The following is a 57,671-nucleotide window of genomic DNA, read 5'->3' on the forward strand; positions in this document are numbered from 1 at the left end:
GTTCTTACTTGATGATCTTCTGTCTCCAGAACATCTCAGTAAGCACCCACACGAATTACTTAATGCTGAATTTTTAAAGAACGTTGCCTTGATTCTCTCAAAGCGGGCTGCGAATTCTACATTAGCAGCTTTGTTTGTCAATCTATTTTCTTAATCATTTCAACAAGGATCAAGCCAACAAATCAACTGCAAACTCAAACCGGAAGGCTTTCATCTGCGAGTGCATTCTACCGCACTTTTAATCTACCTTGCAAGCTTTTTATTTTAAAATTTCGTTTAAAATCAAGGGCTTACAAGACTTTAGAGATCTACCCGAAGGTGTCACTCTCTCAAAATAGGCTGCGAATCTTACGCTAATTTTGACTTTCGTCAACACCTTTCTTGAGAAACTTTTCGAAGACTTAAAAACCAAAAGAAATTACTAAGTCTTTGAAAAATAAGGAGTTTTCGCTCCCGCTTAAGCGCCGTAGCGATCAAGAGGTGCGCATTATAGAGACCTCAGTTCTGCCGTCAACGGCTTTCTTCACATTTTGTCACTTTTCTTCCAGAAGCCCTCAAAACGGCGATTTCGGACTAATAAAACCACAAGCGTCAAAACAGTGTAGAGCACAGGCTCAAACCAACCAGCACGGATTTGTAGCAAATAGTGAACGGATGCCAGTAACGCTGCGAAATACACTAGCTTGTGCAAGGTCTTCCAGCGCTTACCTAGGGATTTTTGCGCCCAGCGAGTTGAGGTTAGGGCCAGTGCTAGCAATATCATCCACGCGCCGGTCCCTAATAGTAGATAAGGACGTTTTACTATTTCACTCGTGATATCGGCCCATTGCCACTGCAACAAGAAAGTTGCATAGGCCAGTGCGTGCAAACTTGTATAGAGAAATGCCCAAAGCCCGACCATGCGACGATGAACCAAAACCCAACGTTGGTTTAGTAGCCTATATAAAGGCGTGACCGCTAGAGCGATCAATAGAAAGTTAAATGCCCACGTTCCTGTTAGCCATACCAATGCCTTGCCTGGTTCAGGACCGAGTAAATCCCACTCTCCCGTTTGAATACGAACAACTAACTGCAAAATGTAGATTGCCGGCAGCGCTGAGAGACCAGTAATTGTAAATCGACGCCAAAGCACAGGCACCGACGTTATCTTATTAGAGATAGCGGTAAGAATGGACATACCTTTCCTTGAATTTTAATGGAGACGAATAGCCGCTTTCTATCATGTTTTAATAGAAGCGGCGCAAGTCCATTTCGCTGTAGAGGCCTTCGACCTCACTGGCGTAGCCATTAAACATCTGCGTCGGAATACGATTAGCGCTAAACAATCCATTCGGCAAGCGCCGCTCGGAAGCCTGACTCCAGCGCGGATGATCGACCTTGGGATTTACGTTGGCGTAGAAGCCGTATTCTTGTGGGGCAAGGTCATTCCAAGTCGTACTCGGCACCTCCTCAACAAAGCGAATTGCCACGATAGACTTAATGCTTTTAAAGCCGTACTTCCATGGCACAACCAAACGCAAAGGTGCACCATTTTGATTGGGCAGGATTTCACCATATAAGCCGACTGCCATAAGAGTTAAAGGATGCATGGCTTCATCCATACGCAGCCCTTCTTTATATGGCCAATCGATGGTTGAAAACACTGAGCGCTGACCCGGCATTTGTTTCGGATCTTCAATGGTGGTGAATTCGACATACTTAGCCGAAGATAAAGGCTTAAAGCGTTTCAACAATTCAGCCAGAGGGAAGCCAACCCAAGGAATAACCATCGACCAAGCTTCGACACAGCGTAAGCGATAGATACGTTCTTCTAGATCCATCGGCTTAAGAATATCTTCAAGGGTGAACTGCCCCTTCACTTCGCATTCACCACCAATCTCTACCTTCCAGCCGTCGGTCTTAAAATCGTCGGCATAACGTGAAGGATCTGTTTTACCTGTACCAAATTCATAGAAGTTATTGTACTGAGTCACGGCACTGTAAGGTGAAAGCGTCTCGTCTTTACCCCAAGCGGTTTCGGACGCAGCAAGAATTTGTTTTTGCAATTCATTTGGGCTGGATAGTGCGGGTTTTCCTTCAGCCGATTGGATTGCCAACACAGGGGATGTCGCTAGTGCTGCAGCAGATGTTAAAGCCCCCGTCATAAACTTACGGCGATTAAGATAAGTCGATTTCGGCGTTATTTCGGAAGGAAGGATGTCGTTCGCTTTACGTTGCTGAATAATCATAAGTATTCCTAAATTTAAGGCCGCTACTGCGGCCTATAATATGTAGAGAGATAACTATTCAGTCGGTAGGGTTCCCTATTTCTTACAACCCAATTGCTAAATTAACGGTTTCTCCGCTCTTTCAACTTCGTCCATCCCTCGTAACATGGTCCGGATAACGCATATACAACAAAAACACCCAGTAAAACTTTAGCCGGATCAATAGAAACGATAACAAAGACAAACACTACCGCAAGCATCGCAACGAATGGCACCTTGCCGCGCAAATCAAGCCCTTTAAAGCTGTGATAGCGAAGGTTACTAACCATGAGCAATCCTGCAATAGGTACGACAACCGCCATTAACCACGCGATATCACGACCAGGCATGCCAGATTCACTAAATACCCATACGGTACCTGCAACAATAGCCGCCGCTGCTGGACTCGCTAACCCGGTGAAGAAATTCTTATCCGCTACCGCTAGCTGCGTATTGAAACGAGCAAGGCGCAATGCCGCGCCTGCACAATATACAAAAGCCGCAACCCAACCGACTTTACCGAGATCTTGTAATGCCCAACTAAAAGCAACGAGAGCTGGCGCTACACCAAATGACACCATATCCGCTAAGCTATCGTACTCAGCGCCAAAATCGCTTTGCGTATTAGTTAAACGCGCAACGCGTCCGTCGAGGCCATCGAGAATCATCGCAACAAAAATTGCAATCGCTGCATTCTCAAAATGACCGTTCATTCCGGCAACTACGGCATAGAAGCCAGAAAACAAAGCGCCGGTAGTAAATAAATTTGGTAATAAATAGATGCCTTTGCGATCCCGTTTTACCGGTTGCAGAGGCGTTTCCGTTGTATTTTCATTACTGTCGTCGTTGTTAATCAAGGACACAACCTTATGCTCTTCGTGATTCATGGAGACTCTCTCAAATCGAGGCTCATATTAAGACTAGCCACTATTATGAGCTATTAGCCGCAAAGGAGCCATCGCCAGCCTATTTTTAGAAATAACCAGACTCGCTAGCGAGTTGCAGTTTGCCACAAGGCTTGCAGCAATGGTTCCTGTAATCGCTGACTTTGTGCACAAAGTCCTACTGCGAACGGCTCTAGCTCAGGCTGAACGTTCAAAATCCGAACTCGACTCGCCATCGGACTATTATGAAGCACCAATTCTGGAACGACACCAACACCAACACCGAGTGCCACCATACTCACAATCGCCTCATTGCCGGATACTTGCGCATAGATATGAGGCTTTACTCCACGGGCATCAAACCAATGGTTCACACGGGTACGCGCCAAACCCGACTCAGATAACACCATAGGCACCGCAGACCAATCAATCTCTGCCTGAGTAATTTGCGGTACAGTCCCGAGCGAGCGCGGCGCAATAAATAGTAGAGGTGACGGTGTAATGGTTTTAAAGGTTAGCCCTGAGGATAGCTGTTCGGGACGAGCGGCAATCACCACATCAGCATCACCTGACTCAACCCGAGGAATCGATTCTGCCGCATCCCCCGTGTGAATACGCAAATCCACCTTAGGATAGCGCTCCCGAAAACGCGTTAATAAGTCAGCAAGGAAACTATAGCTCGCCGTGACCGAGCAATATAAGGTGATAGAACCCGTCATATCACTGACTTCGGTATTCACGGCGGCGCGTAGCGCATCCCAAGCCGCTAACGTTTGCTCCGCGTGCTGACGAAGCAATTCGCCTGCTGGGGTTAATACCAGCGGCTGCGCATCGCGCTTAAACAAAATGGCACCGGCTTCTTGCTCCATGCGCGCCAAGCGCCGACTCAAGGTTGACGGGCTAGCATGTAGCTGTTGGCTGGCGCGCCCGAGATTTTGCTGCGCAGCAATGGTAATAAACACCTGCAAGTCTTTGTAATCCATATTAATTCTCGGCTCGCGAATAATTGCACCTCACGCATTGCAAAAAATGCAACGTGATAACGCAAATATAGCATTTTACGCAACGCGATTCTTCCCCTATCATTCCGCGCAAACTTGCTAAACATTCACTTATTAAGGAGATAGAGCATGGGTAATAACTACTTCAACACTCTAAACCTACGCGAAAAGCTGGATCAGCTTGGTCGCTGTCGTTTTATGGACCGTTCAGAATTCGCTTCAGAAGCAGAATTTCTGAAAGGCAAAAAAATCGTCATCATCGGTTGTGGTGCTCAAGGTTTAAACCAAGGTTTGAACATGCGCGACTCTGGCTTAGACGTTTCTTACACTCTGCGTGCTGCTGCTATTGCTGAAAAGCGTCAGTCTTGGAAGAACGCCACAGACAACGGCTTCACTGTTGGCACTTACGAAGAATTGGTTCCGCAAGCTGATTTGCTGGTTAACCTAACCCCAGACAAGCAACACACTGACGTTGTTACGACAGTAATGCCTATGATGAAACAAGGCGCTTGCTTAGGTTACAGCCACGGCTTCAACATCGTTGAAGAAGGCATGCAAATCCGTGCCGACCTACCCGTTGTAATGGTTGCTCCTAAGTGCCCAGGTTCAGAAGTTCGTGAAGAATATAAGCGTGGCTTCGGCGTTCCTACATTGATCGCTGTTCACCCAGAAAACGATCCAAAAGGTGAAGGCTGGGATATCGCTAAAGCATGGGCTGCTGGTACTGGCGGTCATCGTGCAGGCTGTTTGGAATCATCTTTTGTTGCTGAAGTTAAGTCTGACTTAATGGGCGAACAAACCATCCTTTGCGGCATGCTGCAAACTGGCGCCATCCTTGGCTTCGAGAAAATGGTTGAAGATGGTATCGACGAAGGCTACGCAGCTAAGTTGATCCAGTACGGCTGGGAAACTGTAACTGAAGCGCTGAAGTACGGCGGCATCACTAACATGATGGATCGTCTATCTAACCCAGCTAAAATTTTGGCCTTCGATATGGCTGAAGAACTGAAAGAATTGATGCGTCCGTTGTTCCGCAAGCATCAAGCAGACATCATCAGCGGTGAATTCTCTAGCACTATGATGGCTGACTGGGCGAACGATGATAAAAACCTACTCACTTGGCGTGAAGAAACGTTAGCAACTGGCTTTGAAAAAGCACCAGCATCTGACGTTGCTATCGACGAACAAGAATACTTCGACCACGGCATTTTATTGGTTGCCATGATCAAAGCCGGTGTTGAACTAGCGTTTGAATCTATGGTTGAAAGCGGCATCGTTGAAGAGTCTGCGTACTACGAGTCTCTACACGAAACTCCGTTAATCGCTAACACCATCGCGCGTCGTAAACTGTACGAAATGAACGTGGTTATTTCTGACACGGCTGAATACGGTAACTACCTATTCTCTCACGCTGCAGTGCCACTGTTGCGCGAGAAGTTCATGCCGCACATCAGCACCGACGTTATCGGTAAGGGTTTGAAAAACAAATCTAACTCGGTCGACAACAAGCGCTTGATTGAAGTGAACGAATTAATCCGTAACCACCCAGTTGAGTGGATTGGTCAAGAACTTCGTGGCTACATGACAGACATGAAAGCGATTGTAGAAGCGTCTAACTAAGACCTCCTGCAGCTGCGCAAAAGCCCTACCGAGCAATCGATAGGGCTTTTTTATGGGTAATGCATCATCAATTTGCGATTAAGCAACGCGAAAACCATTACGGCCGCTGTGCTTAACCTCATACATGGCATGATCCGCAGCACTCATTAATTCCTCCCAGCGGTCATGTCGTAGTGAGCCAACAGAAATACCAACGCTTGCGGTGACAGCTTCAATTTCCGGCCATTCGGTAAACTGTAAATCCTTTAAGCACTCAAATAAGCGCTGCACAAAACGCTGCGCACCATCAAGGTCACAGTCGACCAGCAATAAAGCAAATTCCTCTCCGCCCAAACGCCCCATGTGGTCTTGGCCGCGACGCAAACTACGTAATAACGATCCGAACTGACGCAATACTTCGTCACCCGCAGCATGTCCGAAGTTATCATTCACTTCTTTGAACTTATCCAGATCAATCCACAACATAGCTACCTGCGAATGCAGACCCGTTAGCTGTTTCATTTGCTCAATAAAAGCACGCCGATTCAATAAGCCGGTAAGCGCATCAATATTCGCCAATACCTGTAACTGCGCATTGGCGTTTTGCAGAGCTTCTGCTTTGTCTTTTAAGTCTTGAGTGCGCTCACTCACTCGTATTTCAAGTTCTCTATTCGCTTGGGTTAGTAGGCGACTCAATGATTCTATTTGACGCCGCTGCCACACTCGAAACATCAAAAAATTAATCGACTGAGCCAGTACAAACACAACTAAGCCACCGTACATCCAAGGCTCACCTTGCACCTCGCGATTAACTAGCAATACATCATGCACAACGGCCACTGCAGGGCACAACAATCCCAATGTTAAAAAACAAGCACCCTTACGCTTACGCACCAGCGCCCGCAATAACCAGCCACTACCGATTAAAACGCTGGCCAAAATAAGTAAGCTAAAAACATGAAGGAGTGCAGTAAACCAAGCGATCTCAAGCGCCAAACAAAGTAACGCAGAAGTCAGATAAGGGATGGATAAAATAATTAACGTGCGACGATGAATATCGCGTGGATAGCAGCTTCGCAACCAACCAAAAAAGAACACTGGGGTTAACAGCATAGTGATATACACCAAGCGGATATGCCATTCCCAAGGAAAGTTAAAATCAAATAACCAATACAGTGCACCATGCGAAGAAATACTAATTCGCAAGCCTAGCACGCAGGCAAATAGACCCAGCCACATGCCTGCACGGTCTCGAGTATCGACAGCGAATTCAAGCAACAGCAGCAATGCCATTATCAGCATTAAACCAGCTACCACACCCTCATAAACCAACATACGATTAAATCGTTCAGCGATATTTGAAGCCTTACCGAGTGTCAAACTTTGCCAAGCGCCACCACTAAAATGCTTGGCGTTAGCAACTTGTAAAACCAGCGTTACCTGTCCACCAACTGACGCTGGCAATAACGCCCACTGGTCGCCGCTGTAGGCCTCTATTTCATCTAAGTTTTCTGAAACAATCCCGCCGCTTGCCACAAGTTGATGATTTGCGAAGAGGCGAAATGCGGTCGAGATCTCGGGAATGTAGAGCCCCATGCGCTCGCGATCTGAAAGACCTGATAACTTTAAGCGATAAGAAGCCACTCCTTGTCCGGGCATATCAGAAGAACTGCCCAGCATGCTGCTCCAGCTATGGGGTAGGTATGAGACAAGCGCGATACCCGAATGCCATTGCTCAGGGGAAACTAAACTGCCCCAAATCAAAGACCAATCGCCGTCGAGACGGATAAGATGGTTTGACCAATCAATGACACCCAAATCCATATGCCCATTTTCTGCCGCAAGTTGCGGAGGTGTCGCGTCCTGCCCCGATGAAACACTCGGCAGTGCTAAACAAGAAAAGAGTATTAGTACTAAAAATCGTATAAATTTGGTGCCTAACGTCTGCATATATGCAAATTTTGAGTCCATTATTCAAAACATCGCATCGAAAACACCGAACATACTTGCCACCATCCTTATATCAATTCCGGCCATTATAACTGGATACACTATCTACGGCGATTTCTCCCGAGCAGTCGATAAACAAGCTGGTATAATGCGGCATTTACAACAAGAACCTCGGAAGCGGTATGAATCCTGATCTAAGCAAACTCCAGCCCTATCCCTTTGAAAAACTGGCCAAGCTGAAAGGTGCGGTTACACCACCTTCCGATCTGGAACACATTGCTCTATCCATCGGCGAGCCGAAGCATCCAGCACCAGCGTTTGTGTTGGATACTCTGCGCACTGAGCTGCAACGCGTGGAAAATTATCCGACCACAAAAGGTCTACCTGAACTTAACCAAGCCATCGCCAACTGGTTAACCAAGCGGTTTGATTTACAACCCGTTGATGCCGCAACCCAAGTTATTCCGGTGAACGGAACTCGTGAAGCTATTTTTGCCTTTACTCAAGCAGCCGTTGACCGCACCAAATCGAATCCATTGGTTGTCTGCCCTAATCCGTTTTATCAAATATATGAAGGCGCGGCCTATCTATCTGGTGCACAACCGCACTTTCTGCCCTGCTTAGAAGAAAACGGCTTTAATCCTGATTATGCAGCCGTACCTGCCAGTGTATGGAAAGACTGCCAAATTCTGTTTGTCTGTACCCCAGGCAATCCAACCGGTGCAACCTTATCGTTCGAGCAATTCAAAGAACTCATCGCACTGGCAGACGAACACGATTTCATTTTAGCGAGCGACGAGTGCTACTCAGAAATCTATGTTGAAGGCCACGCAGCACCAATAGGCTTACTAGAAGCCTGCGCAAAATTAGGCCGTCACAACTTTAAACGCTGCGTCGTATTTCACTCACTATCTAAGCGTTCTAATTTACCGGGCTTGCGCTCAGGCTTTATTGCCGGAGATGCTGACCTGCTGAAGCCATTCTTGCTTTATCGCACTTACCACGGCTGTGCTATGTCTGTGCACACACAACTTGCTAGCATTACGGCATGGGGTGACGAACAACATGTGATCGATAACCGCGCGCAATACACTCAAAAATTCCGCGGCGTGTTAGAAACCTTACAGCCGGTACTTGATGTAAAACAAACCGATGCGAGCTTCTATTTGTGGCCGAAGACTTCGATTAACGAAGAAGAATTTGCCCAGCAATTATTTGCCCAGCAAAATGTCACTGTTTTACCGGGATCTTATCTATCGCGCACTGTTGATGGCATTAACCCGGGCGCGGGTCGTATTCGTATGGCACTTGTCGCAGAAACAACCGAGTGTATTGAAGCGGCTGCGCGTATTCGTCGCTTCATTGAATCACTATAAATAGGAGCCTTCATGTCTGTTCAAACGAATCCCTTTGGTAGCGATATCACTACTGATGACATAGTAGATACCCTCAGTTTTTTCGACGACTGGGAAGAGCGCTATAAATACATCATCGACTTGGGTAAACAGCTACCTGCGATGAACGATGAAAAGAAAACAGAAGAATTTTTACTGCGCGGTTGCCAAAGCCAAGTATGGATCGACTATGAAGTAAACGGCTCAACCATGAATATTGAAGCCGACTCAGATGCCCACATAGTCCGAGGCTTACTCGGCGTTGTGCTTGCAGCCTACAACAACAAAACTCCGGCTGAAATCCTTGCCTTTGATATTGATGCTTACTTCGACAGCATCGATTTAATCAAACACTTAAGCCCCACTCGCGGCAACGGTATTCGGGCGATGGTGCAGAAACTTAAAGATGCAGCTCAACAGACTGGCTAGAGTAAAGCACACCCAAAAGGCCAGACACGAGACGCTTCGACTCTGGCCTTTATAGAATCATTCCCCGTAACAAAACCTTCACATTCAAACGCATTTTGCCTGCTGTAATTTCTATCATTGCAATGAATCAGAGGCAGTAACGAAACCATGCGCATCAAACATCGGCTATTCTTAATGGCACTATTGCCCGTTGTATTAACGGCCATGATCTTCTTTTATGTTTGGCAGCAAATGCCGAGCATCGTCAGCAATGCTACCCAGCTGTTTGACCAACGCATGCAGCCTATCTGGTCACTAACAACCGCTAGACGTGGCATTACAACAGGCGTCGTCGATGTCGCTCATAAAAGCCGAGCTCAAATGTTGCTGTGGAGCGACGCTAAAGAACAACTCACTAGCGCAAGACAACAAATAGAAACAAATTGGAATCAGTATCTATCGAGCCGATTGAGCGCGGACGAACAGGAGGCTATCAATCGCAACTCGGACGCGATGAAAAAAGCCTTCACTGTTATCACTACACTCGAAGGCTACATCGAAGAACAATCAGCCTATGGTATGGGTAACTATATCGATATGGATATGTACTCCAATCTCGAACCGGCTATTAGCCTAATCGATCATCTCATCAACCTGCAGTCGGCATTAGCCCAAGCAGGCAAACAGAAAGCGTTCGATGAAACAAACAGCATATTGCGCGGCATCGCATTGTTCGCTGCTGCTCTCATCGCAGCCATGGTTGGAATGGGTGTGCTTAGTTACCGCCGCATCTTGCATCCTATTCGCTATATTCGAGATCGAGTAAGAGCCATAGGCCAATACAAAGATCTAACTCAGCGGATTAATGTACAAACCGATGATGAGCTTGGTGAGCTCGCTCGATCTTTCGACCAACTGATTAACAGCGTCAATGACACCCTGATGGGAGCCGCAAATAACAGCGAAAATTTACGTACAACGGCCAACCGCTTGCAGACACTTGCACAAGAAAGCGAAAGCGTAGCCAAGCAACAAACCTCACTGACAGCATCCGCAGATGAGGCTGTCACTAGCGTCTTAAAAGCAGCCCAAGATGTTCAAAGTGCCACTGTTTCATCTCAACAAGCAACTAAAGGCGCAACGAAACAAGTCGAGTCTGGACGAATTCAAGTTCAACGCGTATTGGATGCTATTCACACATCCGTCGAGCGTATCGGTGAAGCGACAAAAGTCGCAGAGAATTTGCTAACCGACGCAGGAAAAATCGGTGATGTACTGCTGGTTATTAACAGTATTGCCGAGCAAACCAACTTACTTGCATTAAACGCCGCGATCGAAGCCGCTCGGGCAGGAGAACAAGGTAGAGGCTTTGCGGTAGTAGCCGATGAAGTTCGAACACTCGCACGCCGGACAGGTGAATCTATTCAAGAGATTCAAGCCATCGTCAATGCGATTCAAGGAGGCGCAAATAGCACCTCAGCAAGCTTAAACAGCGTGAATGAATTAAGCGACGCTATGGTTCAAACGGCAACCGAGGCCGGAGCTGCTTTACAACAGATTGAGCTGGTCGTTGCCGAGCTCAATACCAAGAGCGAACACATTGCTGTGTTAGCAACCGCACAACTTAAAAGCAGCGACCAAATTCGTGAACGCTCGCGTAACGTAGCGGAGCATAGCCAAACAAGTCGAGAAAAAGCTGGGGAGACCGGCAACATCAGCCAAGGTTTAGTACGCTTGGCTGACGACCAATATGCCGCGGTAAAAACGTTTAAACTCAGCTAGTGCGAGATTTGTCCGCTCAATCGTTGGCGATGATGTGCTTAATATTTCGTTCGGCTAGAGCGGTAATCGTAACGTACGGATTAACACCCACGCTCCCCGGAATTAATGAGCCATCAACAACATACAAATTATCATAGCCCTTCACCCGGCCATAATCGTCGGTTGCCTTACCCAACAAGCAGCCGCCTAACGGGTGGTAGGTAAAGTCATCAGCGTAATATTTATTATCGGCAAACAAGCCCGTACGGTATTTCGTTCGATTGGCTTCGTTCATCTTATCGAACAGCCATTTACCGTCGTTATAAGAAGTTGCTGTTTGCGTCGCATCCCAATTTAAATCAACACTATCCGCAGCAGCATTGTAGGTAAAATATCCGCGTTCTGGGTTTTTAGTAATCGCTAAAAACAAGCTAGTCCAGGTTTCAATACCGGCTGGAAAAGGAGCGATTTCTGCAAACACCGGATGCTCAGGATCATCCCAGTTATCAATACCCATAACCGGCATTGTTGATTGCGCGACGCCAGTGCCATTCCAAAAGTGCGTTGAACAAGCAAACATAATATTACCGTTATTGCCCCACCCCTTACCTACCTCAGAATTCAGCAGCGGTAATGTGCCATTATCGCGCGCGCGCACCAAAAGCTCAGTCGTACCGAGACAGCCCGCACCTAAAAACAGTTGGTTACAGCTGACCTGTAATGTTTCGACCACGGCACCTGTTACATCAATCGTTTCGAGCGATAACGAATACACTCCATTGGCGTCTTGTTCTATTTTGGTCACCTTAGTTAGCGTGCGCAGAGTCACGTGACCCGTACCAATAGCTGCAGGAATATAGTTTTTATCGAGGCTCTGCTTGCCACCGTTATTACCGTAGATAACCTCACCATCGAGCGCTGACTTAGGTACTTCGCCATAGGCCTCTTGCTGCATATATTCGAAGTTATAGCTGCTAGGGACATTCGCGGTTTTAAAACCGGCATTTTTCGCCGCTTTTTGGGCTACTCGTGTGAACTGATAGTACTTAGATTCGAATAGCTCATCCGTCACACTATTCACACCCAACATGCTATTCGCCAGAGGGAAATAGATATCGTACATATCATCGGAAGAGACATTCGGCAAAATAGTCTCGAAGTAATCACGCCGCGGGGTAACCGCCATACAGCCATTAACTAGCGAACCACCGCCGACACCTCGACCCACATAAACCGACATATTGTCGTAACGCACACGATCAAGCACTCCGGGATACTGTTCAATATCGCGATTAATAACATTTAAGCCAAAGAAATTTTCGAGCGGCGCTTCAGTACGATCTTTAAACCACATCGAACGCCCGTCAGGGGCTGTCGTTTTGGTGAATATTTTGTCATCTGATGCAGGCTTATCCCACAACATCCCCATCTCAATCATCAGCGTCTCAACCCCGGCTTCACCCAACCGCAATGCCGAAACCGCACTGCCGTATCCGCTACCGATGACGATTGCCGGATAGTGCGATGCAATAGCATTAGGGCTATCGGGGATAGCCAATTCAGGCTTTGAAAACCATCCCGCCTCTGCTTTTTGCGCGGAAAGAAGACTAACAGTTGTTAGACCATAAGCGGAGGCTGTTGTAAGCACTGATAGGCCGAGAAATTTACGACGCGAGAGAGGACTGCTAGGCATGATGAGATCCATTGTTATTGTTATCAATGAACGATAACACTGGCTGCTTGCTGCTCACAAATACCAGAATGACAATATCAAGCCAGTGTGTAAGCAGTAGAAGCTGGACTGGTGTTACTAGTTTTTAGAATGACGTTACATCCCTTGCCCATTCACTAATACGCGGTCCAATGCGCGTTGGCAGTACGCACCGACCCGAGCAGACATCTGCTGGAATATCCGTGTAATAAAGGCATGGGTAGCATCGGCTTTTTCTAAGATAGGTTTCATGCCTAACATGGACATCATTTTGCGAAGCAAATTGAGTACTAAGCCGGAGATATCCGTCGCTAAATTGATGCCTTTAAGCAAAATATAAGCAAGACGATCCATCAGGGTGAATGTCGCCGAGAAGGCATTCGACATTGCCATGCCTATCGCTTTTAAACATTTTCCGACCACATAGCTAATTGCTTTATCGAGCCATTCTAAGTTGGTTACATGGAAACTGACCGAGGCTTTATCATTGAGCCAACGATTTATACCTTGCTCACCAAAATGCTCGTTACGCTTGCCCCTAAGTTCCGACCAACCTTGCTTGCCGATCGTTTTGAGATACTCAGCCATATCATGCATTTTTATGGCTGGAAACGATCCAGGACTCGGTTGAAAATAATCATAAACCTCCTCTTTCTCTTGCAGAGGCGCATGTACAAAAGGCCAAAATGGCACACAGGGAACGATGTCAGTGCGATGATAAATCCGGTACATACGTTCATAACTTAATGAGTTAGTAAGGCTGGTCGCGAAAGGCGCCATCCCCACCCTTGGAGCACCGAACGTATATAAGTAGGGTTTGAGTCTCGTTTTGGCCTCTAAAAATTCTGCACACAAGGTGGCCAACCCACCTCCCAAACTATGGCCGATACAGTGAACCGTTGTGATGCCACGGCTGGCAAAATCCGTAATAAATTTCTCTAATTGATCACTTATCGACGAGAACGCTTGATTAAAGCCATCATGGACTAATTGCCCACGAGTAGAGCGCGATGTGGCTAGATTGAAATTCGTCAGCCAATCGGCAGGAAAGGTTTTCTTGGTGCCGCGTAAAATAACAAATGCATGACCTTCGTATGCGCCCTTACCAAAAGCCATCAAGCCAAATGCGGTTGTTGATTTAATAAAGCCGGGGCCGCCGGTTTTGGCGGAGGTGAATGATTTTTCAGTGATTTCTAGCTCATCTTTGAACGTAGACTTTACAAGTGTATACGCAAGATCAGGAAGTGGAATATCGACCAAAACGTATATGTTTTTAGCAAATAAAGCAGCCTGAATAGGCTTAACTATTGAGTCATTCATTTTCGAATCCCGTCACGATTTTATCCGCCTCAACACTCCATGTGCATTGCGTTACATAAGCGCCGCCATTTACCCAGATTACATTGTGCTCAATACCTAGCATACAATCGACTTGAAGAGGCTTTCCTCGCGATTCAGCATTCTCTTCTATCGTGCGCTTCACGCCCTGCCAAACCGGGTACTCCTCGCCTCCATACGTAACAAAAATCTGCTGAGGAATCGAAAACTCACCCGGTAAAAACTTGCCTAAAAAGCTTTGATCAAATACCGCGGGTAATTCAAAGTAGCCATTATCATCGGTCATTGTTTCATCGGTGTTATGACCTGATGAATAAAATTTTTCGACAATACGTTTTACTTGAGCACCTTTAGCGGGCTCGCCATTTAAAGTAATAACGCCGGATATGGCAGAAAATAGACAGACTTTTTTAGGCTCGAACAACGACATCGACAAAGCTCCTGACGCAGAAAGCGAGAGTGTTAGAAACACAAGCAAGGATGTATAGCGATTATTGATCATCCGTAATCCGCTTTATGATTGTTATGTGGAATTCAACGAGTTTGTCAGAGGAGTATCAATACATCAACTTACTTTCTTGCATTATGAAAGTGCCAGTATCGACATTCAATTAGACTGATTTCGCCGCACCAATTAAAACCTTTAATAATCTAGAATTCTGACTCATTCTATTTTATTAGATCCATCGCATATTAAAACCACATTGTGAAACTTTAAAATCGCCACCCATAAAAAAACCGCCTTGCGGCGGTTCTTTTATTCAGCTAACAAACGTTGTTTTTATTAAACGATTTTTGCAGCCAGCTCACCGCGCTCATAGCGTGCGAACATATCATCTAAAGACAAGGCTTTAATCTTAGACGCATTACCCGCGGTACCGAACGCTTCGTAACGTGCAACACAGATTTCAGTCATGGCTTTAACCGATGCAGAGAAATACTTACGTGGGTCGAATTCGCTTGGGTTTTCTGCCAAGAAGCGACGAATCGCACCAGTAGATGCCAAACGCAAATCGGTATCGATGTTTACTTTACGCACGCCGTACTTGATGCCTTCTACGATTTGCTCAACTGGCACACCGTAAGTCTCTGGGATTTCACCGCCAAATTCGTTGATAATCGCCAACCATTCTTGTGGAACAGAAGATGAACCATGCATTACCAAGTGAGTACCAGGAATACGCTGGTGAATCGCTTTAATACGGTCAATCGCTAGGATGTCATCTGTCGGTGGACGAGAAAACTTATAAGCGCCGTGAGAAGTGCCACAAGCAATCGCTAACGCATCAACACCCGTTTGCTTAACAAAGTCAGCTGCTTCTTCAGGGTCTGTCAGCATTTGATCATGGCTTAGTACGCAATCAGCACCAATGCCATCTTCTTCACCGGCTTGGCCAGTTTCTAAAGAACCCAAACAGCCCAGCTCGCCTTCAACCGATACGCCGCAAGCGTGCGCCATTTCAACAGTACGCTTAGTCACTTCAACGTTGTATTCATAGGTCGTTGGTGTTTTACCATCAGTACCTAATGAACCATCCATCATCACTGAGCTAAAGCCCAATTGGATAGAACGCTGACATACCGTCGGCGAAGTACCATGATCTTGGTGCATACACACTGGGATATGTGGGAACTCTTCGATTGCAGCCAGAATCAGGTGACGCAAGAATGGAGCACCCGCGTATTTGCGAGCACCAGCAGAAGCCTGAACGATCACCGGAGAATCGGTCTTGTCCGCCGCTTCCATGATGGCTCGCATTTGCTCTAGGTTGTTTACGTTAAATGCTGGTACGCCGTAACCAAATTCGGCGGCGTGGTCTAGCATCTGACGCATGCTGATAAGTGCCATGATAGCTCCTCAAATTTTTATCGCCGTTCAGTACGAGCGGCTATTTTAAAAAAAGTTTGGCCGGGATCTCCGGCCTTTTGAATCTTGCTTTACGCTTACTTTTTCGCGCGTTCTTCCAGAATCGCCACAGCAGGTAACACTTTGCCTTCTACGAATTCTAGGAAAGCACCACCACCGGTTGAGATGTAAGAAACCTTATCAGCGATGTCGTATTTATCCACGGCTGCTAGCGTATCACCACCGCCCGCAATTGAGAACGCATCTGATTCGGCAATGGCTAATGCCAAGGCTTTGGTGCCTTCGCCAAACTGATCGAATTCGAACACGCCTACTGGGCCGTTCCAAATAATGGTTTTAGCACCCTTCAACCGCTCGGCAAGCGCTTTGGCTGAATCAGGGCCAATATCGAAGATCATGTCGTCGGCTTCGACATCCGCTGCATTCTTCAACGTCGCCACTGCGCTTTCCGAAAATTCTTTACCGCACACAACGTCGGTTGGTACTGGGATAGAGACTTTTTCCATCAGCTTTTTAGCCGCAGGAATCAGATCATCTTCACACAAAGATTTACCGACGTTGTTGCCCGCAGCAGCAAGGAAGGTATTGGCGATACCGCCACCAACAATGATTTGATCGCAAATATCAGACAAGCTTTCTAATACTTCCAACTTAGTTGAAACCTTAGAACCACCGACGATAGCCACCAACGGACGAGCTGGTTTATCCAACGCTTTGCCCAGTGCTTCCAATTCTGCCGCGAGCAAAGGGCCAGCACATGCGATTGGTGCAAACTTAGCCACACCATGAGTAGAAGCTTGAGCGCGGTGCGCAGTACCGAAAGCATCCATCACAAAAATATCGCACAACGCCGCGTAGGCTTGAGATAACTCGTCGGTGTCTTTCTTCTCGCCGTTGTTAAAGCGCACGTTTTCTAGCAGTACCATTTCGCCAGCGGCCACTTCAACGCCTGCGCGGAAGTCGCGGATTACTTTAACGTCACGACCCAACAATTCGCCAAGGTGCGCAGCAACTGGCTTCATGGAGGATTCTTCGTCATAAACGCCTTCTTCAGGACGACCGAGGTGAGACATAACAATCACTTTGGCACCGGCAGCTAAAGCATGCTGAATGGTTGGTAAAGATGCACGAATACGCGCATCAGAAGTTACTTTGCCATCTTTAACTGGAACGTTAAGGTCTTCGCGAATCAATACGCGCTTGCCAGCCAAATCCAGTTCAGTCATCTTTAAAACAGCCATCGTTTATCCTCTGTAACAACTCAGTATCGTCCGCACAATGCCCTCATCAAGAGCACGTTACACGAACACGAATATAGAAATCTTAGCGCTTAGCGCAGGCACATCGCGGTATCGAGCATACGATTTGCAAAACCCCATTCGTTATCAAACCACACCAGCAATTTCAGCAAATGGCCGCCGCTCACCCGCGTTTGCGTGGCATCGACAATGGCTGAACGAGGATCGTGGTTAAAATCGATGGACGCATGGGCTTCACGGGTTAAACCCATAATCGCAGCGAACTCGCCTTCGGCGGCGGATTGTAGCAGTTCATTGACCGCTTGTGAGCTGGTCTTTTTGTTCAATTGAAGACTGATATCCAAAGCCGACACATTCACCGTTGGTACGCGCAAATGCAGACACTCGATTTTGCCTGCCAGTTGTGGCATCAAACGCTCAATCCCGAGGGATAAGCCAGTATCGACCGGAATGATACTTTGCACCGCTGAGCGAGTGCGGCGCAGATCCGAATGATAGGCATCAATTACAGGTTGATCGTTCATGGCCGAGTGAATCGTGGTGGTAACACCTGCTTGAATACCAAATGCCTCATCGAGCAAGGTAAGAATCGGAATCAGCGCATTGGTAGAACACGACCCGTTGGAAACAATGCGGTCGGCCGGTGTAATCAAGTCGTGGTTAAGACCAAAAATAATGGTGTTATCAACGGCGCTATCGGCTGGGTTAGAGATAAGTACTTTGCCCGCACCGCGTTCTAAGTGCAGCTCGGCATCTTCGCGTGAACGAATCTGGCCACTGCATTCCAGCACCAGATCAACGCCGAGTTCCGCCCAATCTAAATTGCTAGGATCTTGCTGATGACGCACCCGGATTTTATCGCCATTGACCAACAGGTGCTGCGGATCAGCAATCGTTACCGGGCCATAAAAACGACCGTGAGTGCTGTCGTAGCGCAGCATGTAACTGAGCGATTCAATATCTGCGAGTTCATTAATAGCAACCACTTGCAGATCTTCGCGATAACCATTTTCATACAAGGCACGCAAAACGCAGCGCCCGATACGACCAAATCCGTTAATAGCAATGCGCGTGGTCATAACATCCGAAACCTGAAGATCGTTAGAAAAGTAGTAAGCCCGCTATTGTCGCGGATTTAGACGGCAGAGGCAAAAGCGCTACAATCGTATTCCCCCTAATTAAGGCCTGTTATGAATATAGCCACCCACATTGGCCCCACCTGCCCTCTTTGCAGTGAGGAAAATGGTCTAGCGCCGATACGTACCTCCGACAAGAGAGGCTACTTCGCCTGCCCTGCCTGCTACCTCGCCTTTGTAGATCTCGCAGATTACCTAACAACCGACGAGGAGAAGGCCTATTACGCAACGCACGAGAACAATATTGAAGACGATGGCTATGTACGTTTTCTGCAAAACGTAACTAAGCCGCTGTTGGCGCTGATTCCCGATGAGCAAAAAACTCACTTGCAAGCGCTCGACTACGGCTGTGGCCCAGGGCCAACATTAAGTATCTTGCTAGAGCGTGAAGGCATTGCTTGCGATAACTATGATCCTTTCTTTGCAGATATTCAGCTAAAACCGCAATACGATGTCATCACAGCAACAGAATGCTTCGAGCACTTTCACCAGCCTGCGCAAGAGCTAACGAAATTAACGGAAATGCTAGCGCCGAACGGCTATTTAGCGTTAATGACCAGCCGTTGGAAAACCGAACAGCAATTTGCCAACTGGCATTACACCCGAGATCCAACGCATGTGGTGTTTATGCACGATAAAACGATTAGTTATATTGCAGAGCGCTATGGGTTAACGCCGGTTTGGCAGGATGATAATCGGGTGGTGATTTTTCAGGCATAGACACTAGTCAATAATAACTCATCGAATTACTACTGATTTTTTGAGATGTACGGTTACATTTTTGCTCCTTGATTAACATTCAAAGCCCCTTGCGACTCTGTTTTTCTGGATCTATATTGCTAGCATCAAACGAGTATTTTATCGTCCTTATTCGCCCCTATTAAGCACTTCCTGTGCAGGGATTTTCCTCATGACTGCAGAATCACCAAAACCGGTTGCTCCCTTTGGCACCCTGTTGGGCATGGCCCTAGGCGATGTGCCGGTCTATTCATCCGATTACAATTCTGCCGACGATACCGAGCTTCCCAATCGCCATGCGTACCGCAGTTATGTGGACGGTATTTTTATGGGCTACAAGTGGCAGTGCGTCGAATTTGCACGTCGTTGGTTGTATATCAATAAGGGCTACACCTTTGACGATGTGGCTATGGCTTACGATATTTTTCGCCTAACAACGGTTCGCAAAATATCTGATGAATCTCGCTTGCCGCTGAAATCGTTTCGTAATGGCTCCATCCGTCATCCAGAAGTAGGGGCACTATTGATTTGGAATGAGGGTGGCGAATTTGAAGTCACCGGTCATGTGGCCATAGTCACTAAGGTGCTGCCCAATCGCCTATATATCGTTGAGCAAAATGTTAGTCATCAAGTGTGGCCCAAAGGCCAAGACTACTCGCGCATATTAGATGCTCGTACCAGCGACGATGGCGGCTATTGGTTACGCTGCTCCTATGGTGATGCATCCATTTTAGGCTGGGTGATACAAACCGACGAAGAGCAGCATGCAGAAAACATTGAACCAGACGCGCCTGCTCAATTCGATTTACAGCTGCGCAAGGTCACCAACAAAGGCCAAGCGGCTCGTGCTTGGTTGAATATCGCCAACCCCGCCGAAGAAGCCTTTGTCGCCATGATGGGCGGTCATAAACTGGCCAGCCTGCCAGACGATGATTATAAATACATGGTGATGACCGAAACCGCTGAGCGCGAACTAAAACGCGCCACCAACGAATTACATGCCTTATTTATGCACGCTACCGATTATGTACTGCAAAACCCCGACTTGCTGTCGAGCTTCAATATTCCGCCGGCCTTATGGCCGAAGATCCAGCAATCTTGGGATAATCGTCGCAATGAAATGATCACTGGGCGGTTTGATTTTAGTATGTCGGCCAACGGCATTAAGGTGTACGAATACAACTGCGATTCCGCCTCTTGCTATATGGAAGCTGGCATCGTACAGGAAAAATGGGCCAAACATTACGGCTGTCATGAAGGCGAAAGTTCGGCCACAGACTTGGTGGATGAATTAATCGAAGCATGGAAAAACAGCACGGTTAAAGGCGTGATTCACATCATGCAAGACTCCGATTTAGAAGAAAATTACCATGCCCTGTTTATGAAGCGCGTTATGGAAAAAGCGAATCTCGACTGCAAAGTTATTATGGGTGTCAGTGGTTTACGCTGGGATGCTGATGGCGATGTGGTGGATGCTGACGGAGTAAAAATTCGTTGGGTTTGGAAGACCTGGGCATGGGAAACTGCGCTCGATCAAATCCGTGCCGAATGCGACGACGATGAACAACGTCTGCGCGAGTATAAAACCGATGTTCCACGCGACGCCGCACCTCGTTTAGTGGACGTACTATTACGCCAAGGAGTGATGGTTTACGAGCCACTTTGGACGTTAATTCCTAGCAATAAAGCGATTTTACCTGTGTTGTGGATGCTGTTTCCTGAGCATCCCTATTTATTGGAATCGTCGCTAGTATTGAACGATTCGTTAAAAACTCGTGGCTATGTAAGTAAACCGATTGCCGGGCGCTGTGGATTTAACATCAGCCTATACGATGGCAAAGATGCCTTGATGGAAGAAACTGAAGGACGCTTTTCGCATCAAGATCAGATCTATCAAGCGCTCTGGAAACTTCCTGATATTGAAGGCTACCGCTCGCAGGTCTGCACCTTCTCTGTCGCGGGACATTATGCCGGTAGTTGCTTGCGGGTTGATCCAACGCTGGTCATTACCAAAGACAGCGACTTAATGACCTTGCGAGTTATCGAAGATCATTAACGATCACCGCATAACCACATTCATAACAGCCGCGACCGGCAAACAGCGGTCGTGATTGCTTAGCTTATATACTGATTGAGATGTAAACTTGAGGTTGCGTTAAAGATTAAAATGAAGTTCGATACAGGTTAAGCCAAAGGATCAAAATACTGCATGTAATTACGAACTTTTCCTCGCTTAGCAGTTTCTACTCTTCAATTGCTACATTAACATTCAAATTATATGAGCTTGTACAGTCATAGAAAATTAAGGAATCTGACCATGTTTTCGATGTTTAAAAGTGACCCCATCAAAAAACTAACCAAACAGCGTTTGGCGAAACTACAAGAAGCCATGCTCGCACAACGGAATGGTGACATAAAAGGATATTCTCAATTAACCTATGAAGCTGAAGAGCTGTATAAAAAGATCCAAGAACTTCAAAAATAAAAAAATTTATCCATAGTCATAAAAAGTATAGGCGGAAATCTAATACGATAACCTTTTATTATGCCAATGAATTTAAATTAAGGAAAAATCATCAAGGAGAGATTTTGTCGGAAAATACGAGGGATAATTCACAAGAAAATTTATTATCAAATAATCCATATAAAGCTAATCCCTGTTCAAATGGAAAGGAATATTTTTCATGAAGAGGAAAAACAGCCAATCCGAAAGAAATCGATTTATCGTCTTCAAAACCAAAGAGGAATTTTTTTCATAATTCGATATTGCCTTACACCCAACTACGCGCCGCATATTCTCTGGGAGACATACCATATTGTTGATGGAAGAGACGTGAAAAATGGCTTGGATTACTGTAGCCAACGTCGTAGCAGGTTTGCGTAATGCTGTTGCCTTTGCGAATTAAATCGCAGGCTTTTTCCAACCGTCGTTGCTGAATATATTCCATCGGGCCGCACCCAAAGCAATGTTTAAATTGCTGGTACAACTTACTACGCGACATGCAAGCAATGCGCGCCAGCTGGTCAATATCAATGGTTTCCGCCAAGCACTGTTCAACATGCGAAATCACGTTTACTAGCCCCGACTGGTTAGGATTCTCTTGTGCGCACTGTAATAAAAATCCCCGGCCTTGCTGGCGAAACATACGCGCAACCAATTCGTTAACGCCAAATTCCAGCACTAAATCGCGATCTTCTTCGGCATCGACAATGCTGCCGACAATACGCTCAAGTAAGTGCTGCGTGGCAACCCGCTAGATACTGAGACTCAAGTCGGCGCTCAAGCGTCGAAAGAACAGTACGACCGTATCATGAGCTATATCGACATCGGTAAAAACGAAGGCGCAGAAATTTTGATTGGTGGTGCCGCCGCATCTTTAGGCGGTGACTTACAAACGGGTTACTACATTCAGCCGACTATCTTCAAAGGCGACAATAAAATGCGCGTCTTCCAAGAAGAAATTTTTGGCCCGGTAATTAGTGTGACAACCTTTAAAGATGAAGCTGAAGCGCTGGCGATTGCCAACGATACAGAGTTTGGTTTGGGTGCAGGTGTGTGGACTCGTGATATGAACCGCGCCTATCGCATGGGCCGTAATATTCAGGCCGGTCGAGTGTGGACCAACTGCTATCACGCCTATCCTGCTCACGCCGCATTTGGCGGTTACAAAAAGTCAGGTATCGGCCGCGAAACTCACAAGATCGCGTTAGAGCATTATCAGCAGACTAAGAACTTGTTGGTGAGTTACAGCACCAGTCCTTTGGGCTTTTTCTAGACACCTCCTTTGAGCTTTGTCTGAGAGTGATACTCTCCTTTGGGCGTCGATTTCGACGCCCCTTTTTTTGGCCTCCCTTCTACTTAACTTACATAGCCTCCGGCTGCTCTGGCCAATCTGGCGTCATGGGTGAAAGAGGGTTATCCGGTTCGTCATCCGACCAAACTCGACCTAGGTATTCCATAATCGCATCATCAATCGTTTGCTGCTTACCCGCCAAGCCTTGATTGCCAAAAATACGATTAAATTCAAACACATACGGATAGTGACCTATCATAGCAATATCAAATCCGCCGTGATCTATACCTAACCCTAGCGCTAATCGTTCAACCAATGCACAGGCTTCTGGCGGCAAAATCCCAGACTCAACGCTACCGCCCTTTGCAATGTTATTATAAAAACCTTGCTCAGCTTGCATGCGCCAATAACCACCAACAATCTTATCGCCCACCCACACGATGCGCAGATCACGATCAATGGGTAAATATTCTTGTGCATAAATAACGGGAGAAATAGCTAAATAAGCCTGCCAATCTTTTTGTGTTTCAATAAGAAAAACACCATCGCCCATACTGCTTTTAGGGATTTTAGCAACAAAAGGACTCGGCATTTTCGCCCAAACGCTGGCGGCGGCTTCTGGGGTGTTAGGTTCAATCAGGGTGTACGGAACGTGCTCAGGCGCTAATAGCTGAAAACACCGAGTCATCTCGACTTTGTCATGACCGATATAGTAACTGGCGGGGCTAGGAAAAATTCGAGTTTTTAAACCATAAATTAATGGATTTATTTGCCAAAATTGTGGAAATAAAACACCATCTGCTGCTTTAATGGTTTCAGCCTCAGCCAGCATCTGTTCAGGTTTAATATAAGATACGCCACTAAGGTGCAAGGTACGTAAAGCATCAAATGATAAAAAACGCATGATTAAAATGGCAGTGATAAAAAGGCGGCCATCATATGCCGACTTTTATAGTAAGAAAGTGAGTTATTTCACTGCCGACGATGAAAACTTTTCACTCATGTTTTAAAGCTGCCAATGCCGCCGTTAGCGCTGGGCAGGTGGGTGCGTAACGACTAGACTAACACTATGATTATTAAGCAATAAGTTAACATTTTAGTGGTAACTTAACGCAGATACAGTTGAGTAATGTTATGAATTATCCCCGCGACATGATTGGCTATGGCAGCCAACCACCTCATCCGCAATGGCCGAATAAAGCACGTATTGCCGTGCAATTTGTTATTAATTATGAAGAAGGCGGTGAGAACTGTATTTTGCATGGAGATCTCGCCTCCGAAGCCTTTTTATCCGAAATCGTCGGTGCCCAAGCGCTTATTGGCGTGCGCCATATGAATATGGAATCTATTTACGAATACGGCAGTCGTAAAGGATTTTGGCGTTTGCATAAAATGTTCAGCGAACGCAACATGCCAACGACGGTATTTGGTGTTGCCATGGCGCTAGAGCGAAATCCAGATGCCGTGCAAGCCATGCTGGATGCCAACTGGGAAATCGCCAGTCATGGCCTCCGTTGGATCGATTACCAATACATTAGCGAAGACGTCGAGCGCGAGCATATACGTCAGGCGATTGAAATTCATACTCGTGTTACCGGCAAAGCTCCCGAAGGCTGGTACACCGGACGCATGAGTCCAAATACTCGCCGCTTAGTATGCGAGCATAATTTTTTATACGACGCCGATAGCTATGCCGATGAACTGCCTTACTGGGTAGAAGAAAACGGTAAGCCACACTTAATCGTGCCCTACACGCTCGATGCCAACGATATGCGTTTTGCAAGTGCCCAAGGGTTTAACAGTGGCGACCAGTTTTTTAGCTATTTAAAAGATAGTTTCGATGTGCTGTATGCCGAAGGCGAAAGTGCTCCGGCCATGTTAAGCATTGGTTTACATTGTCGTTTAGTTGGTCGCCCCGGACGTGCTGCAGCACTGGCGCGCTTTCTTGATTATGTACAACAGCATAGCGACGTTTGGGTGTGTACCCGCGCTGATATTGCTCGTCACTGGCACACACACTTTCCAGCAAAATAATTTCAAAAAAGAATTAATCCAGGGCTAACGTGTTAGCCACTGAATTAATTCTGAACGCTCTTTCTCAGTCATACCCTTCATATTACCCAACGGCATATAACCAGTTTGCAAGGCCGTAACAATTCGCGGACTAAATTGCTTCAACTGCTCGACGTGGGCTAATACGATGCCAGCGGGAGCCGTAGCAAATCCCGCTTGTGTCGGCACATCCGCGTGGCAACCGACGCAATGCACCTGAACTAACGCTAACGCTTGAGTATCGTTAATAACGGCAGCATTCGACGCTTGGCGCAAATGCATAGGTGTCATCCACGCAGCAACTAACAGCAAACCAATTATGCCAACGACTAAAATCCATGGTTTATGTTGATCTTGATGTTTTAAATTAAAGTAATGACGAACAAATGCAGCCAAGCCACCAATTGCTGCCAGCACTAACCAAGGGTATTCATGGCCGTAAGTCATAGGATAGTGATTGCTGATCATTAAAAAGATCAAAGGCAATGTGAAATAGTTATTGTGCGTAGAACGCAGCTTAGCGAACGCCGCATATTCGGCATTCGGAACCTCCCCCGCTTCCACTGCGCGCACAAGTTCGCACTGGGCAGGCATAATGCCGAGTTTCACATTACCGACCATAATCGTGCCGATTAAAGCACCGATATGCAGATAGGCAGCACGATCGCTGAATATCTGATCAAGCGCCCAAGCCGAAAATACCAACAGTGAGAATAGAATCGCGCCAAACACTCGTGGCCAATGTCGCAAGGCACTGCGTAACATCGCTTCGTAAATACCGACGCCAGCGAGTAGAAACCCAAGGCTTATGCCGATACCTTGAACCTGTGTTAGTACCATCTTTTGCGGATCTAATAAGTATTGATTAGCACCCCAGTAATAGATAATGGCTAACAAAGAAAAACCCGTTAACCAAGTAGTGTAGGCTTCCCATTTAAACCAATGGAGTTTCTTCGGCATAGTTTGTGGACCAAGCTGGTACTTAGCGACTTCATAAAAGCCGCCACCGTGAATTGCCCACAAATCACCTTTAATCCCCTTTTCTTTTTTCCACTCCGGCGGTTCGCGCAAACTTAAATCGAGCCAAATAAAGTAAAAAGAAGCACCAATCCAAGCGATACCGGCAATGACGTGAAACCAACGAAAAAACAAACTCAGCCATTCGAAGATATATGCTTCCATTAGTTCGACAACTCCTTATTGCTAACTTTTCGGTACAGGCATTGGCCTGCAACGAATGTAACGGCAATGGCTCGATCATCGCCTAGTACCATTAAAGCAAATAAGCGTTCTTCTAAGGTGTGACAGGTACTTTGTCGGCGCTGCATTAATGGCGTGGCATTTAGATCAAGAACGATAAAATCCGCTTCGTTACCTGAATTAAAACTACCAATACAGTGATCTAACCCGAGCACCTGGGCATTGCCTTGAGTTACCCGATAAAAAGCTTCATGTGCGCTCAGGCTGGTGCCATTTAACTGGCAAATTTTGTACGCTTCGCTCAATGTCTGCAGCATCGACATACTCGTGCCACCACCGACATCAGAGGCTAAGCCAACACTGACTGGATGCGGCTGTTTATGTAAGCGAAATAAACCGCTGCCTAAAAACAAATTCGACGTTGGACAAAAGGCAAGGTGGCTACCGCTTTCACTCAATCGTTGATAATCGGTATCGGTAAGATGTACCCCATGCGCAAAAACACTGCGCGGCCCTAATAAACCATAATAATCATACACATCAAGATAGTTGGCGCGTTCGGGGAATAGCTCTTCAACAAAAGCAATTTCGTCGAGATTTTCAGCTAAGTGAGTTTGCAAGGTGACGGTCGGATATTCTGTTAAAAGTTGCCCAGCAACGTCCAATTGCTCGCGCGTCGACGTAATCGCAAAGCGCGGGGTTACGGCATACTGTTGGCGACCTTTACCATGCCAGCGCTCTATAAGTTCTCGCGACTGCGTAAGACTGCTCTCAGCCGTATCACACAATGCATGCGGCGCATTGCGATCCATCATCACTTTACCGCAGATCATACGCATATTGCGTTGGTGACTGGCGCTAAAGAAAGCGTCCACCGACTGTGGATGTACGGTGCCAAAAACGAGCGCCGTGGTTGTGCCATTGCGGGCAAGTTCGTCCAAAAAGAAGTCGGCGGTAGCCGCGGCGTATTGCTCATCAGCAAACGCCTGCTCAGCGGGAAAGGTGTAATTGTTTAACCAATCGAGTAATTGTTCGCCATACGAAGCGATGACATCCACTTGCGGATAATGAATATGAGTGTCGATCATGCCCGGCATAATCAAGGCATTGTCGTAGGTCTGAATCTCAATACCCGGATAATTTGCTAATACCGATTCTGCATCACCACACGCAACAACGCGCCCGCTATCGGTATCAATAACTAAAGCGCCATCGGGAAAATAATGTGGCTGAAAAGCATGTGTAGATAATAAATCTGCAGATGAAGAGGCGGTGTAATGCAAAACTGCGGCGCAGTGTGCCTGCAAGGTCATTCAGAATGACTCCTGTATTCGCTAATAGTAATTTCAACATCATCGCTGAAAGGGTTTTCGTCTAAGTTATTGCCGTGCCCTATACGGTCTACGATCCAAAAATTACGCACATTCTCTAACGACAATAACGGATAGTGCCAAGTGCCTGCATGGTAATTAATACCCTGCCCCTGAACACTAAATAGGCGCAAAGTATCTGGATCCGGCGCATTGTCACCTAAGCACACCAAAACCAAATACGGTTGATCGTCACTAGGTAAAAATGCCTGACTACCGAGCGGATGACGTTCCATCATAGTAATCTTCATAGGCAGGCTGCGCGGTTGCGCCTGAAATACACTGATAATGGCCTCGCCGTCATTACGCTCTACCGTGGCTTGGCGATGAAATCTTTGTGTGGTGCCACCATTAATAGGATAAGAGGCTCCATTCGCACTGATGACGTCGCCGAATTCAGCAAAACGGCTGGCCGTTAATGGCTCGGGCAATAAATCAATCTTCCGCATCCTCAAGAGCCTCTGTACGTCGAATAACCATTCGCCGTAATAAGCAAAGGAATGTGGTAATGCTGACTTGCATCTGTCACGGTGAAATAAATATCAACACGCGGATATAACGTCGCCACTTTTTGCCGTTGAAAATATTCTTTAACTTCAAATTCAATACGGTAATCACCGCATAAACGCTCTTGATTGCCTAACCAATAATTAATGCGGCCATCTTGATCGGTGGTGGCTTCGGCGACGGCTTCCCAAGTGCCATTGCGCTCCATCCACAAACGCACCGTCACATCGGCGGCTGGTTTACCTAAGTTAGTATCAAGAATATGAGTGGTAATAGGGCTTCGCTGCATCGTTTTACTCCAACCTTAATTCGCGCTACTGCCTAGCAGTTTATTTAATCTAATGGCGGTAATTAGCGCCTGATTTTCTGCAGCATTATGCACTTCTTGCACATGGCTATTTGGCAAACGCTGCTGTAATAACGCCAGCATTTCTTCTGCACTTTTACCGGTAGCACAAACGATAAAAATAAAACCAAATTTCTCTTCATAGACTTTATTTCCCGCAGCCAATGCTTCAAGCACACTGTCGTTTGCTTGATGAGCGCCCTGCTGTTCGTTTGCCGCTAATGCGTGGGTATCTGCATACTTAGCCCGCAACGAGCTGACATCACCGATTTTCGGGTGGGCGCTGAAGGCTTCCATAAAATCGCCTTCATGTAGATTCCACCACACATCTTCGGCTTTCTTTAATAACTGCTCGATGGAGGTAAATGGCCGTGCATTCACCAATGCCAACACCCAAGCTTCTGCTGCGCAGCAACGACGCAACGCGATCGCGGCTTCGCCATCAGGCAAGCTATTTAATTCATCGAGCGTTAATTTGGTCGCCATTGCTTCACTCCTCTGACACTGGATAGCCAATAACTCGTAATCGACTAACACCACCATCAGGATAAATACTCAGGCGAATATGGGTGAATACTTGCTCAGTGTTAATGACTTCGTTTCGATAAAAATGCTCAGAGTCAGCACTGAGTAATTGTCGTTCTATTACGGGTTGCCAAGCGCTATCAGGATGCACTTCGCCACTCGGCATGTAGAGCGCATCTAAAGTGAATGAATGAGGAAAATTACCCTTAAAGTACGCGGTATCAACACATACTTTATGCAAAGTGCCAGGAGCCGCTAAGGCAATAATGATCCAGTCGGTTTCTCGGCCACCGCGACGGCGTTTTGTTTCCCAGCCATCGCCCATATTGACGCCTCGACCCGGCATTAATAAATTATTCATCGAGCTAAAAAACATATCACTGCACATTAACGGGCGAGCACCATTGCTAACCGCTGCCAGATCAACGGGTTCGTTCGGTAGTAGCCAATCTTTATTGAGAACAGCTTTGCCATATACCCGTAAACGAGCAACGCCACCGTCAGGAAAGATATTCAATCGCAGATGGCTCCAAACCGAATCTGCGCCGTGACCAACATCAATAAAGTTGTCGCTGTCGGACTGAACATCAAGCTGCTCGATCAACATAGTCCATTCGGTATCTGCGTTTGGCGTCGTACTGGAATAGCAAGCTTCAATTGAAATCTGTTTCGGCGCGTTACCGGCAAAAAAACGCGTACAAACATTAAAGCCAACAATATTTCCGGCCGCACCTAGGCGTAGTATGGCCCAATCGTGGCCTTCTTCGCGCTTACGTCGACTTTCCCAACCATCCATCCATTTACCACGGTCGGTATATTTACCGTCGATAAATACCGGCGCATCGGGTTTGATTAAATTTTCCATTTCGGCAAAAAAATCATCGCTCGATTGCAGCACTTGTCCGCCTAACTGACGACTCGCTAAATCCACCCATTGCGTATAGGGATGTACTTCATTCTTCATAAAAAGGACCTGCCGTCACCGCGAGCGGTAAAGTTGAAATTTCAGTTGTTGGATTTGTACTCGTCGTCGATTTTCGTAACGCCATCCAATGTTCGTTTGCGCGTAGCTCTTTTGCCGAAAACCCTTGATGCAAGCTGCGATCCTGCTGCCCATGATGCAAGGCTATCAACTGGGCACTAATAGATACTGCGACCTCCATTGGCAATTTACCAAAAATATCGGCATGACCTATAGGCATAGTCACGGTTGCGATTTGCTCTGGGCTAAAGCCTTGATGGCGCAAACGTTGAGTAAATCGTGCTTGCTTAGTATCCGAGCCGATACAACCAACAAAGCTGCAATCTCCACGGGTTAACGCCGCGACCAGCAGGTCGAAATCAAGTTGATGATTATGGGTAAGAATAACTAGCTGCGCGCCACTCGGCAGAGCATTGAGTGACGCCACGGGGTCGTCACTGACTAAGATTTTAATGTTGCTATTAAGAGTAGATTGCAGTGGAAACTCTAACGAATGCGCGAGTTTAAACTGCTCTTCACGGCTATCAATCCAGTGCACTTGAATCGGTAAGTGTTGAACAATAGTCATTAACGCACGCGCGACATGACCCGCACCAAATACCGCTAGCACAGGACGTTGCGCACAAAAGGATTCCAATAAAACACTGACACTACCGCCACAACATTGCCCTGCTTTCGCCGCCAGCGGAATCATTTCTAGACTTTGGGTTGATGTGTTTTGCAACAATAACTGCCGTGCTTTCTGGCTGAGTAAAAACTCCAGCTCACCGCCGCCTAACGTATCGAATTGCTCATCGGCGGTAATGATCATTTTACTGCCGGGATCTCGCGGCGCAGATCCTGCGCGGCCAATAATAGTCGCAATCACATAAGCGCAGCCTTGTTGCTCGCAATAGGCAAGCGCTTGCTGCCAAGTTCTTGGTTTCATGATATCTGCTCCGCCACTAGGCCTTCATTGTGCGCTTGGCAGGCCATCACCGCAGCAAGTACACGTTCTGGAGTTGCTGGCGTATCCAGCGGTGGATTAATTGCATAATTCGCCACACTGGCAGCGGCATCTCGTAATGCACACCAAACAGAAATACCGTGCATGAGTGGAGGCTCACCAACGGCCTTCGAGTTATAAATGGTTTCTTCTGCGTTAGGTTGATCAAACAGGCGTACGTTTAAAATGCTAGGTACATCCATCGACGTTGGAATTTTATACGTCGCGGCACTGGCCGACGCCAATTTACCTTTTGCATCCCAAGTTAATTCTTCGGTGGTTAACCAACCCATCCCCTGCACAAAACCGCCTTCAATTTGACCGATATCAATCGCAGGGCTTAACGACGCGCCAACATCGTGCAAAATATCGGTACGCAATACCCGATATTCACCGGTAAGGGTATCAATTTCGACTTCACTGCAAGATGCGCCCAAAGCGTAATAATAAAATGGTCGACCACTCGCAGTATCACGATCATAAAAAATCTTAGGCGTACGATAATAACCGGTTGCAGATAAAGACACGCGCTGCTCATAGGCTAGCTGTACGAATTCGGCAAAGGTAAACCATTGCGCACTATCACCAACGCCAACCACAACATGATTGTTAATAAAGTGCACATCATCAGGCGCAACGCCAAAGTGCTCGACCGCTAAATCAACTAACCGTTGCTTAATGGTCTGACAGGCCGCTTGTGCCGCTTTGCCATTTAAATCTGAGCCTGATGACGCCGCCGTTGGCGAGGTATTAGGGACTTTATCGGTGGCCGTAGCGGTTACCTGCACGTAATCAAGATCAACGCTAAATTCATTGGCAACTACCTGCGCAACCTTAGTAAATAAACCTTGGCCCATTTCTGTGCCGCCGTGATTTATTTGAATGCTGCCATCGGTATAAATATTAATGAGTGCGCCCGCTTGATTTAAATGCTGCACCGTAAATGAAATACCAAAACGCACCGGCGTTAACGCCAACCCGCGTTTTAAATAAGGATGCTGCTGATTAAATTCAGTAATGTCGTGACGGCGCTGACGATATTCACACTCTCGCTCAAGTTGTGTAATAAGCCTTTCGATATGAAAATCTTCAATCGGCTGACCATAGTGGGTTTTATCGCCATTTTGATAGAGATTTTTTAGACGAACATCCAAAGGATCTAGTCCGGTTGCTCGGGCAATATCATCCATCATGGCTTCGCCAACGATCATGCCCTGCGGCCCACCGAACCCTCGAAATGCGGTATTCGATACAGTATTAGTTTTGCACCGCTGACCAAGCACCGCCATAGCTGGAAAATCATAGGCGTTGTCGACATGAAACATGGCCCGATCAACAATGGCATCGGATAAATCCGGTGAAAAACCACATAATCCAGCAAGATGAATATCGGCCCCAATTAACTGACCGTCGTCATCAAAACCCACGGTCCAACGGGTAAAAAAATCGTGACGCTTACCGGTTAATACCATGTCGTCTTGGCGATCCAAGCGCAGCTTAACCGGGCGTTTATTGCGCACCGCCAATACCGCCGCTAAACACGCCCACGGCGCTGCCTGAGTTTCTTTACCGCCAAAACCACCCCCCATACGACGCACTAAGACGGTTACTTTGTGCATGGCTATGCCAAGCACTTCAGCCACCAGCTTTTGTACTTCTGATGGATGCTGCGACGACGTATAAATCGTCATACCACCATCATCCGTTGGTACGGCATAACTGACTTGGCTCTCTAAATAAAAATGTTCTTGGCCTTTGTTATACAGCGTATTGGTGAGCGTATTTGGCGCACCGGCGAGCGCTTTTTTCGCATCGCCTTTAACCATCCTATGATCAGGTCGCACCCGTTCACCGCTGGCTAACGCTTGCTCTAAAGTCAGTGTCGGTATTTGTTCATCCACTTGAATGGCGGCCAGAGCAACAGCTTTACGCGCCTCAATAAACGTAGCAGCAGCAACCGCAAATAACGCTTGTCCGTGAAATTGTAATTCCGGCCCTGCCAAAATAGGGTCGCCCTGATACACAGGGCCAATATCGGTTACCGCTGGCATATCAGCAATGGTGACCACATCAACCACACCGGCCGCCGTGCGTACTGGAGATAAATCTAACTGGGTTAGTGTGCCCTTAGCCACCGGGCTTTTACCAATCGCCGCGTGTAATGTTCGCGCTAGCTCGGGAATATCATCAACGTATTGTGCCGCACCAGTGACATGTTGCTCGGCGCTATCGTGAGTAACGCTGGCACCACGCCCGCCTTTCGCTGGGCGACGACGAAAACTTTCGGATGACGGTGGAAATGCAGAGAAGTGGCTCATGATGCAACCTCTGCTTGTAGTGTCCCACGGGTTAATTCGAGCGCTGCGCGTAGCAATAAATTCTTGCCCACTTGCAGGCGGTAGCTTGCACTCGCACGGACATCCGACATCGGACTGCAATCTTGCTCAAGCAAGCTGCCTGCCTGTTTAAATGTAGCTAGATTAACGGGCTGACCTATCAACCCCGACTCAACGTGATACGCTCTGATCGGTGTCGCCGCCATGCCGCCTAAGGCTAACTTAGCCGCAATAATGGTGTCATTTTCAATGCTGAGTTTGAGGGCAAACATGACCGCTGAGATATCATCGTCATGACGTTTACTGATTTTCCACAGAAATACATGGTCATTTTCTTGCGGTAAATTAAAAATAATTCGACGAATGTATTCCCCAGCACGCAATTGAGTTTGCTTATAACCAGTAAAGAACTGCTCTAGCGCTATGGTATGCAGACCATAAATACCATTAATTTCTACTTCCGCTCCTAATGCTAAAAAAGCGGGGGGCATATCGCCGATAGGTGATGCGTTGGCAATATTGCCCCCCAAAGTGCCGAGGTTACGAATTTGGCGTGAGCCTATTCGTTGCACTAACTCGGCGAGTGAAGGAACACGGGTTGTTAATTCTTGTTCAACGTCACTGTAGCTACACAAAGCACCCAGCGACATTTGCTTATTCTGTATTTCAATCGCAGACAAACCCTGCACTCGACCGAGCACAATAACGCACGCCATTGTTTTAAATTGTTGGGTAATCGCTAGCCCTAAGTCGGTGCCTCCGGCCCACAATTGCGCCGTTGGATATTGCTGCAATAGTGCAATTAATTCGGCTTCGGTCTGCGGCATAAATAATTGTGAGGAGGCACTCTGCTGCAACGGCTCACGGCTAACGCCTACATTAGGATCGAACTCTACAACAGCGGCTGCTTGTACCTGCTCAGCACAATCCCTCTTGGGATAATCACCCATATGACGAGCCGCAGAGACAATAGGCTGATAACCGGTGCACCGACATAAATTACCCGATAACGCGGCATGAATATCGTGATCACTAGGCACAATATTTAAATCAATACCCTGTTGCAGTCGCTGCTGATACAGAGTCGCTAGCGACATCACGATACCAGGGGTACAAAATCCACATTGCGATCCATGGAAATCAATCATGGCTTGTTGCGCTGGGTGTAACGGCTGTTGAGCAATACCCTGCGCAGTAAAAATATAGCGATTGTGCAGGTGCGCCATTAAGGCAATGCAGGCATTGACCGTATAGAAAGAAAGCTGACCGTTATCGAGGCTAGCGAGCATCACAGTACATGCGCCACAATCACCAGCTGCGCAACCTTCCTTCACGTCTGTCTGCGCCATATGAGTGCGCAAATAATTGAGAATGGTGCACATGGGGTCAATATTCCCATCTTCGATCCATTCACCATTTAAATTAAAACGTATCACTGTCTATCCTACACTCTTGTTAAAAATACCAAGAAACTCGGGCTTAAAACGCGCATAGCGTGATCGCTAAACCTGCGATATCACCTATAACGACTGGGCTGATTGAACTTTCCCGAGGAGCCGTCTTGTTTACCTTATTTTCCAGCCTGCAATTTCCTGACCAACTGGTCAAGCTTATATTTTGAAACCTCATTCTATTCAAGAATAGATACTGGCAAGTTAATTGCTAACATCTTGTCCATCTAGTCAGCTTTTGAAAAGCTGTTGTTCTTGCACCATCAGGTTTAGCTAACGTGACATCAAGACTCGAACTGCGGGGCATCCGCAAACAATATCCCGGCTGCATTGCCAATGATGATATTCACCTTGCTGTAGCGGCGGGCGAATGCCATGCCCTGCTCGGTGAAAACGGGGCCGGTAAAAGCACCCTAATGAAAATCATCTACGGCATCGTAGCGGCCGATGCCGGCACTCTGCTGTGGGAAGGTACGCCAACTCAGATACGCAACCCTGCACATGCACGCGAATTGGGCATAGGTATGGTGTTTCAGCACTTTTCTTTATTCGAAACCTTAACGGTGGCAGAGAATATCGCTCTTAGCCTCCCTAAAGACCAAACCCGTAATCGCCGCGCACTCAGTGATCGTATTCGCCAAGTATCGGAACACTACGGCATGGCACTTGATCCTGATCGTTACGTGCACTCACTATCGGTAGGAGCACGTCAACGTGTCGAAATCGTACGGTGCTTACTACAAGACATTCGCTTATTGATTTTAGATGAGCCGACATCCGTCCTTACGCCGCAAGAGGTGGAACAGCTATTCATCACCCTCAATCGCTTAAAAGCAGAAGGCTGCGCCATTTTATTCATCTCACACAAGTTAGATGAAGTGCGTGCGTTATGTGACCAAGCGACTGTGCTACGCAATGGCAAGGTTACCGGTCATTGCCAACCTAAGTCCTGCGACAGCATGACCTTAGCGCGTTTAATGGTGGGTGATGAAACCCCACTAGAGCAAGGTTTTAGCAAACGGGTGGGCGGCGAAGCGGTGCTAATAGTGAAGCCGTTATCACTAACCCCGGTCGATCCGTTCGGTATGTCGTTAAAAGACGTGTCGTTCAATGTGAAAAAAGGCGAGATATTAGGCATTGCTGGGGTTGCAGGTAACGGCCAAGAAGAATTGATGGCGGTGCTCAGCGGTGAAGATATGCGCGACGCCGGCGAGGTTATCCTCAACGGCGATGTGATTGGCAAGTTGTCTGCCAGCCAACGCCGCGAGTTGGGTTTTGCCTTTGTGCCAGAAGAACGTTTAGGACGTGGTGCCGTACCCAATATGAGCCTTACCGACAATGCGCTGCTCAGCAGCAGTCACTGCGGCTTGCTTAACAACGGCTGGATACGTCAGCACGAGGTGAACGATTTCGCCGAAGCGGTCATTAACGATTTCAACGTTAAATGCGCTGGCACTCACGCTCAAGCAAAAAGCTTATCGGGTGGTAACTTACAAAAATTTATTATTGGCCGAGAAATTCGTCAACAGCCGAAATTACTCGTGTGCTCTCACCCAACTTGGGGCGTGGATATTGGTGCCGCCATTTTAATTCGCAAAGCCCTAATTGAATTGCGGGATCAAGGCGCAGCAATTTTAGTTATTTCGGAAGATATCGACGAACTGTATGAAATTTGCGATCGCCTCGGTGCACTCTGCGACGGACGGCTAAGCCCAATAAAACCCACTCATGATGTAAGCATCGGTCAGTTAGGGCAATGGATGGCGGGCGAATTTAGCGACCAACAGGAGCAATGCGCATGATTCAGTTGCAAGCGCGTCAAAATGACTCCGCACTCATGGGATATGTATCGCCACTGATTGCCATCGCCCTGACCTTGCTCGCCGGTGGATTATTGTTCGGCCTGCTCGGACACAACCCAATCACCGCTCTATATACCTTCTTTTTAGCACCGATAAGTGACATCTATGGCCTTACCGAGCTGGGGATCAAAGTCGCTCCCCTGCTACTCTGCGCCACCGGCTTAACTCTGTGTTATCGCGCAAAGATTTGGAATATCGGCGCCGAAGGGCAATTTATTATGGGCGCCCTTGGCGGTAGTGCTGCGGCACTGCAATTTGGCGAAGACAGCTCGCGCTGGGCCTTAATCTGGGTGCTCCTGTGCGGCAGCGCGTCAGGACTATTGTGGGCTGGTTTAGCGGCTTGGTTAAAAACTCGGTTTAACGCCAACGAAATTTTAACCACCATTATGCTCAACTACATTGCTCTTAATGCCTTATTGTATGCCGTGCATGGGCCATTAAAAGATCCTGAAGGCTTTAACTTTCCCGAGTCGGCAACTTTTGCTGATGCGGTTATATTGCCGTTATTTGCTGACGATTATCGGTTAAATATTTCATTAATCTTTAGCTTTATCGCCATTATTGCTCTTGGTTTTGTTTTAGCACGTAGTTGGATTGGCTATCAAATTACGGTGCTGGGCGAAGATGCCAAGGCGGCACGCTACGCAGGTTTTGGCGAGAAAAAATTAACGTGGTTTGTCTTATTAGCTTGCGGTGCATTAGCCGGCCTTGCTGGCGTTTCGGAAGTTACCGGCCCAATCGGCCAGCTCATCCCACAAGTATCACCGGGCTACGGTTATGCAGCGATCATTGTCGTCTTTCTTGGACGCATGCAACCCGTTGGTATTTTCCTCGCCAGTATTTTACTCGCGCTTACCTTTATGGGTGGCGAAATGATTCAAATAGAAATGAGCTTACCTAAGTCGTTAACCGGTTTATTCCAAGGCATGCTGCTCTTTTTCATGCTAGCCGCCGACCTGCTAATTCGTTATCGCATTGTATTTACGCCGCGTACTCGTGCGACGGGAGACCTGTAATGGACATTGATTTAATCACTAATATTTTATACGCCACTCTGCGAACAGGAACGCCCCTCATCCTTATTGCCTTAGGCGAAATGGTGTGCGAAAAATCCGGCGTATTAAACCTTGGCCAAGAAGGCATGTTATTGGTTGGTGCCGTGGTTGGTTTTATCGCCGCTTACGTTACTGGCTCCTATGGCTTAGGAGTCGCACTCGCCATGATCGGCGGCAGTGCCATGGCGCTGCTATTCGGCTGGTTGTCGATAACCCTTGCGACCAACCAAATTGCCACAGGTTTGGCACTCACGATTTTCGGTGGTGGTTTAAGTGCCTTTATTGGTGCTTCTTACGTCGGAATTGGCTTAGAAGGCATTCAGTCGATTTATATTCCCGTACTAAGCGATATCCCAGTAATCGGCCGCGTGCTATTTCAGCATGACCCTCTAGTGTATTTATCGTTTGTCTTATTTTTAGCGATTTATTGGGTATTTCGCTCGACTCGCTTGGGTTTGAGTATTCGCGCGGTTGGTGAAAATCCAGAAGCCGCCAATGCCATCGGCATTCCAGTTCAAGCCATTCGCTATGGTGCCGTGCTGTTCGGTGGCGCGATGACAGGCATGGCGGGTGCTTATTTATCCTTGGTATACACGCCTATGTGGACCGAAGGTATGTCCGCAGGACGCGGCTGGATTGCATTAGCCCTAGTGGTATTTGCCAGCTGGAAAGCCGAACGCATCATGCTCGGTGCATGGTTATTTGGCTTTGCCAGTATTTTGCACTTGGTACTGCAAGGCACTCGCTTCGAAGTACACCCCAATGTCATGGCCATGCTGCCGTATGTCGCCACTATTTTAGTCTTGGTTTGGTTATCCTCGGATGCAGCTAAAACCAAGATGAGTGCGCCGCGCTCCATCGGCCAACCCTTTAAACCTATGGTCTAGTTATCGCCACTGTTAAATAACCGAGTGTCTATGTTTAAACACGTATTTTGCTTGCTGCTAGTCGCTGCAAGCCTAGCCTCAAATAGCCATGCCGATAATGCTAAGAGGGCCATTATTTTCGATACCGATATGGCCATTGATGATTGGTTGTCGCTGTTATATCTAGAAAAAAATTCTAGCATTGATATTCGCGCTATTACTGTATCAAACAGTGGCGAAAGTCACTGCCAAGCAGGGCTAGATAATGCAACGAATTTACTCAAGCTGGTGAGTGACCGCTCTGTCCCTATTGCTTGTGGTGATGATTATCCACTCGATGGCTATTTTGTATTTCCACAACCGTGGCGCGTTGATTCCGATACCTTATCGGGTATCGACATGAGTCATTGGCTGCAGCACCCCAGTGCTAATGTTCAGGCAAGCCTGCATGCTGCCGAATTAATTCATCAAACCATTATTAATAGCGATCAGCCGTTAACCATTGTCGCTGTAGGGCCATTAACGAACATTGCGCAATGGCTACAACGTTATCCCGACGATCAAAGCAAAGTGGCTGAACTGATCATGATGGGCGGTAGCTATCAGCAAGGGGGCAATATTATTGTGCCTAAATTTACCGCGGGACATCCAAATACGGTTTCAGAGTGGAATTACTTTATAGATCCTCTGGCGACTCAAATCGTGCTCACCAGCGCTATTCATAAAACCATGGTGGGCTTAGATGTCACCAATAAAGTACGCGTCACCCATGGTTTTGCCGATGCCTTAAAACTAATGGTCAGTGATCCAGCGGGGCAATTTGTTGATCGCGTTATGGACAATAATCGCTGGTTTATTGATACCGGAGAATATTACTTCTGGGATGTTATGGCCGCCATTGTTAGCGCTAATCCAACGCTCTGCGAAGGACCCGATGTCGCGTTAACCGCCGTCGTTGAAATGGCTGGTGACACCCCGTATTTCGGCACCTCAGATCTAACCATGCCAGCGACCGCAGCCAGTGGAAAAGCACGCCAGCATTTAAATGCTGCCAACGCCGGACAGGTCGTTGCCGCAAGCTCAGGCCCAACCACAAAAGTATGTATGAATACTCGCCCTGCCGATGTGTTTACCGAATTTCAAACCATCATTAGCCAACCTTAATTCAGGACTTGCTATGAAACGTATCGCTTCCTCACTCAAAAAGATTACAGCAAGCGCAGTGCTTATCTGCTCTACCGCTATGTATGCCTCATCGTCTTACGCCGATATGGACTGGTTTGAAAAATTCAAAAATACAGCATCCGATAAAGACCTCTACACCTTTCTCTATGCCATGCCGAAAGGCGGCGACTTACACAATCATATTTCTGGCGCTGCTCGTTCCGAGTGGTGGTACGACCTAGCCCTAGATCAAAGCAAAAATGGTTATCGCTATTTTACCAAGACCACCATCAACAACTGTGTGCCCTATGGCAGCAATGAATTTGCTGGTAGCCCTTATTTGTTGCTATTTAAAACCGTGACAGAGCGCACCTACACGGCAATGTCAAAATGTGAACAAAGCGAATACAAACGTCTTGAAGATCTAAATAGCGAAGAGAAAGCGGCATTTTTAAACGCCATCCGTTTAAACGGCAAAGGAGAAGGTCGTGACGAATTCTTCCAAACTCACTGGCAGCGCCTTTATGAGTTGACCGACAACCCGTACCTGATGTTAGAGATTTTAGTAAAAAACATGCAAGCCTTTGGTGCTGAAGGCTTAATTTATATGGAGCCGATGATGGGTAGCTTAGGCTACCAACTCGCTGACGGTACCGAAGTCAGCGACGAAGACTTTGTTGCTATGATTAAAGCGCGGCTGAAACAACCGGATGCAAAAGCCACTGGGGTTACCGTACGCTTGCAAGAATCCATTTTGCGCTTTGTACCCAGTGCCGAACAGCAGTTGATCCGTGACTACACGTTTGTTTCTGCGCACTCCGATTTGTATCTAGCGGTTAATATGGTTGGCCGTGAAGATAACGACAAAGGTCACCCGATGCGCTTTTTGCAAACACTGCGAGAACTGCGCCGTAAATACACCAATGTGAAGTTATCTATTCATGCCGGTGAAGTCGACGAACCAAACTCACATGTTCGCGATACGCTTCTTTTAGGTGCAGATCGCATTGGTCACGGCATTAACCTCATTACCGACGACGAATTGATGCGGGAAATGCGTCATGGACCCTATATGGTAGAGATCAATCTTATCTCTAACTTACTATTAGAGTACGTCGACGAATATTCTCAACACCCATTTCCAGAATACTTGCGCATTGGCATTCCTGTAGCACTGTCAACCGATGACCGTGGAATGTGGGATTCGAATATGACCGACGAATTCTTTGTTGCAGTGAAAGAATTTAATTTGGGCTGGGAAGAAATCAAAACATTGTCGCTCAACTCGCTAAAATACAGCTTTGTCGACGACAAAACGAAGGCGTCACTCATCAAAACCTACGAAGAACGCATCAAGCATTTCGAAGATACAGCTGCGTCGGGAAAGCTAAAGAAGGCGAATGTCACTCCTGTGTCATACCAATTCTTATGCAATTACTACAGCGTTTGTTTACTCCACGAATAGTCATTCTAAGTATGCCTATTTTTGAGCCTTATTTTTTTCAAGGCTCAAAAATAGTGCAAAGTTAAGTCAAATTTCACGCCCCTATTTTCACTCTGCATAACACTTCTCAACCGTTTTTATTGGCTCCCATGATTTTCTGATAAAAACCTGACCAAATAGCCGATTTGTATAAAAAAAATCGGACTTTTAGCTGAGATTCTGGCTATTTCCATCCGGATTCAAAAATATGACCAATTGGACAGGGTTTTGGCATATGCATTGCTCAAGTCAGATTAAGTTCAATTTTAAAATCCACTTTTTGAATAACTTTTTGCAATATATCCTTTTTGGAGGGAGCAAGAATGACTGACGAAAAATCCTTTCGCCTCAATAAATTAGCCCTTGTCATTGGACTCGCGTTCGCAGCACCAGCCTTGGTGTCGGCAGCCGAAGAAGATGTTGTAGAGCTAGAAACTTACACTGCTGAAAGCACCATTGAAGACACAATGGGTATAATGCCAACTGAGCCGGTAAAGTCTGTTTTTGGTTTTAACAAAAATATTTTAGAAACACCACGCGGTGTTACTTCCGTTAGCGCCAGCATGCTGGACAGTTACGCGATTACCGATATCGACGACTTAGTATTAATCTCTCCAGGCGCTTTCACCCAGTCGTTCTTTGGTGTTGCCGGTTCTCTTGACGTGCGCGGCACACCGGGCGAGGTATATTTTCGTGGCGTTCGCCGTGTGAACAACCCTGGTAACTACCCTACCCCAATTGGTGCATCTGATCGTATTGATATCGTCCGTGGACCAGCATCGCCTATTTATGGTCCATCAAAAATTGGGGGCTATCTAAACTTCGAACCTAAATCGGCACGCGCAGAAACTGGACAATACCTAGAACAGCCGATCGGTGAGATTGGTATTACCAAAGGGACCTGGGACAAAAATGTACTGACGGCAGAAGTGGGCGGCCCTGCAGAAATTTCAGGCAAGAAACTGGGCTATTACGTTTACGCAGAAAGCGAAAACTCAGGTAGCTACTACGATAATTCATCAACCGATCAAAGTATTTATCAAGCCTCCTTCAATATGGATTTAACCGATAAAACACGGGTTGAATTTGGCGGTATGTATCAGGATTTCGACGGCAATCAAGTTGCTGGTTGGAACCGTCTTACACAAGACTTAATTGATAATGGCACATACATAACGGGAACTGCACAAAGCGTCGATACTAATGGCGACGGACTTAATTCACCGGATGAATTTGATGCATGGTCAGGCACAGCAGCCAACAATTTCTTTGTTCCGGGTTCCGCGGCTACCGATGCCGATTTGGATCCAGCGTGGGCATTAGAAAATGTCGGAACAGCTAAACTCGACGGCAATCAAACACTGGTATCACCAGACGACGTCTTACGCACCAAAGTGAGTACGTTGTACTTTGATACCATTCATGACTTCAGCGACACTTCGAGTGTTACTAATAAACTATTTTACGAAAAACTCGAAAACATCAACGAAAATGCGTATGGCTTCTCTCAATTCGTCGATTCGTATGCAATAGAAGATCAGGTCATCTTTGCATTTTCAATGGACCACGGCGACTCGATCAAAGCTAACTATCAAATATCGCCATCAGTGCGCTATACCAGCTTTATTCAAGGCGACGACTACGACTATGAATACTTCGACCGCCGCGATCTAACAGGACCATCCACTGCATTAGACGCTAAGCAATTAGCGACGAGAACAGACAGCGACTATGCCGGTTATAAAGAAGGTGAATACACGGATATTGGCTTAGCTTTCTTGGCAGACTACACCTTTGCTGAACGATTAACCCTGTTGTTAGGTGCTCGGTATGATTACTTCGATATGAAGAGCAAAGATATCGCTGAAAAACTGCACGACGGTAGTGGCGCCATAAGCGCAGATGACACCGATAGCGCAACATCATGGACAGCAAGCTTATCCTACACACTCCCTATCGGTGTAACGCCGTACATCACTGCATCGAAACAAGCCACGATGGTCATTGGTCAGGGTTCAGAGATATCCCCAGATTTAATCGAATCGGGTGATGCCATTGCTGACTCAACCCTGAAAGAAGTAGGTATTAAAGCAAGTTTATTCGATGATCGTTTATACCTTTCTAGTGCCTACTTTACCCAAGAACGTACTAACTATTCAGCGCAAGACCAAGTGAGTAACAACACCACTAAAAGCGAAGGTTTTGAAGGCGAATTCCGCTTCCTAGCGACAGAGAAACTAACTTTAACCGGTGCATTTACTCACTTGGAAGTATTTAACTTAACCGCTGAAGAAAATGGTACACAGTTTGGATTCCTAGGTGCTGAAGATACAACCGGTGTGAGTGATCCTTCACTCTACTACGGCTATGTTCTGAAAGGTTTGAATCTTGTTGGTAACGAAGAAGAATCGAAAAAAGCCGGTATTCCAGAAAATATGTATAGCTTAACTGCAATGTATGCCATTACAGATAAGTTCAACATTACTGGTAGCGCAGTCCATGCAGACTCAACTTACTCTGGTTTCTCGAAGTCTGTTGAATTGCCTTCTTACACGGTATTCAACGCGGGTGTTAAGTACACCGTGGCAGATTGGAACTTCGGTTTACAAGGTAAAAACTTAACCGACGAGCGCTACTTCCGCGCTAACTTCCCAGACTTATTCGGTGCAACCATCGTACTACCCGAATTGCCACGTCACTTTATTGCAAGTGCTTCAGTTAAATTCTGAACCTGGCTAGTCACACTTTTCACTAACGGGGGAGGTCTCTGACCTCCCGATAAATACCGGGGCTTACTATGGTATTGCGTCAATCTCTGACATTAACACTGCTCGCATCTGCATTAATTGCAGCTCCGGTCAGTGCGGTAGAAAACAGCCTAGCTGGGCAAGAAAAAATTGATAAAAGTGCTGCTGCCAGCCAAAAAAACATCAACAACTTAGTTGATCAAACCACGTCTGATTTCGAAAAGTATAGAGTCGCAGCGCAACGCTTAGAAAGCTTAACCATTTTCAATAAACAAATGGCTAAGTTAGTTGAATCTCAAAAAAGCGAAATTGTAAGTATTAATCAACAGATTAATGACATCGATAGCATTGAAACTGGTGCTTTGCCGTTGATGCTAAAGATGACCACAACGCTAGGAGATATTATCGCAGCAGATGTTCCATTTTTATTGAATGATCGAAAAGAACGTTTTGAAAACCTAACCATACTGATTGATCAAGCTAACGTAAGTGCTGGAGAAAAATATCGCCGCATTATGGAAGCCTATCAGATTGAAATGGAGTTTGGTCGCACCATCGAGGCCTATCGTGACGTACTCGTAGCAAACGATACGAGCGAACCAAGAACCGTCGATTTCTTACGCATTGGTCGTGTCGGCTTATATTACCAAACACTGGATGGCTCCGAGAGCGGCCGCTGGGATTCGGAACGTAACGCTTGGGAAATGTTAAATTCCAGCCATCGCAATAGCATCCGTGATGGACTGCGTATAGCCCGCAAACAAATGCCACCAGAACTGCTGACCCTTCCGGTCAACGCGCCTGCACTTTAAGGAGTGTTGTTACCATGAATTTATTACCAAAATCGTCCCGCTTATCTTCAGCAATAACTGGTTTAACGCTATCGCTAGCACTGTCGTTTAGCGCCGTTAGTCAAGCTGACACCTTGCAAGAGCTATATCAACAAATCTCTAAAGACATTAGTTCTGAAGCATCACACAACAGCGAACGTGAGCAGCGCTTCCGTGCCGCCGCCGGCGAGCAAAAGAAAATGCTATCGGATGTCAATGCTCAGTTAGCAGAACAAGAAAAGCTGCGCGCACAATTGAAAACTGAATTCGATAATAACGAAGTATCTTTATCCGAATTAAGTACACAACTTGATCGTCGCACCGGAAATCTCGGGGAGTTATTTGGGGTATTCCGCCAAATCGCCGGAGATACTCAGCAAGTGATGTTTGACTCGGTTATTACCGTTGAATTCCCTGATCGTACAGCACAGATCGGTACTTTAGCTAAAGCCAAAGAAGTACCTACCATTGCTGAAATGCAGCAATTATGGGGACTAATGCTGCAAGAAATTTCGGAGTCCGCTGCCGTCAGTCGCTTCGATGCAAAAGTTGTTAAGCCAAGCGGTGAAACCTATGATGCAGCCGTAACTCGTGTCGGCACATTTAATATAGTCACCGATAATAAATACCTAAGTTACGCTTCTGATAGCCAGCAACTGGTGGAGTTATCGCGTCAACCAGCAGGCTATATTCGAGATACTGCCGCCGATATCACCAGTACCGCTGGTGAGGTTAATTTCGCTATTGATCCTTCGCGTGGCGCGTTGCTTGGGTTACTTGTGCAGTCGCCAAGTCTTTTAGAACGTGTGCAACAAGGTAAAGAAGTTGGTTACGCCATTATTGCCGTCGGTATCGTCGGTATGTTGATCGTACTGATGCGCTTCTTGAGTTTATCGGCCGTATCTCGACGCATGAAGCGCCAATTAAAAGATATGGATCATCCATCCGATGACAATCCATTGGGCCGCATGATGATTGCTTTCTACGAAAATAAACATCTTAACGACCTAGATGTTATTTCGAAGAAACTTGATGAAGTTGTGTTTAAAGACATCACCGATATGCGTAAAGGCTTATCAACGATCAAAGTGATGGCGGCAATTGCACCGTTAATGGGCTTATTAGGTACAGTGACCGGCATGATTGGTACTTTCCAAGCAATTACCTTATTCGGTACTGGTGATCCTAAGTTAATGGCTGGCGGTATTTCTCAGGCCTTAATTACAACAGTCGAAGGGCTATGCGCGGCAATCCCGTTATTACTGGCTAGCAACTTACTCACCAGTAAGAACCAACAGCTTAGCAAGGTCATTGGCGAGCAAGCGTCTGGCATGGTGGCACAAAAAGCCGCTGAAATTGCTAGCCAAAAGTCGTAAGTAGAGGCACATCAAAATGGATATGCAAACCTATCTTTTGGATTTTTTAAATACTGGAGGAGAAGTACTATGGGCAATTTTAGCCACGACATTTTTACTCTGGTATTTAATATTCGAACGTTACTGGTTCTTCCTACGCGAGTATCCAACACAGCGTCGATTAAGTGCTCAAGCATGGGAAGCAAATAGCGATAAAACCTCTTGGTTTTCGTTGCAAATTCGCAATCAACTTGTGTCCGAGATCGACTGTTTAATGCTGCGTAATTTAAAACTCATTACAGGCTTAATTGCTCTACTCCCTATGTTGGGGTTGCTCGGCACGGTCACTGGGATGATCCAGGTATTTGAAGTCATGGCATATATGGGATCAGGAAATCCACGCGCCATGGCCAATGGTGTCAGTGCCGCAACGATCCCAACCATGGCAGGGATGGTAATTTCGTTATTAGCAATTCCGTTTGCTACTGAGCTTAATCGTCGTTACAGCAGAGAGCTGCGCAATACCCAGCAAAGCATGCCGACACATTAATGATGCGCCGCATCAGTGAGGAAATTGTATGAATAACAATTTGTTTTTAATGAACGAAGACGAAGAAAACCAAATCGACTTAACGCCGATGCTAGATGTGGTTTTCATTATGCTGATCTTCTTTATCGTAACCTCAACTTTTGTAAAAGAATCAGGAGTCGATGTTACACGACCGAATGCAGAAACATCCGTCGTATCAGAATCCAATAGTATTCAGATAGGAATTACTGCAGCCAACCAAGTATTTATCGACAAACGTGAAGTGGATAAGCGTGCAGTACGGGCCAACGTTGAAAAGTCTCTGGCTGAAAACCCAGGTGCTGCCGTTATTATCGTTGCCGATCGCGATTCAAACACCAGTGCTCTTATTGAAGTGATGGACCAAGCGCGATTAGCTGGAGCAACCTCGGTGTCAGTGGCGTCGGAGAATAAGTAATGGTGTTAAAACACGTCGTTAGTATCGGCGCCGCCATCGTGTTTGGTTTGCTGATTTTTGCAGCCATGCAATTGATGGTAGCGACCGATGGTATGTTTGAGAAGCCCGACCGCAACCAAACCTACCTTAACTTTGTTCGTGTCGATACTTCGTCGCAAGACGTTGCCACCAAGGATAGGCGTCTACCCGATCCGCCACCCCCACCAGAAACACCGCCGCCAGCGACACCGGATAATTCGCTATCGAACTCGTTCGACAGCGCTGCGGCTAGTCTGAGTATGAATATGCCCAATATTGGCATGGGAATTAATCAAGGCGAAGGGCCGGCATTGGGAACTATGCAAGTAGGTAACGGCATGGCTGGGTTTGATACCGATGTGATACCCATGGTGCGCGTACCGCCCGCTTACCCACAACGAGCTAAGCAAGCCAAGCTAGAAGGTTATGTCACTATGACCGTTACCATTCGTCCCGATGGCACGGTTGCTGATGTGGAAGTGACGGAATCTAAACCTCCACGCTTATTTGACAGCGCTGCTGTGCAAGCCATGCAACGATGGAAATTCCGACCCAAAATTGTCAATGGCCAGCCGCAATCTCAACGCGCTCAGCAAACGATTGAATTTACTTTAAACCAATAATTAGAGGGCGATGGTCTCGGTGCCGTCGTCATCATTGATTAGGATTGTATGATGGATATACAAGATCAAATGAACAGCAGAATCGTTCGGCATGGTCGATTTTGGAGTGCCTGTCTAATCGCGGTGTATCTTATATTTTCCGTTGGGCAAGTTCATGCTGCCGCCGATTCAGTAAGCTCTGGAACCTATAAGAAACTGACTGCAATTCAAGAACAAATTGCGGCAAACCAACTTAATGAAGCAACAAAGGCACTCGCAGAACTCTATGCAGAGGTTGAAGCCGATTCAATTGATGCAGCGTTAGTCCTGCAAATGCAGGGCTACACCGAAATGGGTAAAAATGATTATCCCAAAGCCATCGCGTATTTGCGTAAGAGCTTGGATCTTAATCGACTACCAGAAAGCATAAAATACAGCGTTGGCTACATGGTTGCACAATTATATGCCGCTCAAGGCCAATTCAATGAGGCACTGACATTTGCTAAAGAATGGTTTAGCACACTGGAGAATCCTACTCCGGATCAATCCATATTTATGGCGAATATTTTTGCTCAAACTAAGAACTATCTAGATGCAATCCCCTACGCCAGCGCTGCTATAAATAAGAGTGAAAGTCCTAAGGAGAGTTGGTTTCAATTGCTGATTGCTTGTTATTTTGAGGTTAAGAACTACAAAGGTGCTGAATCAACATTAAAACAAGCAATATCGCTTTGGCCGGAAAAACCTTCTTATTGGGAGCAGCTAGCCAGCGTTTATATTACCCGCGGAGATGAGCTAAAAGGCCTAGCAACACTGCAATTGGCGTGGAAAAGTGGCGTTTTAGATAAAGAAAGCTCTATTCGTTCCATGATCCAACTAGCAATTACAGAGGGGATTCCCGAGCACGGCGCCCGTCTCTTAGCCGCAGCTATCGATAAAGAAGCCCTGCCAAAAAACGAAAAGTATTTAGATCTATTAGCGAATGCATGGGTTGCAGCAAAAGAATCGTCGCAAGCGATTACAGCCTTTGAACAGCTTGCAACGGTTACTGGTAGCGGTAATCCCTATGTTCGTATTGCGAACCTATACCTTGAAAAAGCTCAATGGGAAAAGGCCGAAGAAGCCGTTAGATCAGCGCTATCAAAAGATGTCGATAAGCCAGGCAATGTATGGGTATCGCTCGGTATTGCCCTAACCGAACAAACTAAATTTTCTGATGGCATGAAAGCCTTTCGCAATGCCATTGCCTACGATTATGCCGAACGCCGCGCTAAAAGTTGGCTGAAGTATGCCGAAGATTTAAAGCGCCAGCATAACTGGATAAACCAGAATAGTTAATTTCACCTGTTTTTATATTCATAATTAGGAAAGAGCAATGATTAAACCTTTAATGAAAGTACTCACACTCAGTGCGTTAAGCGCCGCTATATTAACGGGCTGCAACAACAGCACCGATACCACATTAAATGGTTCAGCAAACCCCGAAGTAAAACCCATTCCCGTTAAGTTTGTGGTTGTTACTATGTTCGAAATTGGTGAAGACACAGGCGATACTGCGGGTGAGTTCCAGCTATGGAAGGAGCGCCAGCACCTCGATACCAAGTTCGAATTTGCTAATTCTTATCACGACCTCTACATGAATGAAGAAACCGGCGTGCTGGGCATGGTAACTGGCATAGGCACCTCGCATTCGGCAGGTGCAGCTATGGCTTTAGGTATGGACCCTCGCTTCGACCTATCGCATGCCTATTGGTTAATCGCCGGTATTGCTGGTATTGATCCAGAAGATGCATCTATTGGTTCTGCCGCTTGGGCTGAATACTTAGTTGATGGCGATTTAGCGCACGAAATTGATCCGCGCGAAATGCCAGCGGATTGGGAAACGGGATATTTTGCTCGTTACACTAAGAAGCCATACGATCCGAATAAACCAGCGCCAACAGGCGAAATGTTACAGTTGAATCCAGAGCTAACGAATTGGGCGTTCGATCTAACCAAAGATATGGTACTTCCTGATTTCGAGAGCTTAGATGAAACTCGTAAACTTTATGTTAATCACCCCAACGCACAGCGCAAACCGTTTGTATTAAAAGGCGACCAACTTGCAGCGATGACATTCTGGCATGGCGAAATAATGAATGAATGGGCCAACAAGTGGACTGATTATTGGACCGAAGGTAAAGGTGAATTTGTTACCTCAGCAATGGAAGATACAGGCACATTTATGTCTTTATCTTTCCTCGATAATATCGGCAAGGTCGATAAAGACCGTGTCATGGTATTGCGCACGGGCAGTAACTACACTATGCCACCTCCTGGTGTTACCGCGGCAGAAAATCTACTGGCAGAGAACGAGGGCTATGCCGGTTTAGAAGCGTCACTTGAGTCTGCCTATGTCGTTGGCACAAAAGTAATGGATACTATTCTCACCAATTGGGATGTATATAAAGATAAAATCCCAACATCCGCGGATATAAAGTAATACATACAGCCTCTAGCGCTAAGCTAGGGGCTGAAACACCCTCCAATGTGACCCAACTGGAATCATTCATGTCGTCTTACCTCCATATAACAAGGGGCTTCTAGTATTGACCATCAAAGATTAGCGAATCCCTACTAAAGCAGAATAGTACGAACAACCCTTACTATTCTGCGTACCAAAAGTTTATACTGCGGCAGAGCAATAAGGTAAATACTGCATGACCAACAGAAAATATAAACCGGGTAAAATACGTGAACGCAATAGCGAAAATATTCTTGCCGCTGCTGAACAAGAATTTGTTTTGCACGGCTTCAAAGGCACAAGCATGCAAGCCGTCGCCGATCGAGCTGGTGTAGCGAAGGCAAACATTCACTATTATTTTAAAAATAAAGATAATCTTTATCTGGCTTTACTCGAAAACATTATTGCTAACTGGAACGAAGTATTAGCGGATATGTCTGAAGAAAGTGACCCTGCCGATGTACTAAGTCGCTTTATTCGTACCAAAATTCGACTATCTTATACCCATCCCAACGCCTCTAAAATTTTTGCGATGGAAATTATACAAGGTGCACCTTACTTAAAAAGTCATATAAGCCAGGCGATGCGTCAATGGGTTAAAGATAAATCGACTATCATTCAAAGTTGGATCGATCAGGGAAAAATACGTGCGATAGACCCAACTCACTTGATATTTTTGATTTGGTCAGCAACTCAGCACTATGCCGACTTTGACACTCAAGTATTAGAAGTGACTAACAAGCGCCAATATGAAGAAGATGATATTGAACACATCGGCGACTTCTTAGAAGATATAATTTTGACCGGTTGCGGCTTAAAGCCACCACCAAAGGTCAATTTACCTTAGCGAATGCCCTAAACGGATGCTTCCTATGCTGAATTTGGTAAAAACCTTGGTACTTTTTTGCGCTTTAGGATTAAGCACACAAGCCTTAGCTGCAGAGAAGTTTTGGACCGTGTTGCCATTAGGCACTTCAGGCGGCCTAGCCGAAGGCAACATGTCGTGCTACCTCATCGCGCCAAAAGGCAGTGATAAGTTTATTGCCCTTGATGGCGGCACTATTCGAGAAGGATTTTACGCCGCTAAAAAATCTGGCGCATTTAATAAGTTGGCTTTAACCGATAAGAAAGCGGCGCTAGAAAATCCACTCAGTTTAATTCACGCTTATTTAATATCTCATGCTCACCTTGATCATATCGCAGGTATGATCATTAATTCGCCCGAAGATACCAAAAAACCAATTTTAGCGCAGACAAATGTCATAAACGATTTAAAAGACTATATTTTTAATTGGCGAATTTTCGCTAACTTCGCTGACCAAGGTACTGCGCCGCTACTGAATAAATATGAATACTGGGATATGAGTCATGGTCGTGAACTACCCATTCCAGACACCAAAATGTCGGTTCGAATTTTCCCTCTTAGCCATGTTGAGCATGGTGCGTCAACGGCATTTTTAATCCATTCTGATAATCACTACGCTCTTTACTTAGGCGACACCGGCGATGACAAACCCGAAAATTCTGAGCTATTAAAGCAGCTTTGGATCGAGGTTGCGCCGCTCATTAAAAGCAAAAAACTAGATGGAATTTTTATCGAGTCGTCTTACCTAAATGGCCGCCCCGACAAACTACTTTTTGGCCACATGACGCCCAGCTGGCTGCTGCATTCATTGCACGAGCTAGCCACTATTATTAATCCGAAAGATCCCAAACGCTCGCTAAAAGATCTAACAATCGTGGTAACGCACATTAAACCCGATGCGGGCCTTGATGGCATGAAGATCGTGAAAGAGATGAAATCTCAGATAAATGCATTAAATGATCTGGGTGTTAAGTTTGTCATTCCTGAGCAAGGTAATATCCTCGAATTTTAAAAAATGAGGTGCTATATTAGCGGCTTATTCTTGGCAGATTAACACGCAAGTCACTGCCATGTACCAGCACAATAACGGTTGGGGCATGGCTACAGTTGTATCTATGGCCCATTCTCTGGATATGGGAACTTGTATGACAACACTTTGGATTCGTAATCCGCGCGCAATATTCACCGCTAACCACTCAGACGCCAGTAATGGCATCGTCATCATCGACGGCATCATCCAAGAGCTGGTCGGATTAGGTCAAAAGCCTACTCATATTATTGATCAAGAATGGGATGCCGCTGAGCATGTCGTTCTGCCCGGATTGATCAACACCCATCACCACTTTTACCAAACTCTAACCCGAGCTTGCCCACCAGCACTCAATAAAAAGCTATTTCCTTGGCTACAAACCTTATATCCGATTTGGGCTAAATTGACCCCAGATGCACATCAGGTTGCGACCGAACTAGCCATGGTGGAGCTATTGCTATCCGGCTGCACAACCGTTGCAGATCATCATTATTTATTTCCCGCGTGCTTAGAAAATGCCATTGATATTCAAGCCAGTACGGCATTGGCGCTAGGCATGCGTGCGACCTTAACTCGCGGTTCTATGAGTCTAAGTCAAAAAGATGGTGGCCTGCCCCCTGAGTCGGTCGTACAAACAGAAAGAACCATACTCGCCGATAGCGAGCGCCTGATTCGCCAATACCACCAACAGGACAGTGGTGGCTTGTTAGAAGTCGCGCTCGCGCCTTGTTCACCGTTTTCGGTAACTCCCGACATTATGGTTGCTAGTGCCGAATTAGCGGAAACATACCAAGTTAGGTTGCATACCCATTTGGCCGAAACCGAAGACGAAAATGCGTTTTGCTTGCAACGCTTTGGGCAACGCCCGTTAGATTATCTCGACGCCGTTGGTTGGCTCCATGATCGTACTTGGCTTGCCCACGGTATACATTTCAACGAAGAAGAAATTCAACGCTTGGGAGCTGCCCACACTGGAATTTGCCACTGTCCGTCATCAAATATGGTTTTGGCATCCGGAATTTGTCGAATTAACGAACTAAAAGCTGCTGGTGCACCGGTGGGCTTAGGTGTTGATGGCAGCGCCTCCAACGACCACAGCAATTTAATGCAAGAAGTTCGTCAGGCCCTCCTCATTCAGCGTCTGCGTTATGAAGCCGATGAGTTTACCCATACCGATGCATTAACACTGGCAACCAAAGGCTCTGCGCAAGTATTAGGACGCGATGATATCGGCGAAATAGCTGTTGGCAAACGAGCCGATCTAGCGCTCTTTAAATTAGATGAACCCCGTTTTAGCGGCGCTCACGATCCTCTGGCGGCCTTGGTATTATGCGGTGCCAGCCAAGCGGATGCAGTGATGATAGGAGGACATTGGAAAGTAAAAAACAAGCAATGGCTGGGGGGGAATATTACCGAACTGATGCTACGCCACAGTCGGGCATCAAAAACGCTTTTTTCTGTTTAGATATCAGCCACAAAAAAGCCGGAATAGATCCGGCTTTTAATCAAACATACCGTCAATAATTTACAGTAAAGCAAGCACTACAAAAACAAGAAGACCAGCACCACTCAGAACCATTGTCTTTTGCTTTAGCATGGGTGACTGCAAACCAAGATACAAACCCGATAACATGATCAAGATTAAGGCGGCGGCAAAAGCCTTCTCTAACCATTTGTATAGGCTAGGACCATGACCTTTGTGCAGTTCCATTAAGCTGGCCTGCAAATCTGGCGACATAGCGGTAATTTCGACACCATCCGCTATATTTTTAATTTGGTAATAATCGCGACTGGTTGGACGAGTTTGTGCTTCATTGCTACGCACCTTTACGTATTCGAAGTCTGCATCAATACCGGCCTGCTCGAGTAGAGTGCGAACCTGATCATCAAGTGCAGCGCTATCTTTTGTTAGCTGGGCATCAGGCACAATGACTGACTCACCAGCGGTCATCTCACCTTTAACACCAAATAGATACAAGCCGCCAGACGCTGCCATTATGACGATAATAGGAGCGAAAAAGGCGGCTAAGTATAAGTGTATGGTTACCAACAACTTGCGTGACATAATTCTAGCTCCAATATGAATTTATTATTGATTATCTCTTAATTAAGTATTACTTGCATGCACGAGATCATGATTATGCAAATCAACTGTTGATTTACATCTATTTAATCACGACGGCTATCAGTCATTAGTCTCACACGCTCAGATTACCGCTAGACTAATGTCTCAGCCCAATATGTAATCAATTTGTCACCCTCATCTCTCCCCATCGCATAAGCATCATTTAAGGTATCAAGATCGGTCGTAAACTGACCAGCAACGAAGCTTTCGGGTGGGCAGACTTCAATCACCTCACAATCATCTGGAGGGTTACGAATAAAATCGAGGGCTTGATTGTACTCGGCATGGCGCTGCTGCAATCGTCGAGCAACCGCGGGATACTGCTTTAACAAGTAAGGAAACAAAGCCCGCAAACGATACGCTTGCTTACGATAAGAAGACGGATTCGAGCGCACCACCACAATTTTCCGTGCACCTTGACGGTAGGCTTCAGCAACCGGCAAAGAATCTGCAACACCGCCATCTAGCCAATCATGGCCACGAAAACTCACGCGATTTTTAAATGCAATCGGCATATTCGCAGAACATTTTATCGCTTGAAATAGTTCTTCTGAGGTTGGCTCAATGTAGTGCGCTTCGGCAGTATCGGCTTCCGTCATAACCACAAAGAACTGAGTTTTTTTTGCAGCAATGGCATCAAGGCCAATATCTAAGTCGCGCTCAGTAACGTCCCAAAGCCAGTCGATATCAATTAAATGACCACCCATTAAAAAGCGTCTTACATTTTTGAATTCGGGCCGACGGCAGTAGTCCGTGATCACCGTATAGTTCCGGCCAACCTTACCGCCCAAATAAGCAGCAGCATTAGATGCACCGGCGGAAACACCGTAGCAAAAATCAAAAGGATAAAAATCCTTTTCAATAAATACATCGAGCAAGCCCGCACTAAAAATGCCGCGCATGGCTCCACCTTCAATAATGAGGGCGCTTGGAGAATTCATCTATGGGTACACCACGACAATAGGTGGGCCTAGTTTCCCAGCCCACCCATATTTTCACTAGAGTAATAACAACAATCGAATTAACTGCCGACTTTCAGCACAACACGATAGCGTGGACTGCCGTTTTCTAAGCGCTCAATAGCCTTATTCACATCGGCAATATCAAACACCTCAACTTGCGGAGCAATGCTGTGACGAGCCGCAAACTCAAGCATCTGCGCAATCGTCGCAGGACTGCCAACCGGTGATGAAGACACGGAACGCTGACCGCCCATGAGCGCCATAACGCTAATCGACATTGGCTCTAGTACAGCGCCAAGCAAGTGCAATCGACCTTTAGGCTTCAAGGTATTGATATAGCCGTTCCAATCGAGCGTAACGTTAACCGTAGAAAGGATTAAATCAAAGCGACCTGCGGCTTCTTTTAACGCGCTTTTATCACGCGAGTCGAGCGTGTGATGAGCACCGAGATCAAGCGCTTCTGTGCGCTTCGCTTCAGATGAGGTAAACGCCGTGACTTCACAGCCCCAAGCATTTAAAAACTGCACCGCCATATGACCTAAGCCACCGATACCAATCACCGCGACTTTAGCCGTTGGCTTCAAGTCAAATTGCACCATAGGGTTATAAACCGTGATACCACCACAGAACAGTGGCCCAGCACTTTCGCTGGAAATATCATCAGGAAGAGCAACAACACTGGCAGCTTGTGCACGAACTTTATCAGCGAAGCCACCATGACGACCCACAATCGTGCCTTGCGCACTGCGGCAAAGGTTGTGATCGCCTTCCATGCAGGTGCCGCAGTCTAAACAGTAACTAGAATGCCAGCCCAGACCCACGCGATCACCGACATTGAATTTCTTCACATGCTCGCCCACGGCACTGACTCGCCCAGCCACTTCATGACCCGGCACGAAAGGATACTGGGTAATACCCCATTCGTTGTTCAGCATGGATAAATCGCTATGGCAGATACCACAGTAATCAACCGCAATCTCGACATCATGAGCGCCCAATGGACCTGGATCATATTCGTACGAACGCAGTTCACCACCAGCTTCTAGAGCGGCATAAGCTTTAATCATTGAAATCTCCTATGCGCCACATCGGCCTATGCCGACAAGAACGCCATGCAATTGATAAATAGTAAGGTAGGCCAAAAAATTAGCCTAGTTGGAATAGCTCCATTAAGACCAGCAACTGACTATTTAGCAAGCCAACAGAGATTGCCATGGGTGGAACAGTCGCTACAGCAAATACGATACAGCTATCATTGCCGAAAGAGATGTCACTAAATGACGCAACACCAAAAGACAGCGCTAGTAATTACACTAGCGACGGCTGCTCAACCTCTTCATCATTACCCGCTATATGTTTTTTCTTATGATCTTCAGCCAATACCTGATAAATAACAGGCAAGACCACTAAGGTAAAAATAGTCCCGATTAACATGCCGCCAACAAGCACAATACCAATACTATTCCTTGCTTCTGCCCCCGGCCCAGTCACCAATACCAAAGGAAAATGACCTAGGACCGTTGCTCCCGTTGTCATCAATATTGGCCGCAACCGCGTTGCTGCGGCTTCGGTAACCGCCTCTAGTTTACGATAGCCCTCATGCTGCAAATGATTAGCAAATTCAACAATAAGAATGCCATTTTTAGCAACGAGTCCGACTAAGGTAATCAAGCCAATTTGCGAATAAATATTAATACTCGTTAGGCTTAAGAATGGCAGCATTAAGGCGCCAGCCAAAGCCAGAGGAACACTACCAAGCAACACGACTAGAGGATCGCGGAAACTATTAAACTGCACAGACAGTACGAGATAAACAACAACCAATGCAATTAATAAGACCCCCACTAAGGTATTGCCCTCTTTTCTAATTTGACGGGACTCTCCCGCATAGTCGAGGTGATAACTCGCTGGAAGAATATTCTTAGCGGCGTCTTCTAATACTGATAGCCCTTCTTCTTTAGTGGTACCGGGAATAACGCCACCATAAATTCGAAAAGACTTTTGTTGATTAAATTTCCCTAGCGCTCTTGGCCCAACCGTCTGCTTCACACTGGCAACAGCCGACAAGGGAATTAATTCGCCATTTGGAATACGTATTTGTAAATGAAGTAACTGATCTGTCACTTCTCTTGCTTCACTCGCAATCATAGGAATAACTTGATATGCCTTACCGTTAGCATCAAATCGGTTGGCATAATTACCCGACATAAAAACGGCTAACTGGCGACTCACATCATCTAATGTCATACCTAACTCAGCAATTTGATCACGATCTAGTTGCAGCTCCGCCTGAGATAGATCGACTTTCAAGTCACTATCAACAAACATAAACTTACCGCTAGCAAAGCCAGCACCAATTAATTGGTCTACGTAACCGC

At 46.5% G+C, this 57,671-nt stretch carries 50 protein-coding genes and 1 pseudogene (1 of these 51 running past the window's edge); 25 read left to right on the plus strand and 26 right to left on the minus strand.

Annotation, left to right across the window (positions count from 1 at the left end; all coding sequences use genetic code 11):
• Positions 1–523 precede the first annotated feature (523 nt).
• The 4 genes from UXZ23_RS07075 to ilvY all read right to left on the minus strand — a co-directional run bounded on the left by UXZ23_RS07075 (position 524) and on the right by ilvY (position 4,113).
• Positions 524–1,177, minus strand: a complete 654-nt coding sequence (locus UXZ23_RS07075) for a protein-methionine-sulfoxide reductase heme-binding subunit MsrQ (RefSeq protein ID WP_320819916.1) — start codon at positions 1,175–1,177, stop codon at positions 524–526.
• A 49-nt stretch (positions 1,178–1,226) separates the two neighbouring features.
• The gene (gene msrP, locus UXZ23_RS07080; RefSeq protein WP_320819917.1) at positions 1,227–2,228 is read right to left on the minus strand and encodes a protein-methionine-sulfoxide reductase catalytic subunit MsrP; all 1,002 of its coding nucleotides are present in this window, start codon (positions 2,226–2,228) and stop codon (positions 1,227–1,229) included.
• Between the two features lie 101 nt (positions 2,229–2,329).
• On the minus strand, positions 2,330–3,133 hold the full coding sequence (pssA, locus tag UXZ23_RS07085; protein WP_320819918.1) for a CDP-diacylglycerol--serine O-phosphatidyltransferase: 804 nt from the start codon (positions 3,131–3,133) through the stop codon (positions 2,330–2,332).
• Between the two features lie 104 nt (positions 3,134–3,237).
• Positions 3,238–4,113, minus strand: a complete 876-nt coding sequence (gene ilvY, locus UXZ23_RS07090) for an HTH-type transcriptional activator IlvY (RefSeq protein WP_320819919.1) — start codon at positions 4,111–4,113, stop codon at positions 3,238–3,240.
• 147 nt (positions 4,114–4,260) lie between these two features.
• On the opposite strand from ilvY, the gene ilvC reads away from it, so the two are divergent.
• Positions 4,261–5,751, plus strand: a complete 1,491-nt coding sequence (gene ilvC, locus UXZ23_RS07095; protein ID WP_320819920.1) for a ketol-acid reductoisomerase — start codon at positions 4,261–4,263, stop codon at positions 5,749–5,751.
• Between the two features lie 78 nt (positions 5,752–5,829).
• On the opposite strand, the gene UXZ23_RS07100 is transcribed toward ilvC, so the two are convergent.
• On the minus strand, positions 5,830–7,554 hold the full coding sequence (locus UXZ23_RS07100) for a sensor domain-containing diguanylate cyclase (RefSeq protein ID WP_320819921.1): 1,725 nt from the start codon (positions 7,552–7,554) through the stop codon (positions 5,830–5,832).
• A gap of 308 nt (positions 7,555–7,862) precedes the next feature.
• Here UXZ23_RS07100 and dapC point away from each other — a divergent pair, with 308 nt between their 5' ends.
• The 3 genes from dapC to UXZ23_RS07115 all read left to right on the plus strand — a co-directional run bounded on the left by dapC (position 7,863) and on the right by UXZ23_RS07115 (position 11,264).
• Positions 7,863–9,056, plus strand: coding sequence for a succinyldiaminopimelate transaminase (gene dapC, locus UXZ23_RS07105; protein WP_320819922.1), 1,194 nt, complete (start codon positions 7,863–7,865; stop codon positions 9,054–9,056).
• A gap of 12 nt (positions 9,057–9,068) precedes the next feature.
• The gene (locus tag UXZ23_RS07110; RefSeq protein ID WP_320819923.1) at positions 9,069–9,503 is read left to right on the plus strand and encodes a SufE family protein; all 435 of its coding nucleotides are present in this window, start codon (positions 9,069–9,071) and stop codon (positions 9,501–9,503) included.
• A 147-nt stretch (positions 9,504–9,650) separates the two neighbouring features.
• Entirely contained in the window at positions 9,651–11,264 is a 1,614-nt protein-coding gene (locus tag UXZ23_RS07115) for a methyl-accepting chemotaxis protein (protein ID WP_320819924.1), read from the plus strand.
• Positions 11,265–11,280: 16 nt separating this feature from the next.
• On the opposite strand, the gene UXZ23_RS07120 is transcribed toward UXZ23_RS07115, so the two are convergent.
• From UXZ23_RS07120 to UXZ23_RS07145, 6 genes are all read right to left on the minus strand, one after another.
• Complete coding sequence (locus UXZ23_RS07120) at positions 11,281–12,936, minus strand: GMC family oxidoreductase (RefSeq protein WP_320819925.1); 1,656 nt, start codon at positions 12,934–12,936, stop codon at positions 11,281–11,283.
• 135 nt (positions 12,937–13,071) lie between these two features.
• On the minus strand, positions 13,072–14,274 hold the full coding sequence (locus tag UXZ23_RS07125) for a lipase family protein (protein ID WP_320819926.1): 1,203 nt from the start codon (positions 14,272–14,274) through the stop codon (positions 13,072–13,074).
• Positions 14,267–14,794 (minus strand): DUF6795 domain-containing protein, encoded by a 528-nt coding sequence (locus UXZ23_RS07130; RefSeq protein WP_320819927.1) that lies wholly within the window; start codon positions 14,792–14,794, stop codon positions 14,267–14,269. The genes UXZ23_RS07125 and UXZ23_RS07130 overlap by 8 nt, the downstream gene beginning before the upstream one ends.
• A 282-nt stretch (positions 14,795–15,076) precedes the next feature.
• The gene (fba, locus tag UXZ23_RS07135; RefSeq protein WP_320819928.1) at positions 15,077–16,141 is read right to left on the minus strand and encodes a class II fructose-bisphosphate aldolase; all 1,065 of its coding nucleotides are present in this window, start codon (positions 16,139–16,141) and stop codon (positions 15,077–15,079) included.
• Between the two features lie 95 nt (positions 16,142–16,236).
• On the minus strand, positions 16,237–17,400 hold the full coding sequence (locus tag UXZ23_RS07140) for a phosphoglycerate kinase (RefSeq protein ID WP_320819929.1): 1,164 nt from the start codon (positions 17,398–17,400) through the stop codon (positions 16,237–16,239).
• Between the two features lie 89 nt (positions 17,401–17,489).
• A complete protein-coding gene (locus UXZ23_RS07145) occupies positions 17,490–18,497 on the minus strand; it encodes a type I glyceraldehyde-3-phosphate dehydrogenase (protein ID WP_225667164.1) in 1,008 nt (335 codons plus the stop codon).
• Positions 18,498–18,608: 111 nt separating this feature from the next.
• On the opposite strand from UXZ23_RS07145, the gene UXZ23_RS07150 reads away from it, so the two are divergent.
• From UXZ23_RS07150 to UXZ23_RS07160, 3 genes are all read left to right on the plus strand, one after another.
• Positions 18,609–19,274, plus strand: coding sequence for a class I SAM-dependent methyltransferase (locus UXZ23_RS07150; RefSeq protein ID WP_320819930.1), 666 nt, complete (start codon positions 18,609–18,611; stop codon positions 19,272–19,274).
• 190 nt (positions 19,275–19,464) lie between these two features.
• Positions 19,465–21,348, plus strand: a complete 1,884-nt coding sequence (gene gss, locus UXZ23_RS07155) for a bifunctional glutathionylspermidine amidase/synthase (protein ID WP_320819931.1) — start codon at positions 19,465–19,467, stop codon at positions 21,346–21,348.
• A gap of 261 nt (positions 21,349–21,609) precedes the next feature.
• Positions 21,610–21,777 carry a DUF6435 family protein gene (locus UXZ23_RS07160; protein ID WP_320819932.1) on the plus strand — a complete coding sequence of 56 codons (168 nt, stop codon included), beginning with the start codon at positions 21,610–21,612 and terminating at the stop codon, positions 21,775–21,777.
• 286 nt (positions 21,778–22,063) lie between these two features.
• On the opposite strand, the gene UXZ23_RS07165 is transcribed toward UXZ23_RS07160, so the two are convergent.
• A complete protein-coding gene (locus UXZ23_RS07165) occupies positions 22,064–22,474 on the minus strand; it encodes a helix-turn-helix transcriptional regulator (RefSeq protein ID WP_320819933.1) in 411 nt (136 codons plus the stop codon).
• A 54-nt stretch (positions 22,475–22,528) separates the two neighbouring features.
• Here UXZ23_RS07165 and UXZ23_RS07170 point away from each other — a divergent pair.
• A pseudogene (locus UXZ23_RS07170) lies at positions 22,529–23,068 on the plus strand (aldehyde dehydrogenase family protein); the annotation flags it as partial.
• An 88-nt stretch (positions 23,069–23,156) separates the two neighbouring features.
• On the opposite strand, the gene UXZ23_RS07175 reads toward UXZ23_RS07170, so the two are convergent.
• The gene (locus UXZ23_RS07175; RefSeq protein ID WP_320819934.1) at positions 23,157–23,990 is read right to left on the minus strand and encodes a hypothetical protein; all 834 of its coding nucleotides are present in this window, start codon (positions 23,988–23,990) and stop codon (positions 23,157–23,159) included.
• A gap of 230 nt (positions 23,991–24,220) precedes the next feature.
• On the opposite strand from UXZ23_RS07175, the gene puuE reads away from it, so the two are divergent.
• Positions 24,221–25,120 (plus strand): allantoinase PuuE, encoded by a 900-nt coding sequence (gene puuE / locus UXZ23_RS07180; protein ID WP_320819935.1) that lies wholly within the window; start codon positions 24,221–24,223, stop codon positions 25,118–25,120.
• A 24-nt stretch (positions 25,121–25,144) separates the two neighbouring features.
• Here the strand turns inward: puuE and UXZ23_RS07185 are convergent, their stop codons facing one another.
• The 9 genes from UXZ23_RS07185 to xdhA are packed head-to-tail and all read right to left on the minus strand — an operon-like array spanning position 25,145 to position 34,825.
• Entirely contained in the window at positions 25,145–26,320 is a 1,176-nt protein-coding gene (locus UXZ23_RS07185; protein ID WP_320819936.1) for a urate hydroxylase PuuD, read from the minus strand.
• Complete coding sequence (gene guaD, locus UXZ23_RS07190) at positions 26,320–27,651, minus strand: guanine deaminase (RefSeq protein ID WP_320819937.1); 1,332 nt, start codon at positions 27,649–27,651, stop codon at positions 26,320–26,322. The genes UXZ23_RS07185 and guaD overlap by 1 nt, the downstream gene beginning before the upstream one ends.
• The gene (locus UXZ23_RS07195; RefSeq protein WP_320819938.1) at positions 27,648–28,157 is read right to left on the minus strand and encodes an ureidoglycolate lyase; all 510 of its coding nucleotides are present in this window, start codon (positions 28,155–28,157) and stop codon (positions 27,648–27,650) included. Before UXZ23_RS07195 ends, guaD begins: the two co-directional genes overlap by 4 nt.
• A gap of 2 nt (positions 28,158–28,159) precedes the next feature.
• Entirely contained in the window at positions 28,160–28,504 is a 345-nt protein-coding gene (uraH, locus tag UXZ23_RS07200; protein WP_320819939.1) for a hydroxyisourate hydrolase, read from the minus strand.
• 15 nt (positions 28,505–28,519) lie between these two features.
• Positions 28,520–29,047, minus strand: a complete 528-nt coding sequence (uraD, locus tag UXZ23_RS07205) for a 2-oxo-4-hydroxy-4-carboxy-5-ureidoimidazoline decarboxylase (RefSeq protein ID WP_320819940.1) — start codon at positions 29,045–29,047, stop codon at positions 28,520–28,522.
• 4 nt (positions 29,048–29,051) lie between these two features.
• Positions 29,052–30,050 carry an allantoicase gene (gene alc / locus UXZ23_RS07210; RefSeq protein WP_320819941.1) on the minus strand — a complete coding sequence of 333 codons (999 nt, stop codon included), beginning with the start codon at positions 30,048–30,050 and terminating at the stop codon, positions 29,052–29,054.
• Positions 30,040–30,996: a xanthine dehydrogenase accessory protein XdhC gene (gene xdhC / locus UXZ23_RS07215; RefSeq protein ID WP_320819942.1), complete on the minus strand. Its 957-nt coding sequence runs from the start codon at positions 30,994–30,996 to the stop codon at positions 30,040–30,042. The genes alc and xdhC overlap by 11 nt, the downstream gene beginning before the upstream one ends.
• Positions 30,993–33,371: a xanthine dehydrogenase molybdopterin binding subunit gene (gene xdhB / locus UXZ23_RS07220; RefSeq protein ID WP_320819943.1), complete on the minus strand. Its 2,379-nt coding sequence runs from the start codon at positions 33,369–33,371 to the stop codon at positions 30,993–30,995. The genes xdhC and xdhB overlap by 4 nt, the downstream gene beginning before the upstream one ends.
• Positions 33,368–34,825: a xanthine dehydrogenase small subunit gene (xdhA, locus tag UXZ23_RS07225; protein WP_320819944.1), complete on the minus strand. Its 1,458-nt coding sequence runs from the start codon at positions 34,823–34,825 to the stop codon at positions 33,368–33,370. The genes xdhB and xdhA overlap by 4 nt, the downstream gene beginning before the upstream one ends.
• Positions 34,826–35,118: 293 nt before the next feature.
• On the opposite strand from xdhA, the gene UXZ23_RS07230 reads away from it, so the two are divergent.
• The 16 genes from UXZ23_RS07230 to UXZ23_RS07305 all read left to right on the plus strand — a co-directional run bounded on the left by UXZ23_RS07230 (position 35,119) and on the right by UXZ23_RS07305 (position 53,671).
• Positions 35,119–36,642, plus strand: coding sequence for an ABC transporter ATP-binding protein (locus UXZ23_RS07230; protein WP_320819945.1), 1,524 nt, complete (start codon positions 35,119–35,121; stop codon positions 36,640–36,642).
• Positions 36,639–37,718, plus strand: a complete 1,080-nt coding sequence (locus UXZ23_RS07235; protein WP_320819946.1) for an ABC transporter permease — start codon at positions 36,639–36,641, stop codon at positions 37,716–37,718. Before UXZ23_RS07230 ends, UXZ23_RS07235 begins: the two co-directional genes overlap by 4 nt.
• On the plus strand, positions 37,718–38,644 hold the full coding sequence (locus UXZ23_RS07240; protein ID WP_276680088.1) for an ABC transporter permease: 927 nt from the start codon (positions 37,718–37,720) through the stop codon (positions 38,642–38,644). Before UXZ23_RS07235 ends, UXZ23_RS07240 begins: the two co-directional genes overlap by 1 nt.
• A gap of 30 nt (positions 38,645–38,674) precedes the next feature.
• Positions 38,675–39,787 carry a nucleoside hydrolase gene (locus UXZ23_RS07245; RefSeq protein ID WP_320819947.1) on the plus strand — a complete coding sequence of 371 codons (1,113 nt, stop codon included), beginning with the start codon at positions 38,675–38,677 and terminating at the stop codon, positions 39,785–39,787.
• Between the two features lie 13 nt (positions 39,788–39,800).
• Complete coding sequence (locus UXZ23_RS07250) at positions 39,801–41,252, plus strand: adenosine deaminase (RefSeq protein ID WP_320819948.1); 1,452 nt, start codon at positions 39,801–39,803, stop codon at positions 41,250–41,252.
• A gap of 341 nt (positions 41,253–41,593) precedes the next feature.
• Complete coding sequence (locus UXZ23_RS07255) at positions 41,594–43,999, plus strand: TonB-dependent siderophore receptor (protein WP_320819949.1); 2,406 nt, start codon at positions 41,594–41,596, stop codon at positions 43,997–43,999.
• A 68-nt stretch (positions 44,000–44,067) separates the two neighbouring features.
• Positions 44,068–44,829, plus strand: coding sequence for a DUF3450 domain-containing protein (locus UXZ23_RS07260; protein ID WP_320819950.1), 762 nt, complete (start codon positions 44,068–44,070; stop codon positions 44,827–44,829).
• Between the two features lie 14 nt (positions 44,830–44,843).
• Positions 44,844–46,223: a MotA/TolQ/ExbB proton channel family protein gene (locus UXZ23_RS07265; RefSeq protein WP_320819951.1), complete on the plus strand. Its 1,380-nt coding sequence runs from the start codon at positions 44,844–44,846 to the stop codon at positions 46,221–46,223.
• Between the two features lie 16 nt (positions 46,224–46,239).
• Complete coding sequence (locus UXZ23_RS07270) at positions 46,240–46,752, plus strand: MotA/TolQ/ExbB proton channel family protein (RefSeq protein ID WP_320819952.1); 513 nt, start codon at positions 46,240–46,242, stop codon at positions 46,750–46,752.
• A gap of 28 nt (positions 46,753–46,780) precedes the next feature.
• Positions 46,781–47,188 (plus strand): ExbD/TolR family protein, encoded by a 408-nt coding sequence (locus UXZ23_RS07275; RefSeq protein WP_015488393.1) that lies wholly within the window; start codon positions 46,781–46,783, stop codon positions 47,186–47,188.
• Positions 47,188–47,829, plus strand: coding sequence for an energy transducer TonB (locus tag UXZ23_RS07280; protein WP_320819953.1), 642 nt, complete (start codon positions 47,188–47,190; stop codon positions 47,827–47,829). The genes UXZ23_RS07275 and UXZ23_RS07280 overlap by 1 nt, the downstream gene beginning before the upstream one ends.
• A 48-nt stretch (positions 47,830–47,877) precedes the next feature.
• Entirely contained in the window at positions 47,878–49,146 is a 1,269-nt protein-coding gene (locus UXZ23_RS07285; protein WP_320819954.1) for a hypothetical protein, read from the plus strand.
• A gap of 37 nt (positions 49,147–49,183) precedes the next feature.
• Positions 49,184–50,290, plus strand: a complete 1,107-nt coding sequence (locus UXZ23_RS07290; protein ID WP_320819955.1) for a purine nucleoside permease — start codon at positions 49,184–49,186, stop codon at positions 50,288–50,290.
• A gap of 217 nt (positions 50,291–50,507) precedes the next feature.
• Positions 50,508–51,158 (plus strand): TetR/AcrR family transcriptional regulator, encoded by a 651-nt coding sequence (locus UXZ23_RS07295; protein ID WP_075274362.1) that lies wholly within the window; start codon positions 50,508–50,510, stop codon positions 51,156–51,158.
• Between the two features lie 25 nt (positions 51,159–51,183).
• On the plus strand, positions 51,184–52,188 hold the full coding sequence (locus UXZ23_RS07300) for a 3',5'-cyclic-nucleotide phosphodiesterase (protein ID WP_320819956.1): 1,005 nt from the start codon (positions 51,184–51,186) through the stop codon (positions 52,186–52,188).
• Between the two features lie 133 nt (positions 52,189–52,321).
• Positions 52,322–53,671, plus strand: coding sequence for an 8-oxoguanine deaminase (locus tag UXZ23_RS07305; protein WP_320820042.1), 1,350 nt, complete (start codon positions 52,322–52,324; stop codon positions 53,669–53,671).
• Between the two features lie 60 nt (positions 53,672–53,731).
• On the opposite strand, the gene UXZ23_RS07310 is transcribed toward UXZ23_RS07305, so the two are convergent.
• From UXZ23_RS07310 to UXZ23_RS07325, 4 genes are all read right to left on the minus strand, one after another.
• Positions 53,732–54,271 (minus strand): PepSY-associated TM helix domain-containing protein, encoded by a 540-nt coding sequence (locus UXZ23_RS07310; RefSeq protein WP_320819957.1) that lies wholly within the window; start codon positions 54,269–54,271, stop codon positions 53,732–53,734.
• 152 nt (positions 54,272–54,423) lie between these two features.
• On the minus strand, positions 54,424–55,272 hold the full coding sequence (locus UXZ23_RS07315; protein ID WP_320819958.1) for a patatin family protein: 849 nt from the start codon (positions 55,270–55,272) through the stop codon (positions 54,424–54,426).
• A gap of 80 nt (positions 55,273–55,352) precedes the next feature.
• Complete coding sequence (ahr, locus tag UXZ23_RS07320; protein WP_320819959.1) at positions 55,353–56,360, minus strand: NADPH-dependent aldehyde reductase Ahr; 1,008 nt, start codon at positions 56,358–56,360, stop codon at positions 55,353–55,355.
• 241 nt (positions 56,361–56,601) lie between these two features.
• Positions 56,602–57,671: the final stretch of an efflux RND transporter permease subunit gene (locus UXZ23_RS07325; protein WP_320819960.1), read on the minus strand. The gene runs 2,008 nt beyond the window's last position; the window shows 1,070 of its 3,078 coding nt (coding positions 2,009–3,078); its start codon lies off the right edge, out of view; the stop codon is at positions 56,602–56,604.

It is taken from the genome of Thalassolituus sp., assembly GCF_034111725.1.
Taxonomy (GTDB): Bacteria; Pseudomonadota; Gammaproteobacteria; order Pseudomonadales; family Oceanobacteraceae; genus Thalassolituus.

Bases quoted from the DNA above. Each gene is read 5' to 3' on its own strand.
- UXZ23_RS07140 (WP_320819929.1), bottom strand. From the start codon at position 17,400: ATGGCTGTTTTAAAGATGACTGAACTGGATTTGGCTGGCAAGCGCGTA.
- xdhC (WP_320819942.1), bottom strand. From the start codon at position 30,996: ATGAAACCAAGAACTTGGCAGCAAGCGCTTGCCTATTGCGAGCAACAA.
- UXZ23_RS07270 (WP_320819952.1), top strand. From the start codon at position 46,240: ATGGATATGCAAACCTATCTTTTGGATTTTTTAAATACTGGAGGAGAA.
- alc (WP_320819941.1), bottom strand. From the start codon at position 30,050: ATGAAGAATGAAGTACATCCCTATACGCAATGGGTGGATTTAGCGAGT.
- UXZ23_RS07160 (WP_320819932.1), top strand. From the start codon at position 21,610: ATGTTTTCGATGTTTAAAAGTGACCCCATCAAAAAACTAACCAAACAG.
- msrP (WP_320819917.1), bottom strand. From the start codon at position 2,228: ATGATTATTCAGCAACGTAAAGCGAACGACATCCTTCCTTCCGAAATA.
- guaD (WP_320819937.1), bottom strand. From the start codon at position 27,651: ATGACCTTGCAGGCACACTGCGCCGCAGTTTTGCATTACACCGCCTCT.
- ahr (WP_320819959.1), bottom strand. From the start codon at position 56,360: ATGATTAAAGCTTATGCCGCTCTAGAAGCTGGTGGTGAACTGCGTTCG.
- UXZ23_RS07300 (WP_320819956.1), top strand. From the start codon at position 51,184: ATGCTGAATTTGGTAAAAACCTTGGTACTTTTTTGCGCTTTAGGATTA.
- ilvY (WP_320819919.1), bottom strand. From the start codon at position 4,113: ATGGATTACAAAGACTTGCAGGTGTTTATTACCATTGCTGCGCAGCAA.
- UXZ23_RS07110 (WP_320819923.1), top strand. From the start codon at position 9,069: ATGTCTGTTCAAACGAATCCCTTTGGTAGCGATATCACTACTGATGAC.
- UXZ23_RS07100 (WP_320819921.1), bottom strand. From the start codon at position 7,554: ATGGATTTGGGTGTCATTGATTGGTCAAACCATCTTATCCGTCTCGAC.
- UXZ23_RS07175 (WP_320819934.1), bottom strand. From the start codon at position 23,990: ATGCGTTTTTTATCATTTGATGCTTTACGTACCTTGCACCTTAGTGGC.
- uraD (WP_320819940.1), bottom strand. From the start codon at position 29,047: ATGGCGACCAAATTAACGCTCGATGAATTAAATAGCTTGCCTGATGGC.
- UXZ23_RS07150 (WP_320819930.1), top strand. From the start codon at position 18,609: ATGAATATAGCCACCCACATTGGCCCCACCTGCCCTCTTTGCAGTGAG.
- dapC (WP_320819922.1), top strand. From the start codon at position 7,863: ATGAATCCTGATCTAAGCAAACTCCAGCCCTATCCCTTTGAAAAACTG.
- UXZ23_RS07260 (WP_320819950.1), top strand. From the start codon at position 44,068: ATGGTATTGCGTCAATCTCTGACATTAACACTGCTCGCATCTGCATTA.
- UXZ23_RS07275 (WP_015488393.1), top strand. From the start codon at position 46,781: ATGAATAACAATTTGTTTTTAATGAACGAAGACGAAGAAAACCAAATC.
- UXZ23_RS07145 (WP_225667164.1), bottom strand. From the start codon at position 18,497: ATGACCACGCGCATTGCTATTAACGGATTTGGTCGTATCGGGCGCTGC.
- UXZ23_RS07315 (WP_320819958.1), bottom strand. From the start codon at position 55,272: ATGAATTCTCCAAGCGCCCTCATTATTGAAGGTGGAGCCATGCGCGGC.
- puuE (WP_320819935.1), top strand. From the start codon at position 24,221: ATGAATTATCCCCGCGACATGATTGGCTATGGCAGCCAACCACCTCAT.
- UXZ23_RS07255 (WP_320819949.1), top strand. From the start codon at position 41,594: ATGACTGACGAAAAATCCTTTCGCCTCAATAAATTAGCCCTTGTCATT.
- UXZ23_RS07265 (WP_320819951.1), top strand. From the start codon at position 44,844: ATGAATTTATTACCAAAATCGTCCCGCTTATCTTCAGCAATAACTGGT.
- UXZ23_RS07075 (WP_320819916.1), bottom strand. From the start codon at position 1,177: ATGTCCATTCTTACCGCTATCTCTAATAAGATAACGTCGGTGCCTGTG.
- UXZ23_RS07185 (WP_320819936.1), bottom strand. From the start codon at position 26,320: ATGGAAGCATATATCTTCGAATGGCTGAGTTTGTTTTTTCGTTGGTTT.
- UXZ23_RS07295 (WP_075274362.1), top strand. From the start codon at position 50,508: ATGACCAACAGAAAATATAAACCGGGTAAAATACGTGAACGCAATAGC.
- UXZ23_RS07195 (WP_320819938.1), bottom strand. From the start codon at position 28,157: ATGCGGAAGATTGATTTATTGCCCGAGCCATTAACGGCCAGCCGTTTT.
- UXZ23_RS07130 (WP_320819927.1), bottom strand. From the start codon at position 14,794: ATGATCAATAATCGCTATACATCCTTGCTTGTGTTTCTAACACTCTCG.
- UXZ23_RS07245 (WP_320819947.1), top strand. From the start codon at position 38,675: ATGTTTAAACACGTATTTTGCTTGCTGCTAGTCGCTGCAAGCCTAGCC.
- xdhB (WP_320819943.1), bottom strand. From the start codon at position 33,371: ATGAGCCACTTCTCTGCATTTCCACCGTCATCCGAAAGTTTTCGTCGT.
- UXZ23_RS07305 (WP_320820042.1), top strand. From the start codon at position 52,322: ATGACAACACTTTGGATTCGTAATCCGCGCGCAATATTCACCGCTAAC.
- fba (WP_320819928.1), bottom strand. From the start codon at position 16,141: ATGGCACTTATCAGCATGCGTCAGATGCTAGACCACGCCGCCGAATTT.
- UXZ23_RS07290 (WP_320819955.1), top strand. From the start codon at position 49,184: ATGATTAAACCTTTAATGAAAGTACTCACACTCAGTGCGTTAAGCGCC.
- UXZ23_RS07120 (WP_320819925.1), bottom strand. From the start codon at position 12,936: ATGCCTAGCAGTCCTCTCTCGCGTCGTAAATTTCTCGGCCTATCAGTG.
- UXZ23_RS07310 (WP_320819957.1), bottom strand. From the start codon at position 54,271: ATGTCACGCAAGTTGTTGGTAACCATACACTTATACTTAGCCGCCTTT.
- ilvC (WP_320819920.1), top strand. From the start codon at position 4,261: ATGGGTAATAACTACTTCAACACTCTAAACCTACGCGAAAAGCTGGAT.
- UXZ23_RS07240 (WP_276680088.1), top strand. From the start codon at position 37,718: ATGGACATTGATTTAATCACTAATATTTTATACGCCACTCTGCGAACA.
- UXZ23_RS07280 (WP_320819953.1), top strand. From the start codon at position 47,188: ATGGTGTTAAAACACGTCGTTAGTATCGGCGCCGCCATCGTGTTTGGT.
- pssA (WP_320819918.1), bottom strand. From the start codon at position 3,133: ATGAATCACGAAGAGCATAAGGTTGTGTCCTTGATTAACAACGACGAC.
- UXZ23_RS07250 (WP_320819948.1), top strand. From the start codon at position 39,801: ATGAAACGTATCGCTTCCTCACTCAAAAAGATTACAGCAAGCGCAGTG.
- UXZ23_RS07125 (WP_320819926.1), bottom strand. From the start codon at position 14,274: ATGAATGACTCAATAGTTAAGCCTATTCAGGCTGCTTTATTTGCTAAA.
- uraH (WP_320819939.1), bottom strand. From the start codon at position 28,504: ATGCAGCGAAGCCCTATTACCACTCATATTCTTGATACTAACTTAGGT.
- UXZ23_RS07115 (WP_320819924.1), top strand. From the start codon at position 9,651: ATGCGCATCAAACATCGGCTATTCTTAATGGCACTATTGCCCGTTGTA.
- UXZ23_RS07285 (WP_320819954.1), top strand. From the start codon at position 47,878: ATGATGGATATACAAGATCAAATGAACAGCAGAATCGTTCGGCATGGT.
- UXZ23_RS07235 (WP_320819946.1), top strand. From the start codon at position 36,639: ATGATTCAGTTGCAAGCGCGTCAAAATGACTCCGCACTCATGGGATAT.
- gss (WP_320819931.1), top strand. From the start codon at position 19,465: ATGACTGCAGAATCACCAAAACCGGTTGCTCCCTTTGGCACCCTGTTG.